Raw genomic sequence first — 55,919 nt, 5'->3', positions numbered from 1 at the left:
AACCGCAGGGAGAGCTTCACATTCGGCCTTCAGTACCTGCTGAAGGTGCGTTCCCGGCTGGAGTGGATTTGGATGCCGATGAAATTACCGCTGGCGTTGCTGGCAGGGGTGGCGCGCTGGGTGGCGATGCAGACCAGCGCGATTCCGCAGTGGCCGCAGGCCGTGCAGGACGCCTGTGTGACTGAGCCGGACGATCCGGTGAACGTGAGCACGGCAAATAACCCCCGGCATCTGTGGCGCTATGTGCTGGCGAATGAAGCGCGGGAGGAATATGAGGCCCGCTACGCGCGGCAGACGGCGGCGAATAACCGAATCAGGGCAAAGCTTGCCGAACGTTATGGAAAAAAGATGGCCTGATACACGGCGAGCGGCCGTATGAAGGCGATTTTTTACGGTACGGAAAACGATAAGATTTAAACCTGTTTGACCGCTTGCTTACAGAAAGGTAAACCTTCTTGTTAATAGAATAATCTCGTAAAACGCAAAGCGTTGTATTTACCCGCCAGCAGGAATGGTTGCGTTTATTAAGCCATGCCGATAAAACATTTCGTAAAACAGCCGCATAATTCCGATATGCGGGAAGCTTTCTACTTTTCTTTCGGTCGATACAGTAATTTTGTTTAGCCTGCTGACGTGCAGGCCGCGTCTGCGGCGTTGTGCGCTTTTCTTATTCAGTCAGCCTCTTGCGTGCATATCACAAGGCCCGGGAAGGCGCGGCCCCCTTGTCGACAAAAACTGCCCCATGCTGAAGCGTGACTCATCTTTGCGGCTCAGGCAGGCGTGATACATTTTTTTATCGATTCCTCCGGCGAAATAGCGTGGCATCAGTCAAACTTTTGACTCACCCTTGCTTCTCCTCCCTTATCCCAGCCGGGGTAAGGTTGTTTAGCGAGGGCCTGGCGTACTGACAAATATACCGTTTCACCTACTACAGGAAGCCGATTGCTTATGTCACAGCCCACCTTCAACAAAACCCAGTTTCAGGCGGCCCTGACGCGTCAGTGGCAGCATAACGGACTCCACGGCGCTGAAGAGATGACCCCGCATCAGTGGTGGCATGCCGTTAGCGGCGCTCTGGCGGAAATGCTGGCCGCGCGCCCGGTAAAAAAAGCGCGTAACGGGCAGCGCCACGTTAACTATATTTCGATGGAGTTCCTGATTGGCCGCCTGACGGGGAATAACCTGCTGAATCTGGGCTGGTATACGGCGGTGGCGGAAGTATTGCGCGATTATGGCGTCGAGCTTAGCGATCTGCTGGAGCAGGAAGCCGATCCGGCGCTTGGCAACGGCGGCCTGGGGCGCCTTGCCGCCTGTTTTCTGGATTCTATGGCGACGGTTGGCCAGCCTGCGACGGGCTATGGGCTGAACTATCAGTACGGCCTGTTCCGTCAGTCTTTTGACGATGGCCGGCAGGTGGAAGCGCCGGATGACTGGCAGCGCGGCCGCTACCCGTGGTTTCGGCACAACGCGGCGTGGGATGTCCGTGTCGGTATAGGCGGGCGGGTGGAAATAAAGGGGGGCCGGCATGACTGGCAACCGGCGTTTGTGTTACAGGGAGAGGCCTGGGATCTGCCGGTGCTGGGTTATCGCAACGGCGTGGCGCAGCCGCTGCGCCTTTGGCAGGCGAAACACGCGCATCCTTTTGATCTTACGCGCTTTAACGACGGTGAGTTTTTGAAGGCCGAGCAGCAGGGGATTGATGCGGAAAAGCTCACAAAAGTGCTCTACCCGAACGATAACCACCAGGCGGGTAAAAAGCTGCGCCTGATGCAGCAGTATTTCCAGTGCGCCTGTTCGGTAGCGGACATTCTTCGCCGCCACCACCTGGCCGAACGCGGGCTGGCGGCGCTGCCCGATTATGAAGTTATCCAGTTAAACGACACGCATCCAGCCATCGCGATACCTGAACTGCTGCGCGTGTTGCTTGATGAACATCAGCTTGGCTGGGATGAGGCCTGGGCCATTACCCGCCGCACCTTTGCCTACACCAACCATACCCTGATGCCGGAGGCGCTGGAGCGCTGGGATGAGCGTCTGGTGCGTTCGCTGTTGCCGCGCCATATGCAGCTTATCAAAGAGATAAACGCCCGCTTTAAAAAACGGGTAAACGAAACCTGGCCTGGCGACGAGGCCGTATGGGCGAAGCTTGCCGTGGTATATGAGGGTAAGCTTCGCATGGCGAACCTGTGCGTGGTAGGAAGCTTTGCCGTTAACGGTGTGGCGGCGCTGCATTCGGAACTGGTCATCAAAGATTTGTTCCCGGAATATCACCAGCTCTGGCCGAACAAATTCCATAATGTGACAAACGGCATTACGCCGCGTCGCTGGTTAAAGCTGTGCAACCCGGCGCTGGCGACGCTACTGGATGAAACGCTAAAAAAGGCGTGGGCCAGCGATCTGGATGCGCTCAGCGGGCTGGAAAACTGGGCGGATAACGCGGCGTTTCGCGCGGCGTATCGCGACATTAAACTGCGCAATAAGCAGGTACTGGCCCGGTTTGTGAAAGTACGCACTGGTATCGATATTAATCCGCACGCGCTGTTTGATATTCAGATCAAGCGCCTGCATGAGTACAAGCGCCAGCATCTTAACCTGCTGCATATTCTGGCGCTGTATAAAGAAATACGCGAAAACCCGCAGGTTGACCGCGTGCCGCGCGTGTTCCTGTTTGGCGCGAAGGCGGCGCCGGGCTACTGCCTGGCGAAAAATATTATCTACGCCATCAATAAAGTGGCAGAGGCGATAAACCGCGATCCGAAGGTGGGCGACAGGCTGAAAGTGGTGTTTTTACCAGACTACTGCGTCTCGGCTGCGGAAAAACTGATTCCGGCGGCGGATATTTCCGAGCAGATTTCTACTGCGGGCACGGAGGCTTCCGGTACCGGTAATATGAAGCTGGCGCTCAACGGCGCGCTGACCGTCGGCACCCTGGATGGCGCAAATGTTGAAATTGCCGGGGAAGTGGGCGAGGAAAATATTTTTATCTTCGGCCACACCGTAGAGGAGGTAAAAGCGCTAAAGGCGAAGGGCTATGATCCGGTGAAATGGCGTAAAAAGGATAAACTGCTGGATGCCGTGTTAAAAGAACTTGAGAGCGGCAAATATAGCGGCGGCGACAGGCAAGCCTTTGCCCCCATGCTACACAGCTTAGGTAAAGAGGGCGGCGATCCGTATCTGGTGATGGCGGACTTTGCCGCCTACGTTGAGGCGCAAAAGCGGGTGGACGCGCTCTACCGGGACCTGGACGCCTGGACGCGGGCGGCTATCCTGAATACAGCGCGCTGCGGCATGTTCAGCTCAGATCGCGCAATACGCGATTATCAGCAACGTATCTGGCAGGCTAAACGCTAAGAAGGAAAGAGCATGGGGAGCAAACACCTGGCGAAAGCCGCCGCGCGCGCGGGGATCGCCGCCAGCTATATCAACGCCCGCGGCGAACGCCAGAACATTTCCGCCGATACCCGCCAGCGTTTGCTGGCGGCAATGGGTAGCGCGACCGACCACGAAGCCAACGCGCCGCTGCCGCCGGTTAAGGTCTTTATCGTCGGTCGTACCATGGCTTTCTCGCCTCAGTGCGAAGGCGAGTATCAATGGTTGCTGATTACCGAAAGCGCAGAGCGGCAGTATCGCGGATACGGGCAGAGCGGACAGGCGCTGACGCTGCCGCCTGATTTGCCGCTCGGCTATCACCGCCTGACGCTGATGCGTGAGAATCTGTGCTGGCACTGCCGTATTATCGTTGCGCCGCAGCGCTGCTATGAGCCAAAAGCGGTACGGGCAGGAAAAAAACTGTGGGGCGCCTGCGTGCAGCTTTATACCCTACGATCCGACAATAACTGGGGGATTGGCGATTTTGGCGATTTAAAAAAGATGTTGGGCGAAATCGCCCGGCGCGGTGGTGCGTTTATCGGCCTTAATCCGGTTCATGCGCTCTATCCGGCAAACCCGGAGAGCGCCAGCCCGTATAGCCCATCTTCCCGTCGCTGGTTGAATGTCATGTATATCGACGTAACGGCGGTTGAGGACTTCCAGCATAGCGCCGCGGCGCAGGCCTGGTGGCGCAGGGATGAGACGCAAAACGCGCTGGCGGCGGCGCGTGAGGCGCAGTGGGTGGACTACAGCGCCGTGGCAGCCCTGAAGATCGCCGCGCTCAGGCTGGCCTGGCAACAGTTTACGACGCGCGATGCGCAGGACGATGCGTTTATCGCTTTTCGCCAGTATGTAGGCGAGCGCGGCGCCGGGCTGTACCGGCAGGCCGCCTATGACGCGCTACACGCCCACCTGATGCAAAAAGATGCCGCTAACTGGGGGTGGCCCGTATGGCCGGAAGGCTACCGGGAGGCCGCATCGCCTGAGGTTGCGGCATTTTGTCAGACGCATGCCGACGAAGTGGATTTCTGGCTGTGGCTACAATGGCTGGCCTACAGCCAGTTTGCCGCCTGCTGGGCGGCGTGCCGCGACGCGGATATGCCCATCGGTCTGTACCGGGATCTTGCCGTGGGCGTGGCGCAAGGCGGTTGTGAAACCTGGGGCGATAGTGAACTGTATTGCATGGAGGCGACGGTGGGCGCGCCGCCGGATAACCACAACCCGCTTGGGCAGAACTGGGGGCTGGCGCCGATGAACCCGCACGTCATGGCGGCACGCGCCTACGATCCGTTTATTGCGCTGCTGAGCGCTAACATGGAAAACTGCGGCGCGCTGCGTATCGATCATGTGATGGCGTTGCTGCGCCTGTGGTGGATCCCCTGTGGTGAAACGGCGGATAAGGGGGCCTATGTGGCTTACCCGGTAGACGATTTGCTGGCCATTCTGGCGCTGGAGAGCCATCGGCATCGTTGTATGGTGATAGGCGAGGATCTTGGCATTGTTCCGGTGGAACTTGTCGATAAGCTACGTGACAGCGGCGTGTACTCCTATAAAGTGCTCTACTTTGAGCAGGACGGCGCAAACCACCTGCGCGCGCCGCAGGCATGGCCCGAGCAGGCAATGGCGGTTGCGACCACGCATGACCTGCCGACGCTGCGCGGCTGGTGGGAAAGCGGCGATCTGACGCTGGGCAACAGGCTTGGGCTGTATCCGGATGAAGCGGCGTTCAATGCGCTCTGCGCCGACAGAGCCAGAGCGAAACAGGGCTTGCTTGATGCGCTGCATCAGTACGGATGCCTGCCTGCCGGCGCCGGGCGCAAGGCGTCGCGTATGGCGATGACGCCGCTGCTAAACCGGGGTATGCAGCGCTATACCGCCGACAGCCGCTGCGCGCTGCTGGGGCTTCAGCCTGAAGACTGGCTGGATATAGCAACGCCGGTCAACGTGCCTGGCACCAGCAGTGAGTATAAAAACTGGCGGCGTAAGCTGACTGCCACGCTGGAGGCGATGTTTGCCGATGAGGGCGTCAACCGCCTGTTAAAAGATCTCAATCGCCGCCGCCGTAAGCTTACTCGCGCCAGCCGTAAGGCGTGAAGACGGTGCGGGCCGTGTCGCGACTCCTGGGCTACTCAGGATACTGCGCCGGTCAGAGCACAGGCGGAGGCTTTTATAAAGGCTTCGCCATGAGGAGGGAAACGGACTACAGGCTTATGGGCGCTTCAGCTGGCCCTGTTATTGCTCCCACAGCCAGACGAGCGGAACGCCCTGTAAAGCTGAACCGGCCTGGCTTGTTGACGCTAGACGGTGCGATAAATGCGCAACGATAACGTCGTGCAGGCCAGGGAGGTGAAAAGCGTGACGCCGCGAAAGCGGCGCCGGTTTTAATCAGTAGTAGGAGTGCTCGCCGCGCTGGTGCTCGGTGAGATCGCGCACGCCTTTCAGGTCGCTGAATTCGCTGAGAAGCTGTTTTTCGATGCCTTCTTTAAGCGTAACGTCAACCATTGAACAGCCGTTGCAGCCGCCGCCAAACTGAAGGATAGCATAGCCTTCATCGGTAATTTCCATCAGCGAGACGTGGCCGCCATGGCCTGCCAGTTGCGGGTTAATTTGCGCCTGAATGAAATAGTCCACGCGCTCAATCAGCGGCGCGTCATCGGCCACTTTACGCATTTTGGCGTTAGGCGCTTTCAGCGTAAGCTGTGAACCGAGCTGGTCGGTGACGAAATCAATTTCCGCCTCTTCCAGAAACGGCGCGCTTAGTTCGTCGACGTAGGCAATAAGCTTATCAAATTTAATCGCAGTATCCGTTGCCTCAACCGCGTCGGGCGGGCAGTAGGAAACGCCGCATTCCGCACTGGGGGTACCCGGGTTGATGACGAACACGCGGATTTGTGTTCCTTCCTCCTGATTTTCAAGGAGTTTTGCAAAGTGTGCTTGCGCAGCATCGGAAATACGGATCATAAGCTGTAACCTAATAGTTGACTCATTTACCTGGTTATAATACGCCCATCCCGGATAGGCTACAAGGTGCGGCACAGACACCAGACCTGTAGTGACGCCGCGCCGCAGCGCTTGAGCAGACGCGCGACTTCCGTCGCAGTGCTGCCAGTGGTAACGATATCATCCACGATAGCGATATGGCGATCCTTTAGCGCCAGATCAAGCTGGAACGCATTTTTCAGGTTGCGGGCGCGTAACCGGGCGCTGAGCCGGTGCTGTAGCGCGGTGGATTTTATCCGCGTCAGCGCGCGCGTTTCATAGCGACAGCCGAGCCAGTGGGCAAGCGGCTGCGCCAGCAGGGCGCTTTGATTATAACCACGCCGCCACTGGCGGCGGCGGTGCAGCGGCACGCTAACCAATAGTTCCGGCAGCGCCAGCGCGCGTTCGCGGCGAGCCTGAAGTACGCGCAGCAGCATCAGCCGCGCCAGCGGTGCGGCCAGGGCGGGGGTTTGACGAAACTTGAGGCGCTGCGCCAGCGTTTTGAGCGGCGCATGATAATCGCCTACGGCCACCATATGCTGCCAGAGCGGCGGCTTTTGTATGCAGCGCCCGCACGGCGATTGACTGCTTAGCGCGGGCAGGCCGCACCGGGGGCAGACCGGCGCGCTTTTTAGCAGCGCTCGCGTACAGCAACTGCAAAATCCGTGCTGCGCCAGCGCCAGCGGCGAAGCGCATAGCCAACACAGGGCAGGGATTGTTAGCATAGGTTCCTCCTGATTGCGTGAAGAGAATCCTACCTATGAATGAGATCTGGTGGCAGACCGTGGGCCAGGAAAAACGTCAACTTGTGCTGCTGCACGGGTGGGGGCTGAATGCTGAAGTATGGCGCGGCATAGTTCCCCGACTGCGCTCGCAGTTTACGCTGCACCTGGTTGATTTACCGGGCTTTGGCCGCAGCCAGGGCTGGGGCGCGATGACGCTTGAGGCCATGACGGATGCGGTAGTGTCGCGCGCGCCTGCGCAGGCGTTATGGCTTGGCTGGAGCCTCGGTGGACTGGTGGCAAGCCTGGCGGCGCTGCGCTACCCACAGCGGGTGGGCGGCCTTATTACCGTTGCCTCTTCGCCCTGCTTTAGCGCCAGGGATGACTGGCCGGGTATCCGGCCTGAGGTGTTGGCGGGGTTTCAGCAGCAACTGAGCGCGGATTACCGGCGTACCGTGGAGCGTTTCCTGGCGTTACAGACGCTGGGCACAGACAGCGCGCGCCATGACGCGCGCTTGCTTAAAGAGGTGGTATTGCATCAGCCCATGCCGACGGTGGAGGTTTTGAACGGCGGGCTGGAAATTCTCAAACAGGCGGATTTACGCGCGGCGCTGTGCGCGTTGAACCAGCCATTTTTGCGGCTTTACGGGCGGCTTGATGGCCTGGTGCCGCGCAAAATCGCCGGTTCGCTTGACGCGCTATGGCCGCGCAGTGAATCGCTGGTTTTCCCGAAGGCGGCCCACGCGCCGTTTATTTCTCATCCGGCGGCGTTTTGTGAGTCGCTGCTCGCATTCTGTGACCGGGCGCGGGAGAAGACGCCTGCCGCTTAACGTAAAGCGCCGAGGGTAAACCCGGCCCGTAGACCTGCGCCCACGTCGTGATGACGATATTCGCTGTGGCTGTACCAAAGGCGGCTGTCGAGCGTCAGCCATTCCCGTACCGGCGCGTGCCAGCTCAGTTCGCCGCCGGTGTACTTATCTGCCGTTGGCCACGCCAGGTTGATGGGCTGAGAAAGCCGGTTAACCTGCGCATGTTCCAGCCTTGCGCCGAAGCGCTGTCCATCCTCCAGCGTGACGTTAACGCCGAACGTGTATTGCGTTGCGTCTGCGCCGATGGAAGCGCCCAGTGGGTAGCCTTGCTGATAGTAGCCTTCTTTATAGTTACGATGCGTGTAACTTATGCCTTCTTTATGCATGCCGGTACGGGTATCCGCACCTTCCAGATACCAGCTTACCTGCCGGGTATCCCACGTATGCATAACTTCCAGACCAGCCATATACATCACGTGTGACGGCGTAAAGCCGGACTCGTCCTCGCCAATAATCTGTCCGTATACAGCAGCAGGCATATTCGCCAGCGGGTTGAGATTCAGGCGAAAGTCTATCCCACCGAGCTGGTTGCCGGGGTCTTTACTGGCGTCAGTGGTGTTGTCACGTCCGATAATGGCGTTGCCAAATGAAGACAGGGACTGGGGGCGGCCGTCTCCTCCCCACATCAGGGTGCGGGAAAGCCCGATTTGTAGCGCGGAAAAGGGCATAATGCTCAGCCTGGCGCCAAACAGTTTTGGCTCACTGGGCGCAGAATACTGGCGTAGCTGTCCGGCGCTGAGCTGGTAATTCCACGGCCCAAGCCAGGCAAGCCAGGGGGTTTTAAACGCAGCGGCGCTGGCGCGCTGGAGCTGAAAGCCGGCGACGGGTCTGGCCGCATCTGAGCGTATCAGGCTACTTGCGCGCCCCGGTCCCCACCACTGGGGTATTTCGCCAAAGCTTAGCCACTGATCGAAAAGTTTTACCGAGGCGCGGGAGCCGTTGAGCGTAAGGCGACCGTCGTCGGAAATATAGCGGTGGCTTTCGAGCTGGCTTTGAAGCTGCAGTTCCCAGTGTTCATCGCCGCTGCGAAGCCCTAAATCCAGCCCGTGCGCTGCGGTTTGTGATTGCTGAAAGCCAGGGGCAAGCCTGGGTTGCTGACTTGTGGTCCACAGTTGAGCACTGACAGGGGCCTGTAACTGGCGGATGCGCTTATCTATCCGCGCCAGCGCGTTGCGGGTGGCAGGATCATTTTCTGTGCGTAAAGAAGCCAGCGATTCCTGTACAGCCTCTTCGCTTAGCGGCCAGGTGGTGAGATCCAGCGCCAGAACATGGCGGCTGGTAAGCCAGGTAAGATCGTTGCGCAATGCTTCATCGGGCATCAGCAGCCCGGCGTAAACGGACGACGAACCTGACATCAACAGGCACAGCGCGCTGGCGCAAATGGATAATTTGCGAGATCCAAACAACATAAAATTCCCTTTTAATCATTGTTAATGCGTTTTCGCGGTCGGATTATTTGTTAATAAATATATTAAAGTCAAATTTTGTTGATTATTTAAATTATTGTTTGGAGGCGTTTGCGAGATTTTATGCTTTTAATTATTAGGAGATTTCTTGGTGTATTTAGTTTGAGGAAATTGAAATAATTTTTTTCTGAATTTGTTTTTTATTTTTGATTAATAAACAGATAGTTAAATAGGGTTGATTATTTTGAGTGTATTCTTAAAAATAAGTTTATCGTTATTTTAGAGGATTGTTTTTTTACGACGTGAAGTGGTTTTACCGGTATTTTATCGTTTGTAGCAATGTTGATGAAATGACCAACAATATTAAATTCCGGTTAGAATATGTTCAGAATAAGTATTCAGGCTGCGCCTCTTGAGCCAGCATCATGAGAATTAAGGGACACAGCCTGGAATAGGGGAGCAGGCTGTAGAGGGCGTGTATTTTACCTGCGAGGGGAGAGAACATTAAAAGGAATAGCCGGGAAAGTAAAAATATGCCCGCGCGCTGAACTGGCGGGCATACGAGGCGCTCAGGAAAGTAGTGTCCACTGCTCCGACAGGCAGCTTTTGCGCTGCGGGCAGCGTCGACAACTGCCGGGAAAGCAGGCGTCGTCAGACGCCGGCGACACGCGAACGGCAAGCTTCATTCTCTCAAGGTGCGAGAGCAGCGCCTCAATGCGCGGCAGCGGCGTAGCGAGCAACTGGCTAATTTGCTGTGTTTCCAGGCGCCCGCGCAGCGCCAGTAAATCCCGCACTTCTTTCAAACCGGCCATATGCTCTCCTTAGTGGCAGCTACCACTGCTGGCGGCGCCAGGGCGGCTTGCGTTCAGCAGGTTGACGTTAATGCGGCTGCGGGCGCGGCGCAGGCCGCCGATGAGCAGCACGTTGAAAAGAATGACCGCCGCAATGACTACCATGCTGTAGCGCGGATGTGCGCTAAAGGTGGCGCACTGGTACCACAGCGCCGCCAGCGAATAGCCGATGTTCAGGCCCCACAGAATGGAGAATGTCATCCAGCCGCGGCTTGATTCCCGGGCGATAGCGCCCATAACCGAGATGCAGGGCATATACAGCAGAACAAAGATGAGGTAGCTGTAAGCGGCGGCATCGCTGCCGAATTTGCTGCTCATCACGCTCATCGCGCCGCTGGCCATTTCGCCGTCGCCTTTGCTGGCTTCGATGGGGTTTGCCAGCACGCTCAGGCTGAACGTGTCCTTCAGGCTTTGCCAGGTGTCGCTGAGCGCTTCCCCCAGCTCCTCGCGCAGGCTGAAGGATGCCGGATCGAACTCATCGTCATGCAAATCTTCCGCGGTGTAGAGCGTGTTCAGCGTACCGACCACGACTTCTTTAGCCATTGCGCCGGTAAACAGCCCAACGGTGGCCTGCCAGTTATCCTGTTGCACGCCAATAGGGTGCAGCAGCGGCGTGAGCGTTTTACTAACCGAAGCCAGGGCGGAATCATTGATGCTGTCTACCGGTTTGCCGCTGAACGAAAAACTGTTGAGCGCGCCGATAAAAATACTGACGATGACGATAACTTTACCGGCGCGCAGCACAAAGCCCTTCAGACGCTGCCAGGTTTGCAGCAGCAGGCTTCGCAGATGCGGCACGTGATAAACCGGCAGTTCCATCACAAACGGGCTGGCCTCGCCGCGCATCAGCGTATGCTTGAGCATCAGACCGGTCAGGATCGCCATAACAATGCCCAGCAGGTAGAGCGAAAACACGACCAGCGCGCCGCTCTTGCCGAAAAAGGCGGCGGCGAACACGGCAAAAATGGCCAGGCGCGCCCCGCACGACATAAATGGCGCCATCATAATGGTCATCAGCCGTTCGCGCGGCGCATCCAGCGTGCGCGCGCCCATCACTGACGGCACGTTGCAGCCAAAGCCGACAATCAGCGGGACAAAGGATTTCCCCGGCAGCCCCAGCGCCTGCATCAGTCTGTCCATAACGAACGCCGCGCGCGCCATATAGCCGGAATCTTCAAGAAACGACAGGAACAGATACATCATGCCAATCTGCGGGACCAGCGGCAGAACCGTATTAATGCCCCCGCCGATGCCCTGGGCCAGAAATACCGTCAACCAGTTTGGGAAGTGCAGCACGGCCCCTAACCACTGTATGCCGTGGATAAAGATTGCCGCCGAACCGCCGTCAAAAACAGGCTGAAGCGCGCCGCCAATATTAATTGCCAGCAGAAACATCAGGTACATCACCAGTAAAAAGACAGGCAGCCCTAATACGCGATTGAGTACGATTTTATCCAGCGCGAGAGTGAGTCGGTTTGGCTCGGCAGTCAGGCTGTTGCTTGCGCCGTCGCACAGTACGGCGATGCTCTGATAGCGCGCGTCGGCAATTTGCAGCGCCGGATCGCCGCCGTTGGCCTGTAACTGTTCGCGTACCTCGCGCAGCAGCGCGTTCGCCGCATCGCCGGCGCGCGCCTGGCTGTAGATATCGCCTTCCAGCATTTGCAGCGCCAGCCAGCGCCGCTGCTGATACGGAACGGTTGCCGGGATGCTTTCCGCCAGCTTTTCAGCGCCGGCCCGCAGTGGGCGAGGGTAGTGTACGTGCTCAATGTCCTGATTACCCTGATGGCGATCGATAGCCAGTTTCAGGCCATCAATGCCGCGCCCGCGCGTGGAGATAAGCGGCACGACCGGGCAGCCGAGACGGGCGGATAGCGCGTCGATATCAATGCGGATATGCTGCTTTTCGGCGATATCCAGCATATTGAGCGCCACTACGCAAGGGATACCCAGTTCCAGCAGTTGCAGCGTCAGGTAGAGGTTGCGCTCAAGGTTGGAGGCGTCCACTACGTTAATCAACATATCAGCCTCGCCGCTCAGGATATAGTGGCAGGCTATTTGTTCATCCAGCGAGGTTTGTGAAGATATGGTGGTCAGTGAGTAAGTGCCGGGCAGGTCGATGAGCGTGACCTGGCGGTCGATGGTGCTGAACTGCCCTTCTTTGCGCTCCACCGTTACGCCTGCCCAGTTGCCCACCCGCTGGCGCGCGCCGGTGAGCTGGTTAAAGAGCGTCGTTTTACCTGAGTTAGGGTTGCCAATCAGACCAATGGTTAATTTTTTCATTTTTAACGTGAACTTTTATTATGAATTTCTGAAAGCTGGCGTTATGACGCGGCTTCGGTATTGAGCAATGCGAGATCTTTTTTACGCAGCACCAGGCTGACGCGACGCGTTTCAATATGTATCGGATCGCCAAAAGGCGCAACGCGCACCACGCGAAACGATGATCCAGGCAGCATACCGAGTGAGAGAAGCTTTTGCCGATACGCAGGGCGGATCTCGCTGGCGAAACCTGTAATCTTCCACGTACTGTTAGGGAGAAATCGCATAATGGCCTTCCTGTAATAATCGAGAAGCGAATAAAAGGCGGCTGGTGCTGCCTGGTGAAATACGTCAACCAGAAGAAGTAGAACTATACGATGATAATGAGAATGGTTTTTATCTGCAATTAACAAATTGTCATGAGCAACGCATTTTTATAGCAAAATGGAAAGAAAGTATTTCAGCGTGAATAAAAAGGATGAAAAGTTAATAATGATGTGCTGAGGTGAAGAAATTGCACGTTATTACCTCCCGATATTTCAGTAAAAATAAGCTGCGCTAATACTTTATATTAAAATTCGCGAATAAAAACCGGTTAGTTTTCCGGTAATTAATTAGGGGAAAGGAGAATTTTTGATATTAATTTGCGATTTTTCTGCGTAGCCATAGCCCCTGCTCCAGGTTATAACGCTGCGGTCAGTTTATCGTTGTGCCACAGAGGCTGATGAACTGTTATGGAACGCATAATAGTTAAAGGAGAATCCTGATGAATAAGCGCATTGCGCTGGCATCCCTGGCGTTTTGCCTTTCTGCGTCGGCAATTGCCGGTGAAGCTTACGTCTGCCGGTCAAAGCCGCAACCCATTACCAGCGGGCAATCGCTGAGTAATAAAACGATTTTTGTCTGTTCCGATAGTCTTCAGGGTACGCTGCCGCAGTTGGCGAAAGAAGGCTGGCAGATTGTTCAGGTGTTTCAGCAAACCGATGAAAATGATGATGCGCCTACGCCTGAAATTTACCATGAGCTGATTGTACAAAAACCGTAAAGTAGGGTGCCGTGATGCCTGAGCCGGTAAATAAAAAGCGCCGCAGCGGCCCCGGAGATGATTGTCAAACGCCGGTACGCGTGGCGGCGGCCCGGAATATTCGCAAGGTAAACCAGTAAGTTCAATGAATTATTTTTCGTCTGCTAACGGCAAAAAGGGCAAAACGCAGTTTTGCCCTGAGACTGCTGACAAACCCCATCCTGTCGCAGACAGGATGGACGAAATACAATAAGAAAAATCAATGCATTGATTTTCGCCTGCTTACCACAAAGAAGGAAAACCCCGTTTTTTCCTTCTTTGACAACAAGCTGAAAGGGCAAAACGTGGTTTTGCCCTTTTTGTCGTCAGGCGGAGGGGCCGCAGCGGCCCTTGCTGTTGCCGCAAGCGTAAATTCGCGGCATGCGGACATGCCGTCTCCGGTTCGTTTGCCCGCCGGGTCAGCGCTTTTTGCCAAAGGCTGCCGCCAGCGCATCGCTCATGGCGCTGTTGCCTGCCGTCGTGGTTTCACGCTGTCGTGGTTTTGCGCCAGGGCGCGCCTTACTTTCACGCGCGCCTGCGGCGTTATTGCCGCGTCGGGCGCTGCTTTCTCCGGGTTGCTCATCCAGTCGCATGGTTAGCGCAATGCGCTTGCGCGCCAGATCCACTTCCAGCACTTTCACTTTCACAATATCGCCAGCTTTTACTACCTGATGCGGATCTTCAACGAACCTGTCCGACAGGGAAGAGATATGCACCAGCCCATCCTGGTGAACGCCGATATCGATAAATGCGCCAAAATTAGTAACGTTGGTGACCGCGCCTTCCAGCACCATGCCGGGCAGCAGGTCGTTCAGCGTTTCCACGCCATCGGCAAACTGCGCTGTTTTAAACTCAGGTCGCGGGTCACGGCCCGGTTTTTCCAGTTCTTTAATGATGTCGGTAACGGTAGGTACGCCGAATTTCTCATCAGTAAAATCGTTGGCCTTAAGGCTGCGCAGAGCGCTGGCGTTGCCCATGAGTTCCTGGAGGGACTGGCGCGTGGCGGCAAGAATGCGCTCTACTACCGGATAGGCCTCTGGATGTACGGTGGAGGCATCCAGGGGGTTGTTGCCCTGGTTGATACGCAGGAAGCCTGCGCACTGTTCAAAGGCTTTCGGCCCAAGGCGGCTTACTTTCAATAACTGCTGGCGGTTCTGGAAACGGCCGTTTTCATCGCGCCAGGCCACAATATTCTGGGCCATCATGCGCGTCAGCCCTGCCACGCGGGTCAGCAGCGCTACGGAAGCGGTGTTGAGATCCACGCCTACGGCGTTTACGCAATCTTCCACAACGGCATCAAGTTTTTTCGCAAGCTGGCTTTGGCTTACGTCGTGCTGATACTGGCCTACGCCGATAGATTTCGGATCGATTTTCACCAGCTCTGCCAGCGGATCCTGAAGGCGACGGGCGATCGATACCGCGCCGCGTAGCGAAACGTCGAGTTCCGGAAATTCCAGCGCTGCCATTTCGGATGCCGAGTACACCGATGCCCCGGCTTCGCTGACAATCACTTTCTGGCCTGTGACTTTCGGGAACTGCTTTTGCACGTCGAGATAGAAGCGCTCTGTTTCACGCGATGCGGTGCCGTTGCCGATAGCCACCAGCTCTACGTTATATTTTTCGCACAGCGCGGCAATCGCCGCTGCGGCTTTTGCCGCCTGGCCGGTATGCGGGTAAATGGTATCGGTGGCCACCAGCTTACCGGTAGCGTCAACCACCGCTACTTTTACGCCGGTACGCAGCCCCGGATCGAGGCCCATTGTGGCGCGCAAGCCGGCAGGCGCGGCCATCAGCAAATCATGCAGGTTGCGGGCGAAGACGTTAATCGCTTCTTCTTCAGCGCGTTCGCGCACCGTACCCATTAGCTCTGTTTCGAGGTGCATCAGCACCTTGATGCGCCACGTCCAGCTCACTACGGCGCGGCGCCAGCCGTCCGCAGCGGCGTTATTCAGGCGCAGGTTGAGGTGGTCGATAATGATTTGTTCGCAGTAGCTCTCTTTCGGCGGTTCGTCGAACTGTGGGTCGGCGTTAAGTGAGAGTTGAAGCACGCCCTCATTGCGTCCGCGGAACATCGCCAGCGCGCGATGCGACGGCACTTGAGCGATGGGTTCATGGTGGTCAAAATAATCGCGGAATTTTGCGCCTTCTTCCTCTTTACCGCTTACTACGCTTGAGACCAGGTGAGCGTTTTTCCACAGATAGTCGCGTACCTTCGCCAACAGCGCCGCGTCTTCGGCAAAGCGCTCCATCATAATATAGCGCGCGCCGTCCAGCGCGGCTTTCACATCGGCGACACCCTTGTCGGCATCGACAAACGCCGCCGCTTCGTTTTCCGGCACGGCGTTCGGCGTGTTCCACAGCATATCGGCCAGCGGTTCAAGGCCCGCTTCAATAGCGATTTGGCCACGGGTACGGCGTTTGGGTTTGTAGGGCAGATACAGGTCTTCAAGCTCGGTTTTACTCAATGTGGCGTTAATGGCGCCGCAGAGTTCATCGGTCAGCTTGCCCTGCTCGGTAATGGATTTCAGAATCGCCTGGCGTCGCTCTTCCAGCTCACGCAGGTAGCCAAGACGTGTTTCCAGGTTACGCAACTGCGTGTCGTCAAGGCCGCCGGTGATCTCTTTACGGTAACGTGCGATAAATGGCACAGTGTTGCCTTCATCAAGCAGTTTAACTGCCGCTTCAACCTGTTCGGCGCGGGCCTGTAGTTCACCGGCAATAATGCGACAGAGTGAATCATTCATCATGGCGGAGTGTCGTCCTGTGAGTCAAAAATTCAGGGGGACAGTTATACGGACTGGCGTGCAAAATTGCCAGCCGTCGTCCCCGTGACGCGGCGAATCGGATACTTCCAGCTTCGGCGCTGGTATCTTTAGACACTTTTTAGAAGAAAGCGCGCAATATGACAGGCACCAGACTGATTACCCGTGAGGGATACAATAAACTCAAACAGGAACACGACTATCTCTGGAAGGAAAAACGTCCGGCGATAACGAAAATTGTGTCGTGGGCGGCAAGCCTTGGCGATCGTTCCGAAAATGCCGACTATACCTACAATAAGCGCCTGCTGCGCCAGATAGACAGGCGGGTGCGTTTTTTACGCAAGCTCTTACCGGCGCTAAAAATTGTCGATTATTCGCCGCAGCAGGACGGGCGCGTATTTTTCGGCGCATGGGTGGAAATTGAAAACGAAGCGGGCGAGGTAAAAAAATTTCGTATTGTCGGTCCGCAGGAGATTTACGGCGATAATAAAGATTATATCTCCATTGATTCGCCAATGGCGCGAGCGCTGCTGAAAAAGCAGGTTGATGAAGAATGCGTCGTGCCGACGCCGCAGGGCGAGAGAGTGTGGTTTATTAACGCGATTACTTATGAAAAAGAGAAGGGCGAGACGGCGTAATCGTTGTGGCCGTGCCGGGGGGCTGGCAGGCGGAGATGTGGTTAGCCGCGCTTTTAACCGTTAACAGTGAATATGTGATGGATTGAGCAGTTAAGCTGCTGTTAAATATGCTTTGTAACAATTTTGTCTGGAATTTATACCAGATTTCACTGGTGGCGAGCGGGGGCTTTTTTAGAATAAGGCGAGCTGTTTCCTGCCCGATAGAGAGCACGGCGCAGCCCGATAGACTGAACCTTTGGGAGTATAACAATGCAAGAGAATTATAAAATTCTGGTCGTGGACGATGATATGCGTCTGCGCGCGCTGCTTGAGCGTTATCTTACCGAGCAGGGCTTCCAGGTTCGCAGCGTGGCTAACGCCGAGCAGATGGACAGGTTGTTGACCCGCGAATCTTTTCATCTGATGGTGCTGGATTTGATGCTGCCCGGCGAGGACGGCCTTTCTATCTGCCGCCGCCTGCGCAGCCAGAGCAACCCAATGCCGATCATTATGGTTACCGCCAAGGGCGAAGAAGTTGACCGCATCGTCGGGCTGGAGATTGGCGCCGATGACTACATTCCCAAGCCGTTCAACCCGCGTGAGCTGCTGGCGCGTATACGCGCCGTGCTGCGCCGCCAGGCCAATGAATTACCGGGCGCGCCTTCCCAGGAGGAGGCGGTTATCGCTTTCGGCAAGTTTAAACTCAATCTCGGCACGCGTGAGATGTTCCGTGAAGATGAACCGATGCCGCTGACCAGCGGTGAATTTGCGGTGCTGAAGGCATTGGTAAGCCACCCCCGCGAGCCGCTGTCTCGCGACAAGTTAATGAACCTGGCGCGCGGGCGTGAATATAGCGCTATGGAGCGCTCCATTGACGTGCAGATTTCTCGCCTGCGCCGTATGGTGGAAGAAGATCCGGCGCACCCGCGCTATATCCAGACGGTCTGGGGCCTTGGCTATGTCTTTGTACCGGACGGCGCTAAGGCATGAGGCGATTGCGCTTCTCGCCGCGAAGTTCATTTGCCCGCACTTTGCTACTGATCGTCACTTTGCTGTTTGTCAGCCTGGTGACGACCTATCTTGTCGTGCTGAATTTTGCGATTTTGCCCAGCCTGCAGCAGTTTAATAAGGTGCTGGCATACGAAGTGCGGATGCTGATGACCGATAAACTTCAGTTGGAGGACGGCACCCATCTGGTCGTGCCGCCCGCATTTCGGCGTGAAATTTATCGCGAACTGGGTATTTCACTTTATTCCGACGAGGCGGCTGAAGAGGCGGGGCTGCGCTGGGCGCAGCACTATGAATTCCTGAGCCAGCAGATGGCGCAGCAGTTAAGCGGCCCGACGGAAGTACGCGTTGAGGTCAATAAAAGCTCGCCGGTAGTATGGCTTAAGACCTGGCTTTCGCCCAATATCTGGGTTCGCGTGCCGCTGACGGAAATTCACCAGGGCGATTTCTCGCCGCTTTTTCGCTATACCCTTGCGATTATGCTGCTGGCGATTGGCGGCGCGTGGCTGTTTATCCGTATCCAGAACCGGCCGCTGGTGGAGCTGGAGCATGCCGCGATGCAGGTTGGTAAGGGAATTATCCCGCCGCCGTTGCGGGAGTATGGCGCATCTGAAGTGCGCTCGGTGACGCGGGCGTTTAACCATATGGCTTCTGGCGTAAAGCAGCTTGCCGACGATCGCACGCTGTTAATGGCGGGGGTGAGTCACGATTTGCGCACGCCGTTAACGCGTATTCGCCTGGCAACGGAAATGATGAGCGAGCAGGATGGCTATCTGGCGGAATCTATCAATAAAGATATTGAAGAGTGCAACGACATCATCGAGCAGTTTATCGATTATCTGCGCACCGGCCAGGAAATGCCGCTGGAAAGCGCGGATCTGAATGCGGTGATTGGCGAGGTGATTGCCGCTGAAAGCGGCTATGAGCGTGAGATAGTTACTGACCTGAAAGCCGGTGAAATTGCGCTGCAAATCCATCCGCTGTCAATTAAGCGCGCCATTGCGAATATGGTGGTGAACGCCGCACGTTACGGCAACGGCTGGATTAAGATCAGCACCGGCGTTGAGTTTAACCGCGCCTGGTTTCAGGTTGAAGATGACGGCCCCGGCATTAAACCCGACCAGCTAACGTATCTGCTCCAGCCCTTTGTACGCGGCGATAGCGCGCGCAGCACCAGCGGCACCGGTCTGGGGCTGGCTATTGTGCAGCGCATTATTGATAACCACCGCGGCGCGCTGGATATTGGCGAAAGCGAGCGCGGCGGTCTGCGTATTCGCGCCTGGCTGCCGATGCAGCCAGGCGGGCGCAAAGGCGACGCTTAAGCGGCTCGTGGCGGCGCTTAAGATTGTTGGCAAAGAAGGAAAAAACGGAGTTTTTCCTTCTTTGTAGTAAGCAGGCGAAAATCAATGCATTGATTTTCCGTATTTTTTATTGTGTTTCATCCATCCTGCCTGCGACAGAATGGTTTGTCAGCAGTCTCAAAAACGGAGTTTTTCCTTCTTTGTAGTAAGCAGGCGAAAATCAATGCATTGATTTCCCCTATTTTTTATTGTGTTTCATCCATCCTGCCTACGACAGGACGGGGTTTGTCAGCAGTCTCAGCGCCGCTAATGGCGGCGCTCCACAATGGCAACGTTCAGGCTTGATGCCCCGGTTCATCCGGGGCGTTAAGGTTGTCGGCACGCGCCGGTCAGGGCAGAAAAAACAAAGCATGGATTTTCGGTTGTTCGCCATAAAGCGGGCAAAAAGACGTTTTTTCCCGCTTTATGGCTAAACTGATAACCGGGTTTCACCAGTGTTTACATTGCAAAATATTAAAGTTTAATCCCCGCGCCCATTTCATACAGCGGATTGGCGGTATCGTGCGCTACGTCAGGCTTTTGATCCAGCACTTCCTGCCAGCTTGACGGGAGTTCGAACGGCAGCGTGCCTTCAGCCTTGCTTTTGCCGGTGATGACATCCAGCACCGCTTCATCGGAAGCGCCGAAGTTCGCCATCAATACGTTTACGCGATCTTTTACGTTGGTCAGGATCGCCGGACGGTTGAGGTAAACAGACAGTACGACGGGAATATTGAGCGCTTCAATCTGCTTTATCAAAGCATAGTCGTCGCTGCCGCTATAATTGCCTGCTTTTTTATCAAGCTCTACGGTATCGGCGTCTTCAAAGCCGAGTTGGCCGAAGTCTACCGAACCAAACGGATAGTGCGGATCGTTCTGGTGCGGCGTGTCTACGCGCAAAATGGCGAGTTCGGCCTGCTGTGGCGTATCGACGACTTCCAGGCCATAGCGTGCGGCGACGGTTGCGTTCATATTATGCAGGAATACTTTTTTGCCGGACACATCCAGCGGCAGCATGTTATTGTCGTTTTTTAAAAGCACCTGCGAGCGGCGCTGGGCTTCATCGGCCCGGGCCTGGAACGTTGGGTTGCCAACCATCTGCGCGGCTTTGGTTTCATCCACAAACGGTTTTTCAAACAACCCCAGCTTGAATTTCTGCAGCATAATGCGGCTCACAGCAGCGTCAATGGCTTCAGTGGAGAGCTGTTTTTCATTAATAGCGGCAATTAGATCGCTGGAATTGGTTGTACCGCCGAACTGATCGATGCCCGCTTCAACGGCCTTCACCACGCGCTCCTGGCGGGTCAGGTTTTCCACGCCCCAGGACATCCCGATACCGGCGCTCCACGGCGAGACGCCTGCGGCAATGTCCGCATCGCTGATGCCGGAGGCGCACTTCCCTTCACAGCTTTCCAGAATACCCCAGTCGCTAAGGATGACGCCCTTAAAGCCGAAGCGGCCACGCAGAATATCGGTGAGGACCTGTTTATTATAACCAAAGCCCACTTCCTCGATCAGTTCGCCGTTGTACCACAGGCCGACAGGCTGGCCGTAATAGGGCATTACGGAGGCGACGTTGGCGGCAAATGCGCCTTCGAACGGCACCAGATGATATTCCAGGTTATCGCCCGGATAGTCCTGCTCTTTACCGTAAATATTGTGTGGGTCTAGCCCATCGCGCTGCGGTCCGCCGCCGGCAAAGTGTTTCACCACAGTAATGACGCTGTCGGCGTTAAGGCCGTTGCTGCCGTTCTGGAAGCCTTCGATATAGGCCTGTGTGAGGCGTTTGGCAATTTGATTGTTTTCCCCGAATGTACCGTTAATGCGCCCCCAGCGCGGCTCGGTAGCAAGGTCGGCCTGGGGAGATAACGCCATGTGTATTCCCACAGCCCGGTATTCCTGGCGCGCGTTATCGGCGAAAGTTTTCACCAGTTCGGCATCATTAATGGCGGCAAAACCCAGCGTTTCCGGCCACTGGGAAAAACTGCCCGCTGCTACGCTTGTGGCGTTAGGGTCGTTAACAAAATGATTACGTGGATCGGTACTGATAGTCACAGGAATACCCAGGCGGGTATTTTCTGCTATTTCCTGAATCCTGTTATTGTCTGCGGAAATAAAGTTTGGGTCACCCGCCATACGGGTAATAAAAGTATTAACCTGCGTTTCTCTGATTTCTTTATCGGTGGCGGGGAAATCCACGCGTCCGTTCTCGTCGAGCGTGATAGTGCCGTGCATCATGGCGCCCGCTTTTTCTTCCACCGTCATTTTACTGACTAAATCGCGGGTACGGGTTTCGCTGTCCCGCCGCCAGTCTTCATATTTATCCAGCTTGCCGTTTTTATTTAAGTCTTTAAACTGCAAGCCATTAATAGTCAGTAATTTAATATTCCTGGCATTCAGCTCAGGTTGTTTATCCTTATCCGGGGTTGAGTCATAATGGTGATCGTTATCACAACCGGTCAGGCCAACAGCTAATAGGCTGCTGAATAAAAGAAATCTCTTCCTTTTTAATAACATGCTGATAACTCCATTTCCAGAGGGGAGATAAGAGAAAGGCAAAAGTGAAGATGAACTGATTTATTCTAAAGAATAAAACAATACAAAAGCCTTCCTCGTTTATGGCAGCCATTTTTTATGATTTTTCAGATTGTGCCATGTTTTATTTAAGCTTGAAATAATCGGATTTTAATTTGTGACTTTATTCACAAACAAATGAATTATTAGTATATGTTTATAAATGATATGTCGTAAAGATAGAGGCTAATTATAAATTATTTTTTGTTTGATAAAGTTTTTGTTAATTACTGGCGCGTGGGAGGGAAGATGTTTCCAGTTGGTTTTGGTCTGAGAAATAAACGTATAGTTATTATTTCAAACAGAAATAATATTATTTAGTGGCAAAATAAAAATAATGAAGCAGGCTGTTTTTGTCGCGCTGATAGCGCGCATAATATTTTGGGGGTTTACTACGCTGGCCGCAGGTTTGCTTGCGCTTATTACCTGGCAACTGGCGGCGCCGGTTTCGCCTTTTAGGTTTACGCACTCCTCTTTCGTTTCAAATCAACGTTCCTTGCCGCCGCGCTTTGCGCGCGGGCTGTTCGGGGCAGGCGCGCAAGATGATGCGCCCGCAGCCGCCGGGCTGCCAGATACGGCGCTGCCGCTGACGCTGACCGGGCTTATTGCCAGCGATGACGCCCGCCGGCGACTGGCGGTGTTGCGTTACCAGGGCAGGCAGGCCAGTTACCGTGAAGGCGATACGCTGCCGGTGAAGGGCGTGCGGGTGCGAAGTATTAATGCGCGGCATGTGATTCTCGATGAGCCTGGCGGCCCTAAGCGCCTGGGCTGGCCGCGCCAGGCAACGCTTGCTTCAGCAGATGCCCGAGTGGCGCGCGAGGTGCGCGAGCAGCTAACGCAGCGTCCACAGGATATCGCTGATTTCCTGAGCGTGGCGCCGGTACGCGAAAAAGACGCAATGCGCGGCTATCGCATCAATCCCGGGCGCAAGCCGGAATTGTTTAAATCGCTGGGGTTTGAGCCAGACGATCTGGCTGTGGCGATTAATGGGATCGATCTCACAGATGACCAGCAGGCGCGACGAGTTCTGCAGCAGCTTGCGCAGTTACGCGCACTAACCGTTACCGTTGAGCGGGACGGCCAGCGGCACGATATTTCAGTCTCACTGGATGAGAAAGCATTATGAGGCGGTTGTGTGGTTGTTTGCTGGCGCTTGTCGCCAGCCTTGGGTTTTCGCCGTATGGGGATGGCGCAGAATTTTCTGCCAGCTTTAAGGGCGTGGATGTCAACGAATTCATTAACACCGTTAGCGGCAATCTTAATAAAACGGTGATTATCGATCCCGGCGTGCGCGGCACGATCACTGTGCGTAGCTACGATATGCTTAACGAACAACAGTATTACCAGTTCTTTTTAAGCGTACTCGATGTCTATGGATTTGCCGTAGTGCCGATGGATAACGGCGTGCTGAAAGTAATAAAGGCTAAAGACGCTAAAATGTCGTCAGTACCGGTAGTGGACGATGCCGCCAGCGCGCGAGGCGATGAAGTGATTACGCGCGTTGCGCCGCTGCATAACGTAACCGCGCGCGAACTTGCGCCGCTACTGCGCCAGCTTAACGACAATGCGGGCGTCGGCAACGTCGTGCATTACGATCCCTCTAATGTCTTGCTGCTTACCGGGCGTGCGGCGGTGATTAACCGCCTGATGCAGATTATTAAACGCGTGGACAGCGCCGGAAGTCAGTCTGTGCAGACGCTTACGTTGCAGCATGCTTCGGCGGCGGAAGTGGTGCGGCTGGTCACGCAAATGGTGCAGGATACCGGTAAAAACGCAGCGCCGCCGGGGCGTATTGTCGCCGATGAGCGCACTAACGCGGTAATGATAAGCGGTGACGCCAGCGCCCGCGCCCGGTTAGCGGCAATGGTGCGCCAACTCGACAAACCCCAGGTCAGCCGCGGTAATACCCGGGTAGTGTATTTGAAATACGCGAACGCGGAAAAGCTGGTGGATGTGCTGGCAGGCGTTAGCGGCAGCCTCAATGCCGATCCGCAACAGGCAAAAAGTAGCGTGGCGCTGACGCGCGATACGATAATCAAAGCCGATCCGCAAACGAATTCGCTGATTGTAAACGCCGTGCCTGGCGTTATGAACGAGCTGGAAAATGTGATTGCCCGGCTTGATATCCGCCGCCCGCAGGTGCTGGTTGAGGCCATAATCGCTGAAGTACAGAACGCAGACGGCCTGAGCCTTGGCATTCAGTGGGCGCAAAAAAGCGTGGGGGCTATCCAGTTTACCGGTTCCGGCTTGCCCATTACCCGTGTGATGGCGGGTATGGACAGCTATCAACGAAACGGTGAGGTTCCCTCAAGCCTTGCCAGCGCTATGGCCGCGTTTAACGGTATCGCCGCCGGGTTTTATTCCGGGAACTGGGCCATGCTGTTAACGGCGTTATCCAGCGACAGTAAAAACAATATTCTTGCCACGCCCAGTATCGTTACGCTCGATAATAAAGAAGCGTCGTTTAACGTAGGCCAGGAAGTGCCGGTGCTTACGGGGTCGCAGACCACCTCAGGTGATAATATCTTCAACACCGTTGAGCGAAAAACCGTCGGCATTAAGCTTAAAGTAAAGCCGCAGATTAACGATGGCGATTCGGTGCTGCTGGAGATTGAACAGGAGGTCTCCAGCGTGGCGGACAACAGCCGCGCAAGCGAACTTGGCGTAACATTTAATACCCGCACGGTGAACAACGCCGTGCTGGTCACCAGCGGCGCCACTGTAGTAGTAGGCGGCCTTCTGGATCATAGCAGCCGTGAAAGCGCCAGTAAGGTGCCGCTACTGGGCGATATTCCGTTACTTGGCAATCTGTTTCGCTATAAAAGCAAATCCCGCGAGAAACGCAATCTGATGCTGTTTATTCGCCCAACTATTATTCGCGATCAACTGCACTACGATCGCGCCTCTTCCGGTAAGTACCAGCAATTTCATCGCGACGACAAAGACGATAGTCAGCCTGCGCTGTGGCGCAATGCGGAGCGTGCCCGGCTTGATTTACCGGCGCTGGATGCTGTGCAGAGTTTTAATGAAGTGCGCAGCGCGATTGCGCTGTTTTATAGCGAGGATGCGAAATGACTGCGCTAACCCCCGCCTTTGCCCGCCGCCACGGCGTGTTGTTAACGCGGGGCGAGGGTGATAATGCGTTGCTGCTGTGCCGCAGTGAGGCGATGACGACGGCGTTGCTGGAGGCGCGGCGTGTGGCCGGCGGGCCGATGCAGGTGAGCGTACTTGACGATGAGGAGTTTGAACGCCAACTGGTGGCGTATTACCAGCAAAGCGGCGAGCAGGTGCAGCGCGTCATGGAGGAGTTGGGTAACGATACGGATTTTTACGCGCTGGCCGAAGAGCTGCCGGAGCTTAATGACCTGCTGGAAAGCGAAGACGGCGCGCCCATTATTCGCCTGATCAACGCCATGCTCGGCGAAGCCATCAAAGAAGGCGCATCCGATATCCATATTGAAACGTTTGAGCGCTCGCTCAGCATTCGTTTCCGGGTTGACGGCGTGCTGCGCGAAATCCTTCAGCCGCAGCGTCGGTTGGCTGCGCTGATGGTGTCGCGTATCAAAGTGATGGCGCGGCTTGATATTGCTGAGAAGCGCGTCCCCCAGGACGGTCGTATTTCTTTACGTCTTGGCGGACGCATGATTGATGTGCGTGTTTCGACGCTGCCGGTTAACCACGGCGAACGCGTGGTGTTGCGTTTGTTGGATAAAAACAGCGTGCGTCTCGATCTGGCATCGCTTGGTATGGCGCCTGCGCTGCACAGGCATATGACGCAACTGCTGGCGCAGCCGCACGGCATTCTGCTGGTCACCGGACCGACAGGCGCGGGGAAGAGCACCACGCTATATGCCGCGCTCAGCCAGATCAACAGTAAAGAACGCAACATTCTTACCATTGAAGATCCCGTGGAGTACGAGCTGCCAGGCGTAGGGCAGACGCAGGTCAATACAAAGGTGAAGATGACCTTTGCCCGTGGTTTGCGGGCTATCCTGCGCCAGGATCCGGATGTGGTGATGGTTGGCGAAATTCGCGATGCTGAAACGGCGGCGATAGCCGTGCAGGCTTCGCTTACCGGACATCTGGTGCTATCCACGCTGCATACCAACAGCGCCGCAGGCGCGGTAACACGCCTGCGCGATATGGGCGTGGAACCTTTTTTACTGGCGACATCATTGACGGGCGTGCTGGCGCAGCGGCTGGTGCGCGTGCTGTGTCGTGAATGCCGGCGTCCCGAAAGGTTGACGGAAAAGGGGATATTGCCCGCCGGTAGCGTAATTTATCACCCGGCAGGCTGCCCTGCCTGCAACTTTACCGGATACCGCGGGCGCACCGCTATTTATGAGCTGCTGCGGGTGAATGATGCGCTGCGCGCGGCCATTCAGCGCCAGGATGACGAGCGGGCGCTGGCGCAGAGCCTGTGCGGCGATACGCTGTATCAAAACGGGCTGGCGCTGGCGCTGGAGGGGGTAACGTCGCCTGAAGAGGTGACCCGCGTCACCCGGAGCGTCTGAGATGGCTGAGTTTAGTTTCCAGGCACGGGATGGCGGAGGAAAGACGCGCCGCGGGCGCATTACGGCGCAAAACGCGCGTCTGGCCGGGCAGCGGCTGCGCGAGCAGGGGTTGGTCGTGCTGGATGTGCGCGAGCGTGCGCCGCGGCGTGCGTTGCGGCTACAGCGCCGTATTTCCGGCGCCTCGCAGGCGTTGCTAATGCGCCAGCTTGCGACGCTGGTCGCAGCCGGGCTGCCGCTGGATGAGGCGTTGAGCGTGGCGGCGCAGCAGAGTGAGGAAAAGCGGGTAAGGCAGGTAATACAAGCGGTGCTGGCGCGCGTGGTGGAAGGTTATTCGCTGGCGCAGGCGCTGCGGGAACATCCGCGAATTTTTGGTGCGCTGTACTGCGCGCTGGTGGAGGCCGGTGAAGCGTCAGGCCAGCTTGACAGCGTGCTGCTACGTTTGGCCGATCATATAGAGCAGCGTCAACACATGCGGGGAAAACTGACCCAGGCGTTGGTTTATCCGCTGGTGCTGACGCTGGTCGCGGTGGGCGTGGTGTCCACGCTGCTGGCCGTGGTTGTGCCGAAGGTTGCCGAGCAGTTTATCCATATGAAACAGACGCTGCCGTGGACGACGCGTTTTTTAATGTCATTGAGCGACGGCACGCGCGCGGCGGGGCCGTGGCTGGCGCTGGCGGCGCTGTGCGCGCTGTTGCTGACGCTGCGGATGTTGCAAAACCCCGCGTACCGGCTGGCATGGGATCGTGGGTTGCTGCGCCTGCCGCTGGCGGGGCGTCTGGTGCGGGAAGTGAGCACGGCCCGCTACGCCCGCACGTTGAGCATTCTCTACAACAGCGGCGTGCCGTTACTTGAAGCCATGCGTATTGGCGCGCAGGCGCTCAGTAACAGGCAACTGGCGCGATTATTGTGTGGCGCGCAGGAGCGGGTGCGTGAAGGCGTGAGCTTACATCAGTCGCTGGCGCAAACGTCGCTTTTTTCGCCGATGATGTGCCATATGATCGCCTCCGGCGAGCGTAGCGGCGAGTTGGGCAATATGCTTGCGCGCGCCGCAGATAGCCAGGAAAACAGCCTGAACGCCCGCACGGCTTTATTTTTCAGTCTGTTTGAACCGCTGCTGGTGGTGGCGATGGCAGGCGTCGTGCTGTTTATCGTACTGGCTATCCTGCAACCTATTTTGCAACTTAACTCGATGATGACGCTGTAAAACACGGAGGTGACGATGATGAAACGAGCGACGAGCCGGGCTGCGTCCCAGGCGGGTTTTACTTTGCTTGAGGTAATGGTGGTTATTGTCATTCTTGGCATTCTGGCAAGCCTGGTCGTACCGAATCTGATGGGAAATAAAGAAAAAGCAGACGTGCAAAAAGCAGTCAGCGATATCACGGCGCTGGAAAGCGCGCTGGATATGTACCGCCTTGATAATAATCGCTATCCCTCCGGCGAACAGGGGCTGGCGGCGCTGGTGACGCAGCCTGTGATAATGCCGGTGCCGCGCAACTATCCGCAGGACGGCTATATCCGCCGTCTTCCGCAAGACCCCTGGGGTAATGATTACCAGTATCGCCAGCCGGGGCGGCACGGGCGTATTGATATCTGGTCTAACGGCCAGGATGGCGAACCGGACACAGAAGATGATATCGGCAACTGGGCGCGCTAGGGGGTTTACTTTGCTGGAAGTGCTGCTGGCGCTGGCGCTGCTCAGTATGAGCGCGATGATTGTTGTGGCGGCGTTGCCGGGGCGAGATTTTCGCGCTGATAAAGAGGCCGGGCGGCTGGCGCGGCGCATGACCGGCCTGATGCGTATAGCGGCGCTTGATGGCAGCCTTTATGGCCTGCAGGCGCAGGCCGACCGCTGGCAACTGAAAGCCTGGCGACAGGGAGGCTGGCAGGCTCTGGATCTGCCTGCCGGCGGCGGCGCGCAAACGCTGCCGGAAGGCTGGCGGTTAACGTTGCGCGTGGCCGGGGAGGTAACCGGCAATGCGCCACAGGTGCTGATTTTGCCAGGCGGCGAGATTACGCCCTTCCGGTTGCGTTATATGCAAGGCGATCGCGCCGTGGTCGAAATTGGGCCGAATGAAGACGGGTGGCCGGTTGCAACGGAGCTGCGGGATGCAGCGCGCTAGCGGCATGACGCTGCTGGAAGTGCTGATAGCGCTGGCGATTTTTTCGCTGGCGGCGCTGGCGCTGCTGCAAAGCCTTGGGCAACTGGCGAACGGTACCGGCAGGCTGGAAGAGAAAGCCTGGGCTGACGGGGTGGCGGAAAATCAGCTAGTTGAGCTGACGTTGCTCAACGTCTGGCCGCCGCTGCGCTGGACGGTTGGTAAGAGCGAGCAGGGCGGGCAAACCTGGTACTGGCGCTGGCGCGGTGTGGAAAGCGGGCTACAGGGGTTACGAATGCTGGAAGTTGAGGTATCGCCCACGCCGTGGGCGCACGGCGGTAAAGCAGTAACCACGCTGCAAACCTGGGTGGCGTATCCATGAGCGCGCGCGGATTTACGCTGCTGGAAATGGTGCTGGCGCTGGCGGTTTTCGCACTGCTTGGGCTATTGGCGAACCGGGTTCTTTATCAAAGTATGCGACTGGAGCGAAGCTCGGCGCAGCATGCCGGACGGCTGGCGCAGATTCAGCATGCGCTGGCAATCATGGAAAGAGATTTTTCCGCCGCGATACCGCGTCCGTCGCGCACTCCCGGCGCGCTGGGCGGCGCGTCGCCGCAGGCCGCAGACGGGCGTAACGGCAGCGACGCGATTGCCTTCACGCATACAGGCTGGCCGAACCCCGGCGGCGTATTGCCGCGCTCGACGCTGCAACGCGTTGGTTATCGTATCGATAATGGCAGCCTGGTGCGGGATTTTCTCGATTATCCCGATATGCCCGCAGGCAGCGACGCTCACCGCCGACGGTTGTTGAAAGATGTCAGCGAGCTGCGGTTGCGCTACTGGTCACAGGGGGCGTGGCGGGAGTCATGGCAGGACGACGGCGCGACGGCGCAGGCGATTGAAGTGAGGCTGTCTCTCAAAGAAGGCCGGACGGTAACGCGCCGCTTTCTGTTGGCGGAGGGCGAATGAAGCAAAGAGGAATGGCGTTGCTGTCGGTCCTGTTGCTGCTGGCGGTGATGGTTGCGCTGGCGGCCGTAGCGACGGAACGTTGGTTTTTTAGCTTCCACTATGGCCTGCGCCAGCACCAGCGCCTGCAGGGAAGATGGTTTGCCGCAGGCGCGCAGGCGGTCGCCGGCGGCTTGCTGCGCCTTGATGCGCTGGATGACGCGCGTCACACCCACCTTTCCCAACGCTGGGCCACGTCAGGCGAAAATCTGCCTGTGGCAACGGGGCAACTGCATATGCGTATTGACGATGCGCAGGCCTGCTTTAACCTGAACGCGCTGGAAGACGATGGCGCGCGCGACGTTTTTATACGGCTGTTGACGCTAAGCGGTATTGACGCGCCGCAGGCGCAGTCGATCGCCGCCGCCGCCGCCGACTGGATAGGCGAAGGCGATGAGCCGCGAGCGGGCGGCGCGAAAGACAGCGAATATGCGGCGCTGACGCCGCCTTATCTTACGGCGCAGCAGCCGATGTGGAGCGTAAGCGAACTGCGACAGGTACGCGGCGTGAGCGCGGAAATCTGGCGTACGCTGCGTCCGCTACTGTGCGCGTTGCCGGTAAAAACGCTGGCTATTAATGTGAATACCGTTATGCCGGCGCACTGGATATTGCTCGCCGCGCTGGCTGAAGACATAAGCGAGGAAGATGTGCGGCGCTGGCTGGCGCAGCGGCCTGCAACCGGCTGGGATACGCTGGAAGCGGCCTTCGGCGGCCTCAAGTCGCTCGCCGGACAGCGCCGCTTTATTACGCTTAACAGTGATTACTTTCATGTGCGAATTACGACGCGTATGGACGATGCCTGGTATCGCCAGCGTAGCCTGCTACAGCGCAGCGGCGGGCGAATCAACGTACTGTGGCGCCAGCAGGAGATGGAAGAATGAGTCTCGCAAAACGTGAAATAGTGCTGGTGCAGATTGCCGCGTCAGAAAGCAGGTATGCGTGGATACGCAGACAAACCGATAGCACGTTGCGCGGCGAAGTGGAGGTAGATGAACTGGGGACGCTGGCGACGCGCTTTGCGGATGATGCGTTTTGCCTGCTGGTGTCGGTTGCGACGCTGGCGATTCATCGCGTTCACGTGCCGGGCCGCCACGATGCGCCAGGGCTGCGCGCGCTGCCCTGGCTGCTGGAGGAAAAACTCGGTGCGGCAATGCAGGACATGGTTACCGTACCGCTGGCGTCTGAGGGGCAGTTCGTCTGGGCCGCGGCGCTGGAGCAGGCGCAGTTAACGCGGTGGCAGGCGCCTTTTCTCGCGGCGGGCATACGGTTGGCGAGAATCGTTCCTGACGCCCTGCTGCTGCCGATGCGCGATGGCGCGCCGACGGCGCTGCGCTGGCAGGGCGGCTGGCTGTTACGCACGGGGCGCTGGCAGGGCGCCCAGGTTGACGAAAACTGGCTGAGCGTATGGGCCGACGCCTGGCGGCGCGAAGCGCCCGATGCGCCGGCGACAGGCTGTTATGGCGATGCTCCGCCGGACAGGCCCGAGTGGCAAACGTTGCCGCAACAGGATGCTCTGGCCTTACTGGCGCAAGAGGCAGCGCACAGTCGCGTTTCCCTGCTGGCAGAGCGTATGCCGCGTCGCGGCCTGTGCGCCTGGCGACGCCCGCTATATGCGGCTGGCGTTGCGCTGGCGCTGCTGTTTGCCTGGCAAGGGCTTTCGGGATGGCAGTTAGCGCGACAAAACGACGAACTGAATCAGCAGCTACAGCGGTTATTTCGGCAACGTTTTCCCGATCGGCCGTTGACGAACTGGCAGGCTGAGGTGCGCCGGGCGACGAATCAGCAAGCCCGCGCGGGCCTGACGCAGTGGATGTCAGCGCTGCCTGCGTTGCCGCAGGGGGTGACGATACAGCAGTTTAGCTGGAAAAGCGTGCCGCCGCAGTTGCGGGTTGTGTTGGCCGGTGAAGCGGCACAGCTTGCGCAGGCGCAGGCAGTGCTTGAGCGCGCCTTTATGCTTGAGCGCCTGCGGGATGGCTCGCTGTTGCTGCTTCCTGCAGAGTCGCTATGAAGAGCGTGATACGGGATATCTGGCGCCGGCGGACGGCGCGCGAACGTGGGTTACTGGCCGCACTGGCGATGATGTTTGCTGCGCTGATGTTATGGCAGGGAATATGGCGGCCGTTACACCGGGCGCTGGAGCTTCAGGAGCAGCGTCGGCTTCAGCTTACCACGCAGGCGCGGCAGCTAACGCGCCTGCCTGCGCGTACAAAGGGAGCGCTTGTAGCGCGCGAATTGCAGGAGGATGCGGCGCGGCGGGGGATTGTGCTGAAAACGCTAAACGCGCAGACAGGCCAACTAAGGGTAGGTATCGCATCAACGAACGCAGATGCTTTGCTTACGTGGTTACTGACGCTGGAAGCGCAGGGCGCGGCGGAGGTGCTGACGCTGGAGATGCAGGGCAATACGCCTTCGGATGGCAACGTTCGCGCCGATATATTGCTGGAGCCTCGCTGAAATGAGGCGAAACTGGCGCGGCGGCGCGCTATTTCTTCTGCTTTATCTTATGGCGCTGGCGGCCACTGCGCCTGTAAGCCTGGCGGTAAAACTGCTTCCCGGCGAGGTTATTGCTGAGGATGCAACGGGTGCAGTGTGGAAGGGAAATTTCCGGAACCTGCGCTGGAAAAACATCACCCTGAGTCGCCTGAGCTGGCAATGGGGCTGGTATAACGGGCGGCCTGGCGTTAGCGTTGTCGCGAACGGCGAGACGGGACGCATTGAGGCCGCGTTTGGCTGGCTGGGGAGCTGGTGGGTTGCGGGCGGACGCTGGCAGGCAAGCGCGCAGCGTCTGGCGGCGGTGATGGAACGCGCGGGAATAGCGCCGCCTCTGCCGCTTGAGGCCAGCGGCGAAGTCATTTTACGGTTGGACAGGCTGCGTTTTACATTGAGTGAATGCCTGGATCTTGCGGCAGAGCTGGACTGGCGCGACGCGGCCTTATCTGCATCCGGACAGAGGTTGTTGCTTGGCGCGCCGCGCCTTGAGCTGAACTGCCAGGGGCGCACTATTCATGCCGCACTGCATCAGCCTGCGGCGCCGCTGCCGCTAAGCGCTGAGGGCCGTCTGGCATTGAGCGGCGATTATCGCATTTTTCTGCGCGCAGGCCCGGCGGATGCGCTTCCCGCGCAGTGGTTGTTAATACTGGAAAACATAACGCGCCCTGCGGATGGCGGGCAAAGGATTATGGAGATATCAGGAAAATGGATACGTCACCCCCGCTGAGCGCATATCGAATCCCGGTCTGGCTATTGACGCTCTATGCTTTGCTGCTTTTTTCTCTCGGCTGGTTTGCCGCAGATATATGGGCGGCAAGAGACATACCCCGCCAAAACGAACGCCATACCGTAGCGACATTGCATGTCAGAAAGGCGGATACTGCCTTCGTCAGCAGGGAGAAACCGGTCTGTCATGACAATGTGTTGCTGGCGCTGCGTTACAGCGCGCACGTTTGGGCGGATAGCCCCGACCAGCGTAGCGTCACCCTTAACGGGCAACAATATCGGGAAGGCGACACGCTGCCCTGCGGCGAAGAAGTCATGGCTATTCAGCCTGCGGCGCTGATTCTGGTATCACTGGGTCGCAGGCTCCGCCTTGATGCGACATGGGACTGGCCAGGCGGTGATACAGACGCCATTGTGATGCGCGACGGTGATAACGTATGGTGATGTGGCTGACAGAGATGTTTGCGCTGGGCCTGATAGCGGGCAGCGTATTGAACTGCGTTATCTGGCGATTGCCGGTGATGGTGAACCGGCAGCTTGCGCCTGCCGATACGATTCCGCAGGATGGTCTGCCTGCGCGCTTTAATCTCTTTTTGCCGCGCTCATGCTGCCCGCGCTGCCATCACACCATCGCGTTTTATGACAACATCCCGCTGATTAGCTGGGTACTGCTGCGCGGGCGCTGCCGCCGCTGCGCCCGTCGCATCAGTTGGCGCTACCCGCTGGTTGAACTGGCAACGGCGCTGTGTACGGAATGGGTTGCGTTTGCGTGGCCGCCGGGTTTACAGGCGCTGATGCTGGCGCTTTGCTGTTGGCTGTTGATAGCGCTGGCGTGTATCGATCTGGAACATATGCTGCTGCCGGATGTGTTAACGCTCTCGCTGTTGTGGCTGGGGCTGTTGGCAAACCTGCAGGGTAATATTGTGCCGCTGGCGGATGCGGTTATCGGGGCGATGGCCGGATGGCTCGCGCTGTGGGGCGTTTATCAGGTTTTTCTATTATTTACCGGCCGCGAAGGCCTGGGCTATGGTGATTTTAAGCTGCTGGCGGCGCTGGGGGCCTGGTGCGGCTGGCAGGCTTTGCCGGCGCTGCTGCTGTGTGCCTCGATATCAGGCCTGGTGTGGATGGGGGGGCTTCGTCTGGCAGGGCGTATACAGCGTGCGCAGGCCTTTCCTTTCGGGCCGAGCCTCGCCCTTGCCGGTTGGTGGTTTATCGCCGCGCCCGGCGTCGGGTAATTCGGGGTTACGGTGTGAAGCCGGGCAGTAGCGTATTCGTCGGTTGCCGCTACATGACGTTTCGGGCCAGGCGTTATCCATTATTTGGCGGGCGTATATCGCCGGTAGATTTATCGCTTTTTTAACTTTTTACCGGCAGCGTGGCGATAAAAGGCTGTAGCAACTGGCTGAATTCGGCGCACTGGGTGGCCGGCGGGGTGGCGTCTTTCAATAGCCCCTGATAGAGCCGCTCGCTGTAGGGGCGAATGTCCGCTGAGGGCGACCAGCCACGATGGCGCGCTGCGCGGTAGGCGCTCTGTTCTATCTGCCCATCGCCGGGAAAATCGCCGCGGCCGCACTGCTGCTTCAGATAGCGCGCGCCTGCAATGAGCGAGGCGATTTGCAGACGCTGGGTTTGCGGGTAGCGCTGGTGGCAGGCGGTAAGTAGTACGGGGAAGATGAGGCTGAGTAGCAAGACGTTGCGCATACATTTATCCATTTTTATAACACTGCTCCCTGATGGTTGGCAAAGCGTGGTTTTGCCTGCTTTGCGGCTGTCAGCCGAAAAGCAATGGTTTGGTTTTGCCGCCAGCGCGGGGCGTAGCCCATCGATCAGGCGTTGGGCGGCCGCCTTATTTGCTGGCGCGTTGAAGATATTCAGGCGGCCGGTGATTTACGGCGCTGCGACGCGGCCCGTCAGGGGCGCATGGTCGATAGCCAAAAATTTGCCCGCCGCAGGGCGGGCAATATCAGTTTGTGGTTATCAAAGCTGCGGCCCGGCGCTGATGAGCGCACGCCCGGCAGGCGTGTCGGTGTATTTTGAAAAATTATCCACGAACAGATTTGCCAGATGCGAGGCTTTTTCCTGCCATGCCTGGGCTGAAGGCCACGTATTGCGCGGGTCAAGTATACTGGGATCGACGCCCGGCAGCGCCGTGGGAATAGCCAGGTTGAATAGCGGCAGGGTAAAAGTTTCAGCATCGTCGAGCGCGCCTTCAAGGATGGCGTCAATAATTGCGCGGGTATCCTTAATCGAGATGCGCTTGCCGGCGCCGTTCCAACCCGTATTGACCAGATAGGCCTGTGCGCCTGCGGCCTGCATACGCTTCACCAGCACTTCAGCATATTGCGTTGGGTGCAGCGTCAAAAATGCGGCGCCGAAACAGGCTGAGAAGGTTGGCGTGGGCTCCGTTACGCCGCGTTCGGTGCCGGCAAGCTTAGCGGTGAAGCCAGATAAAAAGTGGTACTGCGTCTGGTTAGCCGTCAGGCGTGAAACCGGCGGCAGCACGCCAAACGCGTCTGCGGTCAGGAAGATGACTTTTGTCGCGTGACCCGCTTTAGAGATGGGCTTAACGATGTTTTCAATATGGTAAATAGGGTAAGAGACGCGGGTATTTTCGGTTTTAGCGGCATCGTCAAAATCAATTGAACCATCAGCCCGGACGCTTACGTTTTCCAGCAGCGCATCGCGGCGGATCGCGCGATAGATATCCGGCTCCGCTTCTTCAGACAGACGGATGGTTTTAGCGTAACAGCCGCCTTCGAAGTTAAACACGCCATCGTCATCCCAGCCGTGTTCGTCATCGCCAATCAGGCGGCGTTTAGGGTCGGTGGAGAGTGTGGTTTTCCCCGTGCCGGACAGGCCGAAAAATATGGCTACATCGCCTTTTTCACCGACGTTTGCCGAGCAGTGCATGGAGGCGATGCCGCGCAGCGGCAGCAGATAATTCATGATGGCGAACATGCCTTTTTTCATTTCGCCGCCATACCAGGTGCCGCCAATAAGCTGCATGCGTTCGGTAAGGTTGAAGGCGATAAAATTCTCTGAATTCAGCCCCTGCTCCCGCCACTGTGGATTAGTACATTTTGCGCCGTTCATCACGACAAAGTCAGGCTTAAAGTTTTGCAACTCCTGCTCTGTAGGGCGAATAAACATGTTTTTCACAAAATGCGCCTGCCAGGCGACTTCAGTAATAAAACGTACGGACAGGCGGGTGTCGGCATTTGCGCCGCAAAAAGCGTCGATGATAAAAAGGCGCTTACCGGATAGCTGTTGTGTGACCAGGCCTTTCAGTTGCTGCCAGGTTTCCTGAGAAAGCGGTTTGTTATCGTTTTTGCCTTTGCCATTATCCGCCCACCACAGGGTGTCGCGGGTGGTGTCGTCGCGCACAATATACTTATCTTTTGGGGAACGCCCCGTGAAAATGCCGGTATCGACGGCAACAGCGCCCAGGTTTGTCAGCGTCCCGCGTTCAAATCCTTCCAGGCCCGGAGCCATCTCTTCCTGGAAAAGCGAGTCGTAATTGGGGTTATAGATTACGTCGACGACGTTATGAATGCCATATTGCAAGAGGTCCTGAGGGGAAATGCCACTGGCGTGCATGTCACTGCTCCTTTGCTAACTTATATTGTTTTAAATTGTAGGGCGTTACAGGTGATTTTGGCCGCGACCGACGTTACAGATCTGCGTGAAACTTCAGGCTGAAAGGTAAGAAGGCCCTGAGGCCGATAACAACGCGTCAAAGTATGACAGCATTTTGATCTACGGCGGGGGAAATTATCCGAATATGATAAGACGCGCATCAGTAAACGGATAATTTGTGAGTGTAAGCGCTTTCCTGGGGAATATTCGATGAAACGCGCCTCTGGAAACAGGAAGAGGCGCGAAAAGCAGGGGCTGTCGTTTAATGAATGTGGGGCGCGTCCGGCGCGGCATTATTGCGCAGTGCGGCAATATCCATCGCTGTGAAGACGTAATGGCTGCCGCAATAGTCGCAGTGCATATCAATTTCGCCATCTTCGGCGATAATGCCGTTAATTTCATCTTCCGGTAGCGTTTTAAGCGCATCGGCACAGCGCTGGCGCGAGCAGGTGCATTTGAATTCAACGTCCTGCGGGTCGTAAAGCGTGACGTGTTCTTCATGGTACAAACGCCACAGCACCTCGTTTGCCGGTAGCGTTAGCAGCTCTTCGGCGGTAATGGTTTCGGTAAGCGTGGCCAGATGGTTGAAATCATCGGTTTGAGCGTTCTGCGCAGGCAGCACCTGAAGTAACAGGCCGCCTGCCGCCGCCTTGCCATCGGTATCGCCGGTGCGGATAAACAGGCGAGTCGGCAATTGTTCGGAACGCATAAAGTAGTCTTCCAGACATTCGGCCAGCGTATCGCCTTCCAGCCCAACCACGCCCTGATAGCGCTCGCCGTCCTGCGGCGTGATAGTAATAACCAGGTAGCCGTTGCCGACCAACGTTTTCAGGTCTGCGTCTTGCGGGATGGCGCCCTGCATGCGCGCGACGCCGCGCATTTGTTGGTTGTTATTACCGTTGATAACCGCCAGCGTCAACGGACCGTCCCCCTGGAGTTGAACAGTGATGTCGCCGTCGAACTTAAGCGTGGCGGTGAGCAGGCTGGTGGCGACCAACAGCTCGCCCAGCACGTTTTTCACCGGTTGCGGGTAGTCGTGGTTTTCCAGTATATGCTGCCAGGTTTCAGATACCGTCACCAGTTCGCCGCGTACGGCGTGGTTTTCAAATAAGTAGCGGTGTAGCTGGTCATGTTGAGCCATAGTCATTCTCTCTCGGGGCGAACTTATTCGCGATCGCCATACTTAAATTTCATCAGATCGCGACGCTCTTTTTTATCCGGGCGTCGTTCAGGGTGAGGCATTGTCAGCGCATTGAGTTTGCGCGCCTGCGCAAGTTTTTCACGCGTTTCGATACTTTGCGCTGTTTCTTCATACAGCAGCCCCGCTTCGTTGGCGGGTCGACGTTTGTCGCTAATGGCCTTCACCACGACATCTCGCCGGTCGTTACCCTGGCGAAGCGAGAGTTGCGCGCCTTCTTCAACGATTTTGCTCGGCTTGCTGCGCTGTCCGTTATAGTGCACCTTGCCGCCTTCAATCATCTCTCTGGCCAGCGCGCGCGTTTTATAAAAGCGCGCCGCCCACAGCCATTTATCGAGACGTACGCCTTCGGTTGGTTTTTCCTTCATATCTGCTCCGATAGTGCAGGGATCAGGCGGCGATAGTCGCCCAGCGCCGGATAGCGCGTCCAGGCTTTCTCTGCTGTGCCGGAGTCCGGGTTTGTGACGCCCAGACAGTAGCGAATGCCATACTGCGAGGCGGCATCCAGAATAGGTTCGCAATCGTCGATAAACAGCGTTCGCGCCGCCTCCAGACCGGTATGGGCCGCCACGGCCTGCCAAAGCCGCTCGTCTTCCTTCGGATAACCAAATGTATGGGTGGAAAGTAATAAATCAAGGTGTCGGGCCAGGCCGGTATGCTCAAGCTTTACCGCCAGATTATGCGGGTGGGCGTTCGTGAGCAGAATACGACGTTTGCCGCAGGCCTTTAGCGCACGGAGAAACGGTATTGTATCGTCGCGCAGCGTGGCGCGCGGCCCCATTTCGCGGGTCATGGCATGAATATCCAGCGCCAGGCGCTCGCTCCAGTAATCCAGACAATACCAGTTTAGCGTATGCCGCACGGCGTGGTATTCCTGGTTTATTAGCGCCGTGGCCGCCTCAACGGAAATACCGCGTTTGCGGCTAAGCGTTTCCGGCACCAGCGAGAGCCAGAAAAAGCGATCGAAAGCCAGGTCTAACAGGGTACCGTCCATATCCAGCAAAACAGTATCCACGTCGCGCCAGTTGATTTTCATGAAAGCTCCGGAAAAATAGTGGCGTAACAGGGTATCACAACGTGTACAGGGCGACAGGCGTATAAAGACAAGTTAAGTAAGGGCCGGCGAGACGAAAAACTTTCCGGCCCGTTTACTCAGTAAAGAGGGTCGTCATCCGTTTGCGGCAGCAGCCTTGGATTAAAGCAGCTTTCATAATACTGATGGATAGACGTCAGACGATGGCGGTAACGCTGGTAGCGCCGCACGGCCAGTATGCCGTTGACAATAAATGAGGAAACCAGCACGAAAAACAGCAGGGTGGTGCCCACAAAACGCCATTGTCCAACGCTGTCCGGGATGCTGTGCAACGTGACGTGCCGCGTGCCGTTAGCATCGGTCTGAATGCTGGTAATAATGCCTTCGGCGCTAAACGGCGTATTTGTCAGCATGGTGGCCAGCCGCTGAAACTCATGCCACTGCTCGCGGGGAGGATAATCGTAAAGCGACATTGGCGGCAGCGCCTGATCCACAAGATCGGCGCCTTCATCGCTAATAATGACAAACCCGCCGGGAGCCGGGCTGTTGAGCGCCTGGGCCGCGCGCGCGGTCTCGCGTATAAAGAACGGCGCTGTAGAGGTGGCAACCAGGTTTTCCAGCGATTCAGCGCTAACCGGGCGCAGGATAACGTTGAGGCCGTTGAGTTTGCCGTTTCTGGCGCGACGAAGTAGCGCATCCCAGCTTTTGCTGTTACCCAGATTGACCAGCGCATTTTTCAGGCGTACGCACTCGTCAGGGCTGATACACAGCGCCTGTGTTTTCAGCACAATATCTGAGAAGTCGTATAGCAGCACCATGCCGGATTTTTGAATGGCTAAGGCAAGCTGCGGGCTGACTTTGCTATTATCGTCGTTGCCAGGGTCAGGATGGAGCTGCTTATTCACCGTATCCGACAGCGCGATGGCTTTTTCTACAATATCAGATTCCGGTAGCGGCGCCGTTTGCGCGCTATTCCAGACGATTTGTGAGCAATCGAAAGGCGTAAACGGAGAGTTCTGGCGCGGCGTATAGGTATTGGGAAGTTGGATATTGCACATGCCTGTGCCGCTGACGCGCAGCGTATCGCCAACGCGGACATTGATTTTCTCCAGCGCTTCAACACAGACTGTCTCAATGGTTTGCGCGCCTTTAAGCCACGAAAGGGTCATTTTAAGCGGCATTTCCAGCGGCGCCCACAGCATCAGCATCAACAGGATAAGCAGCGCGCCGATAGCGATGGTCAGATTACGCATCCACTGCTGTAGCGGAAAGTTCGTTACTTCATCATGCAGCGATAAAAAACGGCCCTGACGCACAACCTGGCGGTCCAGATAGATATCAATATCGGTTTTATTTCCCAGATCGTGGGCGATAAACGGCTGCCAGTGCGGCGGGTAAATCAGATCGATAATGCCAAGGGAAATATTGTTGTTTTGCTCCTGATTGGATTCGCCAAACAGGCCCCAGCGCCTGGGAGTGCCGCGCAGACAGTGTATTTCACGTAGCGTATTTTTTGCCGGCGGCGCGAACAGCCCCCACATCGCCGCCGCCAGCAGCATGATCGCGCCGCCCAGCAGCCAGGGCACCATAACCCCGGGGCTTATCACGCACAGAAATGACAACAGAAACGCCCCAACAATAAGAAACGCTTCGCGCAGGCCGTCTGGCCGGCTCAGAGCATGCTCTTCGTGGGTTTCCTGTCGAATATTAAGCAGCTCGATTTGCTCGCTTTCTTTGCCGCGAATAGACGCCTGGAGGCCTTCACTGCGCTCAAGGGTGAATTTTTTAGCTTCGCTGCGATACTCCTGCAGCGTGTGGCCGTTGAGGGCAATGATGAGCGGCAGTGTTTCGGTGCGAATAAGCTCAATATTATTATCATTGGTAATGTATTGCTCCCAGAACGGTGGGAGATGCACTTCAACGGAGTCAAGATAATAGCGCCACTTATTAGGATCGTCGGTTGACAAGCCATAGCGTGTGATCGAGCGGGTAAAAGAGAGAACCGTGTTGCTGCTGGCGTTAAGCGTAAGCGTTGCCGCGCCGGCCGGAGAAATGCCTGAATCGGTCAGAGAATCAAGATAGCCTTCTATTGCGGCGCGCTCTTGCTCGTTTAACGGCCGTTTTTCTGCGCCGGCAAAAACGGATGCAGGCTGGCCGTGGCGTAACTGCAGCACGCGGCGAAACAGCCAGACCGCAATGACCAGACACACGAGCATCGCTGCAATAAAAATGGATACAGTGTTTATGCTTTTCACGTCAAACCATCGTCATATTTTTCAAGCGCAGCAGTTCTCAACCTTTCGGCGTGATAATGGATTCTGGCAGGTATGGCGTACGGCCCGGTATACTTTTTACGTCCTGATAGCAGCGTCGGAGATGACTCGTGACAGGCTGATGAAAGCTTCCGTGCTGGCTTTGCAGATTTGGTAAGTGCAAAGCGAATCATTTCTGGCATATCCAGTAAAGTAAATATAATAGCAGAGGTATGCGCGATGAAATATAAGCAAATTCTCAGATGGATTCCATTTCCTTGATAAATTTACTGAATATACATATTAGCATCATCATGCTTGCTTGAAATTTAGGCGAAACGATTTGCGTTGCCGAAACCATGCGCGATACAGCACAATAACAGATGTGTTTCATTACCGGTCTTATCAGGATGCATAATCTGAAAAAACCAAAAATCCTCCATGTGGAAACGGTGGCGCGCTCGCGCCTGTTTAATGTTGAAGCGGTGGATCTTGAGTTCAGCAACGGCGAGCGGCGCGTTTATGAACGTATGCGCTCAAGCGGGCGTGAGGCCGTTATGATTATCCCGGTTGTGGATAACCAACTTATCCTGATTCGTGAGTATGCTGTGGGCACGGAAAGCTATGAGCTGGGTTTTGCTAAAGGGCTGATTGACCCCGGTGAAACGGTAAACGAAGCGGCAAATCGCGAGCTGAAAGAGGAAGTGGGCTTTGGCGCAGTAAAGTTTACCTTCCTGAAAAAGGTCGGTATGGCGCCTTCATACTTCTCCAGTCTGATGAATATTGTGGTGGCGGAGGAGTTGTACCCGGAATCGCTCCAGGGCGACGAACCTGAGCCGCTGGCGCAGGTTCGCTGGCCTGTAGATAATCTGCTGGGGCTGCTTAATGAGACGGATTTTAACGAAGCGCGTAATATCAGCGCGCTATTTCTGGTACGGGAATGGTTGAAAGCGCAGGGGCGGGCCTGACTTCGCGCGCAGCGGATATGGCCGCGCTCTTTAGCGAAAAAGGACTTAATAAAGCACATTGGCCTCCCCTGAACAGAAGGTCTCAGAGTGTTGACAAAGAAGGAAAAACGGGGTTTTTCCTTCTTTGTGGTAAGCAGGCGAAAATCAATGCATTGATTTTACTTATTTTTTATTGTGTTTCATCTATCCTGTCCGCGTCAGGATGGGGGTTGTCAGCAGCCTCGGCCCCCCTGAAAAGGGGGGTTTTTGTTGGTTTTGTCGGCGCGTATTCGGGGCTGGCGATAACGTCGCTCAGAGCGCGTGTTTCAGCGTACATAGCGAAGAAACGGGCAAAAAAGTATTTTTATCCGCTTCAGATTGTTGTTAAAGAAGGAAAAAACGGTTTTTTTCCTTCTTTGTGGTAAGCAGGCGAAAATCAATCCTTTGATTTTCCGTGTTTTTTATTTTTTCATCCATCCANTTTTTCCTTCTTTGTGGTAAGCAGGCGAAAATCAATGCATTGATTTTACTTATTTTTTATTGTGTTTCATCTATCCTGTCCGCGTCAGGATGGGGGTTGTCAGCAGCCTCGGCCCCCCTGAAAAGGGGGGTTTTTGTTGGTTTTGTCGGCGCGTATTCGGGGCTGGCGATAACGTCGCTCAGAGCGCGTGTTTCAGCGTACATAGCGAAGAAACGGGCAAAAAAGTATTTTTATCCGCTTCAGATTGTTGTTAAAGAAGGAAAAAACGGTTTTTTTCCTTCTTTGTGGTAAGCAGGCGAAAATCAATCCTTTGATTTTCCGTGTTTTTTATTTTTTCATCCATCCAGTCCGCGTCAGGATAGGGTTTGTCAGCAGATTCAAGCGGGCAAAAATGTGTTTTTACCCGCTTTTTGTTTGTTGGGAAAACTCAGCCGGCTCATTTTTCTTGTTTACGCCTTCCAGACGTCCCGGGCCGAAACCGCCGGCCCGGATTGCTATTAAGCTGTATCCTTTAATCCAGCATCATGAGGATTAAGGAACACAGCCTAATCTCAGGCGCCCTTGCGTGGCGTTGGACATATCAGAACAGCTCTACGGCTTCGCCATTATCATAAAGCGTCGTGCCGACATCACTGACCACCCGTTGGGTAGGCTGCGTGCCTTCTATAAAGTATTCGTCCCGACTGTTTCCGCCATTTGAAAGCTGCCCGGAATAACGATCGATCTTCATTGTTACTATGCCAGGCGGCGGCGTCAGCGGCTCTTCCGGTACGCCGTCGAGTACTGCTTTCATATAGGCATCCCATGCCGGTTGCGCTGTTTTAGCGCCGCCTTCATAACCTGATATCTGTTCGCGTATTGCGCCGGAGGCGGTGGTGCGCCCCAAATTCCGACGGTGATCGTCAAAGCCTATCCATACCGATGTCACGACACCGGGGCCATAGCCGGAGAACCAGGCGTCTTTGGAACTGTTCGTGGTGCCCGTTTTACCGCCAATATCCTTGCGCTTCAGGTCGCGTGCGGCACGCCAGCCCGTGCCCTGCCAGCCCGGTTCGCCATAAATATTAGTATTAAGCGCGCTCTTAATCAGGAACGCCAGCGGCGTGTTAATGACGTGCGGGGCATAGCCTGACGCGTTGTTTTGCGCGACCTGCGCCTGACTTGCCGGTTGCGATGGCGGCTGAGGCGACGCCTGGTCTTGTTGGGGCCGGGAAGCGGCAATGTCTTCCACATTCTGCTCCTCCGCCGCCGCTTTTTGCGTCGTGCCATAAATAACCGGCGCATTACACTGTGGGCAGGCTACTTTTGGCTGCGCTTCATAGACCGTTTGGCCCTGCACGTCCACAATGCGGGTAATGAAATAGGGTTCGATCAGGAAACCGCCGTTTGACATGACGGCATAGCCGCGTACCAACTGTAGCGGCGTGAAGGCTGCGGAGCCTAACGCCAGCGACTCGGTGCGCACAATATTCTGCGCCGGGAAGCCGAAACGCTGAAGATATTCCGCTGCGTAGTCAACGCCCATCGCACGCATGGCGCGCACCATAACGACGTTTTTCGACTGGCCCAGCCCCTGACGCAGGCGGATTGGGCCGGCATACTGCGGCGGCGAGTTCTTCGGGCGCCAGTCGGAGCCGGAACCAACATCCCAGCGCGTAATGGGCACGTCGTTGAGAATACTCGCCAGCGTCATACCCTTATCCATAGCGGCGGTGTACAGAAATGGCTTGATGTTCGAACCGACCTGACGCAACGCCTGCGTGGCGCGGTTAAATTTGCTCAGGTTGAAATCAAAGCCACCCACCAGCGCGATAATAGCCCCGTCGTGGGGGTTGAGCGAAACCAGCGCCGAGTTTACTTCAGGTATCTGGCCTAGCCACCAGCGATTCTCGTCCTGGCGTACCCAAATCTGCTGGCCGGTTCGCACCACGTCGGTGACTCTACGCGGCGTTGGACCTTGCTGCGTATCGGAACGCCACGGGCGCGCCCAGCGCACGCCGTCCATTGTCAGGTTCGCTGTGCGGCCGTCGGCAAGCATTATCGTCGCCGCGCCCGCTGCGGCGTGCGTCACCGCCGCAGGCCGCAGCGGCCCGTAAGTTGGCAGCGCCTTCAGGGCATCGGTGATTTGTTTCTGCGCCCAGGGTTTTTCGCCTGCCTTCCACAGGCGGGTCGTCGCGCCGCGATAGCCGTGGCGCATATCGTAAGCGATGACGTTATCCATCAACGCCTTTTGTCCTGCCTGCTGTATTTTACGGGTAATCGTAGTGTAGACGCGGTAGCCATCGTTGTAAGCATTCTCGCCGTAACGTTTCACCATCTCCTGGCGAACCATCTCTGCAATATAAGGTGCCGAAAATGCGATTTTTGGCGCGTGGTAGTTGGCGACCAGCGCTTCGCTACGCGCCTGATTGTATTGCGACTGGTTGATATACCCTTCGCTGAGCATCCGCGCCAGCACAACATTGCGGCGCGCGGTGGCGCGATTGAGGGAATAGAGCGGGTTGAATGTGGATGGCGCTTTGGGCAGCCCGGCGATCATGGCCATTTCGCTGAGCGTCAAATTATTAATCGTTTTGCCGAAGTAAACCTGTGCGGCGGCGCCTACGCCGTAGGCGCGATAGCCGAGATAAATTTTATTTAGATAAAGTTCGAGGATTTCATCTTTATTTAGCAACTGCTCAATACGTATTGCCAGAAATACTTCTTTAATTTTTCGAAGGAGCGTGCGTTCCGGGCTGAGATAAAAATTACGCGCCAGTTGTTGCGTAATGGTGCTTGCGCCCTGAGAGGCATGTCCGGAGAACATAGCGACGCTGACGGCACGGAAAATGCCTACCGGATCCACCCCGTGGTGTTCGTAAAAGCGGCTGTCTTCGGTAGCAACGAAAGCTTTAACCAGTTGTGGCGGTATTTCGCTTAGTTTCAGCGGGATACGGCGTTTTTCACCAAACTGATCTATAAGCTCGCCATCGGCGCTGTAGACCTGCATAGGGATCTGAAGCTGAACTTCTTTAATTGCGGCGACGTCCGGCAGTTGCGGCTCAACAAATTTGTATAAGCCGTATATCGAACCTGCTCCCAGCAGGATGCAACATATTATAAGAATGAATAAATACTTTACGAACTTCACTCGGATTTTCCCATTTAGTTTCAGCTGGGCAGTTTATAAACAAACGCGCGGTAGTATAAAGGCAAGCCAGACGCTTTGATATGTCATTTTCATCACTATAGCCAGGGAGAAGCAGCGTATGGCGTTCAGTAACTGGAAAATAGGCCTTGATATTCAGGTCGAGGGTATTGCGGCTGTCGCCGTTTCGCCGGGCAGGCGCGGCTGGCGGCTGCGGCGGTGGTGGCATTTCGCCTCGCCGCTGCAGGCGCAAACAGGCGCAACGACGCTACCGGCTACGTTAGCCGACTGGCGTCGTCAGTTACCGCTGGGCGCGCAGTTGCGGGTATCGTTCCCCGGTCTGAAAACGTTGCAACGCACGCTCCCGCGCGAACCTGCCGCCTTAAGCGAAACGCAGCGCGTGATGTACCTGGCCGGGGTTATGGGACAACAGCTTCGTATGAACGCTGCCGAACTGCAGGTGGATTATTGCGTTGGGCCTGCCGGGGAATATGCCGTGACGGCGGCACGGCGGCATGAGGTTGATATGCTGCTGGCCGCGCTGCGTCAGGTTGGGCTAATGCCTGAAATGGTTACGCCTGACGCCTGCGCGCTTGGCAGTCTGTTGGCCGCTCTTTGCGTGCAGCCCCGGGCGATGTTGATACATCGGGCGGGCGATCGCTGGCTGTGGGCGGATACAGAGCGCTGGGGCGTACTGCCCGTTGCTGATGCGCAAACCCCGCAGGCGCTCTGCCAGCGGCTGGAAGTGCAGACAAAAATGACGATAACGAGCTGCAAGCTGCTGGCGGATAAAGACATTCTTTACGTCGATCCCTGGCGTTCGCTGACGTGTCTACAGCCGCCGTTGCCGGAAGACGGCGACCGTTTTGCCGTGGCGTTGGGGCTGGCGCTGGCGAGGTGGCCGCGATGATCCCCCCGGCTAATCTGTTGGCGTGGCGCGAGCGGCGGCTGAAATCTCGCCTGCGATTCTGGCAGTTAATTATGGGTGGGACGTTATGCGCCGGGCTGATGTGGGCCGGCGTTGGTACGCTTTGCGGGCGGCAAGAGACCCTGCGTCATCGGCTGCTGGCCGATCGGGATCGCGCGTTTGTTAGCCATATTGTCTCACTCAGCGCCCAGACGCGCGCGTCACAACAGACGCTGGCCGAGCGGCAGGACAGAGCGCGGCGTTACCGACTGCGTCAGGAAAAGACCCGGCGCTGGAGCGATGCGCTTAATGCGCTGGCGCAGGCTATGCCCGATCAGGCGTGGCTGACCGTGGTGGATGTACAGGCAGAAAAAATGCGGGTGGAGGGGCTGGCGCGCGATATCGCCTGTATCGATGCGCTGGAAAAAGCGGGGCTTAAGCTTATTAGCCAGGGCGCGCTGCAACGCCAGAACAGCGGTGAGTGGCGCTTTACGATGATATTCAGTACGGAATTCGATCGTGCCTCTTTACCTTGAACGCTGGCTTACCGCGCACTGGCGTTGGCGGCTACTGAGCTGGCTGCTGGCGGCGTTGCTGACAGGCGCGGGAGCGCGGTTGATAGCGCCTGGCGAGACGTCGGCGCCGGAAAGTCATATACAGGTAATGGCGCAGATACGTGAGCATCGCCGCCTGCTAAGGAAACTGACGCCGCTTGCGAATATCCGTGAGCAACTTCGGTTACCGGCGCCGGAAGCCGCGCAGTTGCCTTTTTCGGCGCTCAGGCTTAGCCGTGAGAGCCACGCCATGCTTATGAACTGGCAGCCGGCAAAACCGCTCTCCGAATTGACGCTTGAGGTTAGCTGGGCTTGTCTTCCTGCTCTGTTCATGCTGCTGGGAAAGCAGCGTATTGAGCCAGTAGGTTTTACGCTGCAAATGCATAAGCAAGCGCTCACTTTGATACTCAGGCTTGGTGACGTTGAATGAAGGCCTGGCTACTGGCGCTGATGATCGCTTTGCCATGCCAGGCGGCGCGTAATCCCTTTATTCCTGTAACAAATCCCTGTGAAAGCCCGTTTAAGGGATGGACGTTACGCGGTATGGCGCGCTCGACAGGCGGTATGACGCTGGCGGTCATTAACACGCCGGGTGGCTGGGTCAGATTCCGGCAAGGGGATGAACCACGTTCCGGCTGGCGTATTGAGCGGATAACGGAGAATGGCGTGTATCTACATGCGTTAAATTCGTGCAAGCCTGTGAATATTCGGCGGGAAGAAAAAGGAGAACATCATGACAGACAGGAGAGGCATTATCACGCTGTTGCTGTGCCCGGCGCTGGCGGCGGCGCAGGCGCAGAGCGCCGTATCTCTGCTGATGGATGACGTGCCAGTTGCGCAGATTTTACAATCGCTTGCAGAGAGCCAGCGTTTTAGTCTGGTGATTGCGCCCGGAGTGGAAGGCAGGCTTTCTCTGAACTTTAATGCTGTTCCGTGGCAACAGGCGTTTGAAGCGGTTGCCGGCGCTGCGGGTCTGGGCTGGGAAAAGCGCGGAGATGTGCTCAGCGTTTGGCCTGGCGGCCGGCGAAGCGTGCCGCAGCCCACTACAGGCGAAGTAAAAAGTAAGCGTTTACCTACACAGCGTGAAATTTTCCCACTCAGCCACGCGGATGCGGCCGAACTGGCCATAGCGATGAAAGCCGTAGGGGATCGCCTGTTAAGCCGCCACGGCAGCGTGACGGTAGACAGGCGTACTAATCGTCTGCTGATAGACGATACGCGCGCCGCGCTTCGGGGCATTCGTACGTGGATTGAGGAGATGGATCGTCCTGTTGAGCAGGTAGAGCTTGCTGCGCATATTGTAACGATGACGCAGCAGAGTCTGCATGAACTGGGGGTAAGGTGGTTTCGTCATACAAAGTCAGCGCCGGGCGGTACGCCAGAAGGCCACGTTTTTGGGACGAATCTTACAGTGGCGCAGCCTGCTGGTTTCATCAGCTTTAATATCGGGCGTATTAACGGGCGGCAGCTTGAACTGGAGCTTTCGGCGCTGGAGCGTAAGCAGCAACTGGCGTTTATCGCCAGCCCGCGGTTGTTGGCCGCGCACCGCCAGACCGCCAGCATCAAGCAGGGAACTGAGATACCCTATGTTACGGCCTCGACGGCTAACGCCAGCGGTAATGTGCAGTTCAGAGATGCAGTGCTGGGGATGGAGGTGATGCCCACCGTTTTACCGCAACAGCGCGTTAGATTGAAACTGCGTATCAGCCAGAATGCGCCAGGGCAGAAACTTCAGCAGGCTGAAGGTGAAGTGCTGCTTATTGATAAACAGGAAATTGAGACTCAGATAGAAATAAAAGAGGGTGAAACCGTTGCGCTTGGCGGTATTTTTCAGCAGCGCGGGCGTTTTGGTAAGGATAATGTGCCGGGTTTGGGCAATGTTCCGCTGCTGGGAACGCTGTTTCGGCACAGCGCCAGCGAGCGCGAGCGACGGGAACTGGTTGTGTTTATCACTCCACGGCTGGTGAAAGCGTCGGGGCTGTAGATTCAAGGGCCTGCGTATCGGTATGACAGGGTTTCTGGACATGCCATACCGATGCGGCGCTGCGTTTTTTTATCCTGAATAAGGTTCAACCATTTGACGGCTGGAGGGAATTAGCATACAAGGTGTAGCGATTCCGTTAAGGGCGATGGGGCGTTCTTCGCGCCGGGGACCGAACTTTTACGCGATGTGCGGCAATGTCCTACATGGCGCAGGGGGGATTTAATCGGTTGCCAAACCGCCTTGAGTGTTGAGATAATTTTCAGTCTGACTCTCGCACTATAGCTAAAGAGGTTTCAGTTCATGTCCTGCTCCGTAAGGCTGGAAGGAGTGGGTTTATCATCAACGAATTGTCTTACGTAGTACCGAAAAAATGGCAGAGAAACGCAATATCTTTCTGGTTGGGCCTATGGGTGCCGGCAAAAGCACTATTGGGCGACAGTTAGCTCAGCAACTCAATATGGAATTTTATGATTCTGATCAAGAGATTGAGAAACGAACCGGAGCTGATGTGGGATGGGTCTTCGACGTAGAAGGCGAAGAAGGTTTCCGCCAGCGTGAAGAAAAAATCATCAATGAACTCACGGAAAAACAGGGTATTGTGCTGGCGACAGGCGGCGGTTCGGTAAAATCACGTGAAACCCGCAACCGCCTCTCTGCGCGTGGCGTGGTGGTTTACCTGGAAACGACTATCGAAAAGCAGCTGGCGCGTACGCAGCGCGATAAAAAGCGCCCCCTGTTGCAGGTTGAAACGCCGCCGCGCGAGGTGCTTGAATCGCTGGCTGGCGAGCGCAATCCGCTCTACGAAGAAATTGCTGACGTAACGATTCGTACAGACGACCAAAGCGCAAAAGTGGTTGCCAACCAAATTATTCATATGCTGGAAAGCAACTGATTTTGCTCCGTTAATGTTTCGCCTGCGGGCATCAGCAACAAAGGGTACTGAGCGTCATGGAGAGGTTGACTGTCACACTTGGGGAACGTAGTTACCCGATTACCATCGCGGCCGGGTTGTTCAATAAGCCGGATGCCTTCTGGCCCCTGAAGCGTGGCGAACAGGTAATGCTGGTTACCAACGAGACGCTTGCCTCTTTGTATCTGGAAAATGTTAGCGCTATGTTGGCCGATGCCGGCATGAAGGTAGACCATGTTATTTTGCCGGATGGCGAAAAATACAAAAGTCTGGCCTGCCTTGACACGGTATTTACTGCGCTGTTGCAAAAACCACACGGCCGGGATACAACGCTCGTTGCGCTGGGCGGCGGCGTTATCGGCGATCTGAGCGGCTTTGCCGCGGCCTGCTATCAGCGTGGCGTGCGTTTTATTCAGGCGCCGACCACGCTGCTTTCGCAGGTGGACTCTTCCGTGGGCGGTAAAACGGCGGTTAATCACCCGCTGGGTAAAAATATGATTGGCGCTTTCTGGCAGCCCGCTTCGGTTATTATCGATCTTAACTGCCTCAAAACGCTGCCGGCGCGTGAACTGGCGTCGGGGCTGGCGGAGGTTATTAAATACGGCATTATACTTGACGCCGACTTCTTTAACTGGCTGGAAGCGCACCTTGATGCGCTATTGCAATTGGATGACGCGGCGCTGGCGTACTGCATTCGCCGCTGCTGTGAAATTAAAGCCGACGTCGTTGCCGCCGACGAGCGGGAAAGCGGGTTACGTGCTTTACTGAATTTGGGTCATACCTTCGGCCACGCGATTGAAGCAGAAATGGGGTATGGGAACTGGCTTCACGGCGAAGCCGTAGCGGCCGGTATGGTAATGGCCGCGTATACCGCACACAGGCTTGGGCAGCTCCCGCAGTCGGACGTGCTGCGTATTATTGCATTGCTTAAACGCGCCGGGCTGCCGGTTACCGGACCCGGGGAGATGACGCCGGACAGCTATCTGCCCCATATGCTGCGGGATAAAAAAGTGCTGGGCGGCGAGCTGCGGTTAGTGCTGCCGTTGGCCATCGGGAAGAGTGAAATCCGCGCGGGTGTTGCTCACGATGTCGTTTTAAGCGCTATCGCAGATTGCCAGCCGGCGTAGCTGTATGAATAATCCGCGAGCTGGCTTATAACTTCGTGGAAGCGCTAACAAATTATTGCGGGCTTCGTCCTGCGGATGAGGTGTTAAATGGATGGGTATAAACCAGAAGACGAACTGAAAACCGATCCCAGCGATCGCCCTTCAGATCGTTTGCGACAGAATGCCGATTTCGACAATGAGCCGCGAATCAACATTGATGATGTTGATATCGATGCCGATGAACGTCACGACAGGGAAGAAAAGCCGTTTGCCGATCGCAGCGATCGCGACAGAATGCGTAAGCGTCGGGCTGCTCCGGTCGGCAGGCCGCCGGTTTCCCGTCAGCACGTTATGATGGGCATTGGCATTCTGGTGCTGTTATTGATTATTTTTGGCATCGGTTCTGCGCTGAAAGGACCTTCTTCCGACAATACCGCCAGCAGCCGCAGCGAACGCAGCATATCTCTTTCAGACGACAGCGTGCGACAGCCCTCTGGCGACGCAGAGACGCTATCCGGCAACCCGGCGCGGCCGGGAAGCGATCCGCGAGAGATTACGTTGCCGCCTGTTTCACCCACGCCGACGCAGTCGCAGCCCGTCTCGCCGCAGGAAGGGCAGCGGCGTATGGAGATTCAGGGCGATTTGAACAATGCGCTGACACCGCCGCAAAGCGAGCAGAGCTATCCGGGGCCGGTTGGCGATATGGCGAGTTCTACGCTGCCGACTCAGCCTGCGACCGTAGCGATTACCGGCAATAGCGGCGCGCGACGTCCGTCTCAGCAGACGGCGCGCGTTAACGAACCGGTGCGGCATCAGCCGCGACAGACGGCGAATGTCGCGCCGACGCACAAAACGCAGGCTGCGCGTACGCACGCCAGAATTGAGCCGAAACCTGCGGTAAAAACACAGGTAAACAGCGCGCCGTCCGCGTCAGTGAAAGCGCCGACGGCTGGCGCGGCCGCTAAAGCGAAACCCGCCGAGAAAAAAACGGCCGCTGCCGCTACAGCCGTAGCCTCAACCGACGGGGTGAAAAGCAGCACTGGCAATATCGGCGCGCTCAGGTCAGCCGCGCCGTCACATTACACGCTTCAGCTCAGCAGTTCGTCCAGCTATGCCAATTTGAATGCATGGGCGAAAAAAGAGAATTTACAGGATTATGTGGTTTACCAGACAAAACGCGAAGGCAAGCCCTGGTACGTGCTGGTTAAAGGCGTGTATGCCTCTAAAGATGAGGCAAAACGCGCGGTTTCCTCGCTGCCTTCGGATGTTCAGGCTAAAAACCCCTGGACTAAGCCCATCAGCCAGGTTCAGTCCGATCTTAAATAGCGATCGAAGCGCACATTGCTGTCGGAGCTTCTCCACAGCGGGAGAAGGTTTAAATAGTCAGGCAGCATGAAGAAAAATCGCGCTTTTTTGAAGTGGGCAGGGGGGAAGTTCCCCCTGCTGGAAGAGATCAAAAACCATCTTCCTGAGGGAGAATGTCTGGTCGAGCCCTTCGTTGGCGCTGGTTCTGTGTTTCTTAACACTGATTATCAGCGCTATGTTCTGGCGGATATCAACCGCGATCTCATTGAACTTTATAACATCGTTAAACTGCGCACGGATGACTATATCCGCGAATCGCGTAAGCTGTTTTGCGAAACCAGCAACCGGGCTGAGGCGTATTACAGTTTACGCAGTGAATTTAATCTGTGTCGTGACGATTTTCGCCGCGCGCAGTTGTTCCTTTATCTTAACCGCCACGGCTATAACGGCCTGTGTCGTTACAACCAGAGCGGCGAGTTTAATGTACCGTTTGGCCGCTACCGCCGCCCCTATTTTCCGGAAAATGAGCTTTATCATTTTGCCGAGCGGGCGCAAAACGCCACATTTCTTTGCCAGTCCTACGCTGACAGCATGAGCGGCCTGGCGCCTGGCGCGGTGGTTTATTGCGATCCGCCCTATGCGCCGCTGTCGGCAACGGCAAATTTTACGGCCTATCACACCAACAGCTTCAGCATGCAACAGCAACAGCATCTGGCGCGGCTGGCGGAAACGCTGAAAAGCGAAAAAATTCCTGTACTGATATCTAACCATGATACGGCGTTGACCCGCGTCTGGTATCAGCAGGCAAAGTTACACGTGGTGCGCGTAAGGCGTAGTATTAGCAGCAACGGTGGGACGCGTAATAAGGTGAACGAACTGTTGGCGCTTTATCAGCCCTGATTCCAGGCGTTTCGCCCGTCGCAAAATTAAAACTGGAGAAGCGGATGAAACAGTATCTGATTGCCCCCTCAATCCTGTCAGCCGATTTTGCCCGACTGGGCGAAGATACGGCTAAAGCGCTGGCGGCGGGGGCCGATGTGGTACACTTCGATGTTATGGATAACCACTATGTGCCGAATCTGACTATCGGCCCTATGGTGCTTAAGGCGCTGCGTGATTATGGCATAACCGCGCCTGTTGATGTGCATTTAATGGTGAAGCCGGTAGACAGCATTATTCCTGATTTTGCTGCGGCGGGCGCCAGTATCATTACTTTCCACCCGGAGGCGTCCGAGCATGTGGATCGTTCACTACAACTGATTAAAGAACACGGTTGTAAAGCAGGGCTGGTGCTTAACCCTGCGACCTCGCTCGACTGGCTGGATCACGTGATGGATAAGCTGGATGTGATATTGTTGATGTCCGTGAACCCCGGCTTTGGCGGCCAGTCCTTCATTCCCCATACGCTTGAAAAGTTGCGCCAGGCGCGTGCGCGTATTGATGCGTCCGGCTACGATATTCGCCTTGAAGTCGATGGCGGCGTGAAGGTCAGCAATATTCGTGAAATTGCCGCCGCTGGCGCAGACATGTTTGTTGCCGGTTCAGCGATTTTTGGCCAGCCGGATTATAAACACGTCATTGATGAAATGCGCTGTGAACTGGCGAAGGTAGAGCATGAATAAGTTAACTTCTATTCGCGGCGTGGCGTTTGATCTCGACGGTACGCTAATTGATAGCGCGCCGGGCCTGGCGTACGCGGTGGATAGCGCGTTGTATGCGCTGGAATTGCCGCAAGCTGGCGAAGAGCGGGTTATCACCTGGATAGGAAATGGCGCTGATGTGCTGATGGAACGCGCGCTGGCCTGGGCATTAACGGAAAAATCGCGACCGCAAGCCGACGATGAATTGAGAGCCATGATGCGCAGGCTGTTTGATCGCTATTATGCGCAAGCGGCGCAAGAAGGCAGTTTCCTGTTCCCCGGCGTGGTCGAAACCCTAAGCGCGCTGAAACAAAGCGACATCGCGCTGGCGCTGGTGACCAATAAGCCGACTGCTTTTGTTATGCCTATTCTCACAGCGCTCGGCATCAGTGATTTCTTTAGCGTGATTATCGGCGGTGATGACGTTGAACATAAAAAACCGCATCCCGAAGCCGTGTTGAAAGTGATGCAAAAGCTTCATTTGCAGCCAGACGCGTTGCTCTTTGTGGGAGATTCACGCAATGATATTCTGGCTGCACGGGCCGCGGGCTGCCGCTCTGTGGGCCTGACATACGGCTATAACTACGGAGAAGCGATCGCGCTTAGCAAACCTGACTACGTCTACGATCGTCTTCAAGAGATTTTGCCCCTGGTTGGGCTACCGCACTATGAACATCAGGAATGAGTAAATGACTAAGCCCATCGTCTTTAGCGGCGCGCAGCCGTCAGGAGAATTAACCATCGGGAATTATATGGGGGCGCTGCGCCAGTGGGTGAATATGCAGGATGATTATCACTGCATCTACTGCATTGTCGATCAGCACGCCATTACCGTGCGCCAGGAACCCGAAAAGCTACGTAAAGCTACGTTGGATACGCTCGCGCTTTATCTTGCCTGCGGCATCGATCCGAATAAGAGCACTATTTTTGTTCAATCGCACGTGCCGGAACATGCGCAACTGAGCTGGGTGTTGAACTGCTATACCTATTTCGGCGAGCTCAGCCGTATGACGCAGTTTAAGGATAAGTCTGCCCGCTATGCTGAAAATATTAATGCCGGTCTGTTTGATTATCCTGTGTTGATGGCGGCCGATATTTTGCTGTATCAGACCAATCAGGTGCCAGTGGGTGAAGATCAGAAACAGCATCTGGAACTGAGTCGCGACGTAGCGCAGCGTTTCAATGCGATTTATGGTGATATCTTCAGCGTGCCGGAGCCGTTTATTCCGAAGTCTGGCGCGCGTGTCATGTCGCTGCTTGAGCCGACAAAGAAAATGTCTAAGTCTGACGAAAATCGCAATAACGTTATCGGGCTGCTCGAAGATCCGAAATCCGTTGTGAAAAAGATCAAACGTGCGGTGACCGACTCCGATGAGCCGCCGGTAGTGCGCTATGACGTTGCTAACAAAGCGGGGGTCTCTAACCTGCTGGATATTTTATCCGGCGTGACGGGACAAAGTATCCCTGAGCTGGAACAGCACTTTGAAGGCAAAATGTACGGCCATCTGAAGGGGGAAGTGGCGCAGGCCGTTTCCGGCATGCTGGGGGAACTTCAGGAGCGCTATCAACGCTATCGCAATGATGACGCTTTCCTGCAGCAGGTTATGAACGACGGCGCGCGAAAAGCGCGCGCGCGCGCTGCTGAAACGGTGAAGAAAGTTTACGAGGCGATAGGTTTCGTGGCGCAGCCCTGAAAAGACGTTTTATTAGCGCCCCGGATGACGTCCGGGTTTAGTTTGTTAACAAAGAGGAAAAACGATGTTTTTCCTCTCAGTTTATTGGCAAAGAAGGAAAAAATGGGTTTTCTCCTTCTTTGTGGTAAGCAGACGAAATTCAATGCGTTGATTTTCCTTATTTTTTTATTGCGTTTCATCCATTCTGTCTGCGACAGGATGGGGGTTGACAGCAGTCTCAGAGAAAAAACGATGTGTTTCCTCTTTGTATTTAACAGATTCCATTCAACGCGTTGATTTCCCTTTTTTATTTCCCTGCCGCTTCTGGCTGTCGTTTGTAACCGCCTTAACTTCAGGCTCTCGCGCACCAGGCTGTGTCCCTTAATCCAGCAGCATCATGAGGATTAAGGCACACAGCCTGATAGTATCTCTTGTTGCCAGCCATGTTTTGCAAGGGGGTTAAGCGCCCCGCGCCGCTGAGGGATCCCCACAAACTCAGCACTAATAAACCAG

Annotated in this window: 50 protein-coding genes and 1 pseudogene; 36 read left to right on the top strand and 15 right to left on the bottom strand. The window is 56.1% G+C overall.

The window, feature by feature from the left end; translation table 11 throughout:
* From JJB97_RS12500 to malQ, 3 genes and pseudogenes are all read left to right on the top strand, one after another.
* Positions 1 to 357, top strand: a pseudogene (locus tag JJB97_RS12500) (hypothetical protein); the annotation flags it as partial.
* Positions 358 to 948: 591 nt separating this feature from the next.
* Positions 949 to 3,351: a maltodextrin phosphorylase gene (gene malP, locus JJB97_RS12495; RefSeq protein ID WP_238714334.1), complete on the top strand. Its 2,403-nt coding sequence runs from the start codon at positions 949 to 951 to the stop codon at positions 3,349 to 3,351.
* A 12-nt stretch (positions 3,352 to 3,363) separates the two neighbouring features.
* On the top strand, positions 3,364 to 5,463 hold the full coding sequence (gene malQ, locus JJB97_RS12490; protein WP_238714333.1) for a 4-alpha-glucanotransferase: 2,100 nt from the start codon (positions 3,364 to 3,366) through the stop codon (positions 5,461 to 5,463).
* A gap of 291 nt (positions 5,464 to 5,754) precedes the next feature.
* Here the strand turns inward: malQ and nfuA are convergent, their stop codons facing one another.
* On the bottom strand, positions 5,755 to 6,330 hold the full coding sequence (gene nfuA, locus JJB97_RS12485; protein ID WP_238714332.1) for a Fe-S biogenesis protein NfuA: 576 nt from the start codon (positions 6,328 to 6,330) through the stop codon (positions 5,755 to 5,757).
* A gap of 59 nt (positions 6,331 to 6,389) precedes the next feature.
* The gene (gene gntX / locus JJB97_RS12480) at positions 6,390 to 7,073 is read right to left on the bottom strand and encodes a DNA utilization protein GntX (RefSeq protein WP_238714331.1); all 684 of its coding nucleotides are present in this window, start codon (positions 7,071 to 7,073) and stop codon (positions 6,390 to 6,392) included.
* Between the two features lie 35 nt (positions 7,074 to 7,108).
* Here gntX and bioH point away from each other — a divergent pair, with 35 nt between their 5' ends.
* Positions 7,109 to 7,900 (top strand): pimeloyl-ACP methyl ester esterase BioH, encoded by a 792-nt coding sequence (gene bioH, locus JJB97_RS12475; RefSeq protein ID WP_238714330.1) that lies wholly within the window; start codon positions 7,109 to 7,111, stop codon positions 7,898 to 7,900.
* On the opposite strand, the gene JJB97_RS12470 is transcribed toward bioH, so the two are convergent.
* The 4 genes from JJB97_RS12470 to feoA all read right to left on the bottom strand — a co-directional run bounded on the left by JJB97_RS12470 (position 7,897) and on the right by feoA (position 12,742).
* Positions 7,897 to 9,348 carry a capsule assembly Wzi family protein gene (locus JJB97_RS12470; protein WP_238714329.1) on the bottom strand — a complete coding sequence of 484 codons (1,452 nt, stop codon included), beginning with the start codon at positions 9,346 to 9,348 and terminating at the stop codon, positions 7,897 to 7,899. The two genes, bioH and JJB97_RS12470, sit on opposite strands and share 4 nt — an antisense overlap.
* A gap of 566 nt (positions 9,349 to 9,914) precedes the next feature.
* Positions 9,915 to 10,157, bottom strand: coding sequence for a FeoC-like transcriptional regulator (locus tag JJB97_RS12465; RefSeq protein ID WP_238714328.1), 243 nt, complete (start codon positions 10,155 to 10,157; stop codon positions 9,915 to 9,917).
* A gap of 9 nt (positions 10,158 to 10,166) precedes the next feature.
* Positions 10,167 to 12,476: a Fe(2+) transporter permease subunit FeoB gene (feoB, locus tag JJB97_RS12460; RefSeq protein ID WP_238714327.1), complete on the bottom strand. Its 2,310-nt coding sequence runs from the start codon at positions 12,474 to 12,476 to the stop codon at positions 10,167 to 10,169.
* 41 nt (positions 12,477 to 12,517) lie between these two features.
* On the bottom strand, positions 12,518 to 12,742 hold the full coding sequence (feoA, locus tag JJB97_RS12455; protein ID WP_238714326.1) for a ferrous iron transporter A: 225 nt from the start codon (positions 12,740 to 12,742) through the stop codon (positions 12,518 to 12,520).
* Between the two features lie 479 nt (positions 12,743 to 13,221).
* Between feoA and JJB97_RS12450 the strand changes: the two genes are divergently transcribed.
* Positions 13,222 to 13,500: a hypothetical protein gene (locus JJB97_RS12450; RefSeq protein WP_238714325.1), complete on the top strand. Its 279-nt coding sequence runs from the start codon at positions 13,222 to 13,224 to the stop codon at positions 13,498 to 13,500.
* Between the two features lie 437 nt (positions 13,501 to 13,937).
* Here the strand turns inward: JJB97_RS12450 and JJB97_RS12445 are convergent, their stop codons facing one another.
* A complete protein-coding gene (locus JJB97_RS12445; RefSeq protein WP_238714324.1) occupies positions 13,938 to 16,265 on the bottom strand; it encodes a Tex family protein in 2,328 nt (775 codons plus the stop codon).
* A gap of 155 nt (positions 16,266 to 16,420) precedes the next feature.
* On the opposite strand from JJB97_RS12445, the gene greB reads away from it, so the two are divergent.
* From greB to envZ, 3 genes are all read left to right on the top strand, one after another.
* Complete coding sequence (gene greB, locus JJB97_RS12440) at positions 16,421 to 16,918, top strand: transcription elongation factor GreB (RefSeq protein WP_238714323.1); 498 nt, start codon at positions 16,421 to 16,423, stop codon at positions 16,916 to 16,918.
* A gap of 249 nt (positions 16,919 to 17,167) precedes the next feature.
* A complete protein-coding gene (gene ompR / locus JJB97_RS12435; protein WP_006177890.1) occupies positions 17,168 to 17,887 on the top strand; it encodes an osmolarity response regulator transcription factor OmpR in 720 nt (239 codons plus the stop codon).
* A complete protein-coding gene (gene envZ / locus JJB97_RS12430) occupies positions 17,884 to 19,227 on the top strand; it encodes a two-component system sensor histidine kinase EnvZ (protein WP_238714322.1) in 1,344 nt (447 codons plus the stop codon). Before ompR ends, envZ begins: the two co-directional genes overlap by 4 nt.
* Before the next feature lie 492 nt (positions 19,228 to 19,719).
* Here envZ and JJB97_RS12425 read toward each other — a convergent pair whose 3' ends face one another.
* Positions 19,720 to 21,762: a glycoside hydrolase family 3 protein gene (locus JJB97_RS12425; RefSeq protein ID WP_238714321.1), complete on the bottom strand. Its 2,043-nt coding sequence runs from the start codon at positions 21,760 to 21,762 to the stop codon at positions 19,720 to 19,722.
* A 394-nt stretch (positions 21,763 to 22,156) separates the two neighbouring features.
* On the opposite strand from JJB97_RS12425, the gene gspC reads away from it, so the two are divergent.
* Genes gspC through JJB97_RS12355 form a run of 14 tightly spaced genes read left to right on the top strand, consistent with a single transcriptional unit; the run spans position 22,157 to position 33,888 of the window.
* Positions 22,157 to 22,945, top strand: a complete 789-nt coding sequence (gene gspC / locus JJB97_RS12420; RefSeq protein ID WP_238714320.1) for a type II secretion system protein GspC — start codon at positions 22,157 to 22,159, stop codon at positions 22,943 to 22,945.
* The gene (gene gspD, locus JJB97_RS12415) at positions 22,942 to 24,894 is read left to right on the top strand and encodes a type II secretion system secretin GspD (protein ID WP_238714319.1); all 1,953 of its coding nucleotides are present in this window, start codon (positions 22,942 to 22,944) and stop codon (positions 24,892 to 24,894) included. Before gspC ends, gspD begins: the two co-directional genes overlap by 4 nt.
* Positions 24,891 to 26,333, top strand: a complete 1,443-nt coding sequence (gene gspE / locus JJB97_RS12410) for a type II secretion system ATPase GspE (RefSeq protein ID WP_238714318.1) — start codon at positions 24,891 to 24,893, stop codon at positions 26,331 to 26,333. Before gspD ends, gspE begins: the two co-directional genes overlap by 4 nt.
* A gap of 1 nt (position 26,334) precedes the next feature.
* Positions 26,335 to 27,537 (top strand): type II secretion system inner membrane protein GspF, encoded by a 1,203-nt coding sequence (gspF, locus tag JJB97_RS12405; protein ID WP_238714317.1) that lies wholly within the window; start codon positions 26,335 to 26,337, stop codon positions 27,535 to 27,537.
* Positions 27,538 to 27,555: 18 nt separating this feature from the next.
* The gene (gspG, locus tag JJB97_RS12400) at positions 27,556 to 27,990 is read left to right on the top strand and encodes a type II secretion system major pseudopilin GspG (RefSeq protein WP_238714336.1); all 435 of its coding nucleotides are present in this window, start codon (positions 27,556 to 27,558) and stop codon (positions 27,988 to 27,990) included.
* Positions 27,965 to 28,456 carry a prepilin-type N-terminal cleavage/methylation domain-containing protein gene (locus JJB97_RS12395; RefSeq protein ID WP_238714316.1) on the top strand — a complete coding sequence of 164 codons (492 nt, stop codon included), beginning with the start codon at positions 27,965 to 27,967 and terminating at the stop codon, positions 28,454 to 28,456. Before gspG ends, JJB97_RS12395 begins: the two co-directional genes overlap by 26 nt.
* Complete coding sequence (gspI, locus tag JJB97_RS12390; RefSeq protein WP_238714315.1) at positions 28,443 to 28,814, top strand: type II secretion system minor pseudopilin GspI; 372 nt, start codon at positions 28,443 to 28,445, stop codon at positions 28,812 to 28,814. Before JJB97_RS12395 ends, gspI begins: the two co-directional genes overlap by 14 nt.
* On the top strand, positions 28,811 to 29,401 hold the full coding sequence (gene gspJ, locus JJB97_RS12385; protein ID WP_238714314.1) for a type II secretion system minor pseudopilin GspJ: 591 nt from the start codon (positions 28,811 to 28,813) through the stop codon (positions 29,399 to 29,401). The genes gspI and gspJ overlap by 4 nt, the downstream gene beginning before the upstream one ends.
* Entirely contained in the window at positions 29,398 to 30,318 is a 921-nt protein-coding gene (gene gspK, locus JJB97_RS12380; RefSeq protein ID WP_238714313.1) for a type II secretion system minor pseudopilin GspK, read from the top strand. Before gspJ ends, gspK begins: the two co-directional genes overlap by 4 nt.
* Complete coding sequence (gene gspL, locus JJB97_RS12375; protein ID WP_238714312.1) at positions 30,315 to 31,445, top strand: type II secretion system protein GspL; 1,131 nt, start codon at positions 30,315 to 30,317, stop codon at positions 31,443 to 31,445. Before gspK ends, gspL begins: the two co-directional genes overlap by 4 nt.
* Entirely contained in the window at positions 31,442 to 31,891 is a 450-nt protein-coding gene (gene gspM, locus JJB97_RS12370) for a type II secretion system protein GspM (RefSeq protein ID WP_238714311.1), read from the top strand. The genes gspL and gspM overlap by 4 nt, the downstream gene beginning before the upstream one ends.
* A gap of 1 nt (position 31,892) precedes the next feature.
* Positions 31,893 to 32,654: a type II secretion system protein N gene (locus JJB97_RS12365; protein ID WP_238714310.1), complete on the top strand. Its 762-nt coding sequence runs from the start codon at positions 31,893 to 31,895 to the stop codon at positions 32,652 to 32,654.
* A complete protein-coding gene (locus JJB97_RS12360; RefSeq protein ID WP_238714309.1) occupies positions 32,633 to 33,097 on the top strand; it encodes a general secretion pathway protein GspB in 465 nt (154 codons plus the stop codon). Before JJB97_RS12365 ends, JJB97_RS12360 begins: the two co-directional genes overlap by 22 nt.
* Positions 33,091 to 33,888, top strand: a complete 798-nt coding sequence (locus JJB97_RS12355) for a prepilin peptidase (RefSeq protein WP_238714308.1) — start codon at positions 33,091 to 33,093, stop codon at positions 33,886 to 33,888. Before JJB97_RS12360 ends, JJB97_RS12355 begins: the two co-directional genes overlap by 7 nt.
* Positions 33,889 to 34,009: 121 nt before the next feature.
* On the opposite strand, the gene gspS is transcribed toward JJB97_RS12355, so the two are convergent.
* From gspS to JJB97_RS12325, 6 genes are all read right to left on the bottom strand, one after another.
* Positions 34,010 to 34,354 carry a type II secretion system pilot lipoprotein GspS gene (gspS, locus tag JJB97_RS12350; protein ID WP_238714307.1) on the bottom strand — a complete coding sequence of 115 codons (345 nt, stop codon included), beginning with the start codon at positions 34,352 to 34,354 and terminating at the stop codon, positions 34,010 to 34,012.
* Between the two features lie 276 nt (positions 34,355 to 34,630).
* Positions 34,631 to 36,250, bottom strand: a complete 1,620-nt coding sequence (gene pckA / locus JJB97_RS12345) for a phosphoenolpyruvate carboxykinase (ATP) (protein WP_238714306.1) — start codon at positions 36,248 to 36,250, stop codon at positions 34,631 to 34,633.
* Positions 36,251 to 36,551: 301 nt separating this feature from the next.
* Entirely contained in the window at positions 36,552 to 37,430 is an 879-nt protein-coding gene (gene hslO, locus JJB97_RS12340) for an Hsp33 family molecular chaperone HslO (protein WP_238714305.1), read from the bottom strand.
* A 23-nt stretch (positions 37,431 to 37,453) separates the two neighbouring features.
* Complete coding sequence (hslR, locus tag JJB97_RS12335; protein WP_238714304.1) at positions 37,454 to 37,855, bottom strand: ribosome-associated heat shock protein Hsp15; 402 nt, start codon at positions 37,853 to 37,855, stop codon at positions 37,454 to 37,456.
* The gene (yrfG, locus tag JJB97_RS12330) at positions 37,852 to 38,523 is read right to left on the bottom strand and encodes a GMP/IMP nucleotidase (protein ID WP_238714303.1); all 672 of its coding nucleotides are present in this window, start codon (positions 38,521 to 38,523) and stop codon (positions 37,852 to 37,854) included. The genes hslR and yrfG overlap by 4 nt, the downstream gene beginning before the upstream one ends.
* A 116-nt stretch (positions 38,524 to 38,639) precedes the next feature.
* Positions 38,640 to 40,766, bottom strand: coding sequence for an intracellular growth attenuator family protein (locus JJB97_RS12325; protein ID WP_238714335.1), 2,127 nt, complete (start codon positions 40,764 to 40,766; stop codon positions 38,640 to 38,642).
* Between the two features lie 416 nt (positions 40,767 to 41,182).
* Here JJB97_RS12325 and nudE point away from each other — a divergent pair, with 416 nt between their 5' ends.
* Together nudE and JJB97_RS12315 are read left to right on the top strand one after the other, a co-directional pair.
* Positions 41,183 to 41,740 carry an ADP compounds hydrolase NudE gene (gene nudE, locus JJB97_RS12320; protein ID WP_238714302.1) on the top strand — a complete coding sequence of 186 codons (558 nt, stop codon included), beginning with the start codon at positions 41,183 to 41,185 and terminating at the stop codon, positions 41,738 to 41,740.
* Positions 41,713 to 42,144 carry a hypothetical protein gene (locus JJB97_RS12315; protein ID WP_238714301.1) on the top strand — a complete coding sequence of 144 codons (432 nt, stop codon included), beginning with the start codon at positions 41,713 to 41,715 and terminating at the stop codon, positions 42,142 to 42,144. Before nudE ends, JJB97_RS12315 begins: the two co-directional genes overlap by 28 nt.
* A gap of 636 nt (positions 42,145 to 42,780) precedes the next feature.
* Here JJB97_RS12315 and mrcA read toward each other — a convergent pair.
* On the bottom strand, positions 42,781 to 45,330 hold the full coding sequence (mrcA, locus tag JJB97_RS12310; protein ID WP_238714300.1) for a peptidoglycan glycosyltransferase/peptidoglycan DD-transpeptidase MrcA: 2,550 nt from the start codon (positions 45,328 to 45,330) through the stop codon (positions 42,781 to 42,783).
* 118 nt (positions 45,331 to 45,448) lie between these two features.
* Between mrcA and JJB97_RS12305 the strand changes: the two genes are divergently transcribed.
* The 12 genes from JJB97_RS12305 to trpS all read left to right on the top strand — a co-directional run bounded on the left by JJB97_RS12305 (position 45,449) and on the right by trpS (position 55,427).
* A complete protein-coding gene (locus JJB97_RS12305) occupies positions 45,449 to 46,237 on the top strand; it encodes a pilus assembly protein (RefSeq protein WP_238714299.1) in 789 nt (262 codons plus the stop codon).
* Positions 46,234 to 46,770 carry a PilN domain-containing protein gene (locus JJB97_RS12300; RefSeq protein ID WP_238714298.1) on the top strand — a complete coding sequence of 179 codons (537 nt, stop codon included), beginning with the start codon at positions 46,234 to 46,236 and terminating at the stop codon, positions 46,768 to 46,770. Before JJB97_RS12305 ends, JJB97_RS12300 begins: the two co-directional genes overlap by 4 nt.
* Positions 46,754 to 47,218: a HofO family protein gene (locus JJB97_RS12295; protein WP_238714297.1), complete on the top strand. Its 465-nt coding sequence runs from the start codon at positions 46,754 to 46,756 to the stop codon at positions 47,216 to 47,218. Before JJB97_RS12300 ends, JJB97_RS12295 begins: the two co-directional genes overlap by 17 nt.
* Positions 47,215 to 47,613, top strand: coding sequence for a HofP DNA utilization family protein (locus tag JJB97_RS12290; RefSeq protein WP_238714296.1), 399 nt, complete (start codon positions 47,215 to 47,217; stop codon positions 47,611 to 47,613). Before JJB97_RS12295 ends, JJB97_RS12290 begins: the two co-directional genes overlap by 4 nt.
* On the top strand, positions 47,522 to 48,772 hold the full coding sequence (gene pilQ / locus JJB97_RS12285) for a type IV pilus secretin PilQ (RefSeq protein WP_238714295.1): 1,251 nt from the start codon (positions 47,522 to 47,524) through the stop codon (positions 48,770 to 48,772). The genes JJB97_RS12290 and pilQ overlap by 92 nt, the downstream gene beginning before the upstream one ends.
* Before the next feature lie 370 nt (positions 48,773 to 49,142).
* Complete coding sequence (gene aroK, locus JJB97_RS12280) at positions 49,143 to 49,664, top strand: shikimate kinase AroK (protein WP_238714294.1); 522 nt, start codon at positions 49,143 to 49,145, stop codon at positions 49,662 to 49,664.
* 56 nt (positions 49,665 to 49,720) lie between these two features.
* Positions 49,721 to 50,809 carry a 3-dehydroquinate synthase gene (gene aroB, locus JJB97_RS12275; protein ID WP_238714293.1) on the top strand — a complete coding sequence of 363 codons (1,089 nt, stop codon included), beginning with the start codon at positions 49,721 to 49,723 and terminating at the stop codon, positions 50,807 to 50,809.
* A gap of 87 nt (positions 50,810 to 50,896) precedes the next feature.
* Positions 50,897 to 52,114, top strand: a complete 1,218-nt coding sequence (gene damX, locus JJB97_RS12270; RefSeq protein WP_238714292.1) for a cell division protein DamX — start codon at positions 50,897 to 50,899, stop codon at positions 52,112 to 52,114.
* A 66-nt stretch (positions 52,115 to 52,180) separates the two neighbouring features.
* Positions 52,181 to 52,993, top strand: coding sequence for an adenine-specific DNA-methyltransferase (gene dam, locus JJB97_RS12265; RefSeq protein WP_238714291.1), 813 nt, complete (start codon positions 52,181 to 52,183; stop codon positions 52,991 to 52,993).
* 44 nt (positions 52,994 to 53,037) lie between these two features.
* A complete protein-coding gene (gene rpe, locus JJB97_RS12260; RefSeq protein WP_238714290.1) occupies positions 53,038 to 53,715 on the top strand; it encodes a ribulose-phosphate 3-epimerase in 678 nt (225 codons plus the stop codon).
* The gene (locus JJB97_RS12255; RefSeq protein WP_238714289.1) at positions 53,708 to 54,418 is read left to right on the top strand and encodes a phosphoglycolate phosphatase; all 711 of its coding nucleotides are present in this window, start codon (positions 53,708 to 53,710) and stop codon (positions 54,416 to 54,418) included. Before rpe ends, JJB97_RS12255 begins: the two co-directional genes overlap by 8 nt.
* 4 nt (positions 54,419 to 54,422) lie before the next feature.
* Positions 54,423 to 55,427, top strand: a complete 1,005-nt coding sequence (trpS, locus tag JJB97_RS12250) for a tryptophan--tRNA ligase (protein WP_238714288.1) — start codon at positions 54,423 to 54,425, stop codon at positions 55,425 to 55,427.
* Positions 55,428 to 55,919: the final 492 nt, after the last annotated feature.

The organism is Tenebrionibacter intestinalis, from assembly GCF_016632365.1.
Lineage (GTDB): Bacteria > Pseudomonadota > Gammaproteobacteria > Enterobacterales > Enterobacteriaceae > Tenebrionibacter > Tenebrionibacter intestinalis.
This window is presented reverse-complemented; position numbering and strand designations above follow the sequence as displayed.

Coding starts and splice junctions, on each gene's coding strand:
- malP (WP_238714334.1), top strand. CDS start 949: ATGTCACAGCCCACCTTCAACAAAACCCAGTTTCAGGCGGCCCTGACG.
- malQ (WP_238714333.1), top strand. CDS start 3,364: ATGGGGAGCAAACACCTGGCGAAAGCCGCCGCGCGCGCGGGGATCGCC.
- nfuA (WP_238714332.1), bottom strand. CDS start 6,330: ATGATCCGTATTTCCGATGCTGCGCAAGCACACTTTGCAAAACTCCTT.
- gntX (WP_238714331.1), bottom strand. CDS start 7,073: ATGCTAACAATCCCTGCCCTGTGTTGGCTATGCGCTTCGCCGCTGGCG.
- bioH (WP_238714330.1), top strand. CDS start 7,109: ATGAATGAGATCTGGTGGCAGACCGTGGGCCAGGAAAAACGTCAACTT.
- JJB97_RS12470 (WP_238714329.1), bottom strand. CDS start 9,348: ATGTTGTTTGGATCTCGCAAATTATCCATTTGCGCCAGCGCGCTGTGC.
- JJB97_RS12465 (WP_238714328.1), bottom strand. CDS start 10,157: ATGGCCGGTTTGAAAGAAGTGCGGGATTTACTGGCGCTGCGCGGGCGC.
- feoB (WP_238714327.1), bottom strand. CDS start 12,476: ATGAAAAAATTAACCATTGGTCTGATTGGCAACCCTAACTCAGGTAAA.
- feoA (WP_238714326.1), bottom strand. CDS start 12,742: ATGCGATTTCTCCCTAACAGTACGTGGAAGATTACAGGTTTCGCCAGC.
- JJB97_RS12450 (WP_238714325.1), top strand. CDS start 13,222: ATGAATAAGCGCATTGCGCTGGCATCCCTGGCGTTTTGCCTTTCTGCG.
- JJB97_RS12445 (WP_238714324.1), bottom strand. CDS start 16,265: ATGATGAATGATTCACTCTGTCGCATTATTGCCGGTGAACTACAGGCC.
- greB (WP_238714323.1), top strand. CDS start 16,421: ATGACAGGCACCAGACTGATTACCCGTGAGGGATACAATAAACTCAAA.
- ompR (WP_006177890.1), top strand. CDS start 17,168: ATGCAAGAGAATTATAAAATTCTGGTCGTGGACGATGATATGCGTCTG.
- envZ (WP_238714322.1), top strand. CDS start 17,884: ATGAGGCGATTGCGCTTCTCGCCGCGAAGTTCATTTGCCCGCACTTTG.
- JJB97_RS12425 (WP_238714321.1), bottom strand. CDS start 21,762: ATGTTATTAAAAAGGAAGAGATTTCTTTTATTCAGCAGCCTATTAGCT.
- gspC (WP_238714320.1), top strand. CDS start 22,157: ATGAAGCAGGCTGTTTTTGTCGCGCTGATAGCGCGCATAATATTTTGG.
- gspD (WP_238714319.1), top strand. CDS start 22,942: ATGAGGCGGTTGTGTGGTTGTTTGCTGGCGCTTGTCGCCAGCCTTGGG.
- gspE (WP_238714318.1), top strand. CDS start 24,891: ATGACTGCGCTAACCCCCGCCTTTGCCCGCCGCCACGGCGTGTTGTTA.
- gspF (WP_238714317.1), top strand. CDS start 26,335: ATGGCTGAGTTTAGTTTCCAGGCACGGGATGGCGGAGGAAAGACGCGC.
- gspG (WP_238714336.1), top strand. CDS start 27,556: ATGAAACGAGCGACGAGCCGGGCTGCGTCCCAGGCGGGTTTTACTTTG.
- JJB97_RS12395 (WP_238714316.1), top strand. CDS start 27,965: ATGATATCGGCAACTGGGCGCGCTAGGGGGTTTACTTTGCTGGAAGTG.
- gspI (WP_238714315.1), top strand. CDS start 28,443: ATGCAGCGCGCTAGCGGCATGACGCTGCTGGAAGTGCTGATAGCGCTG.
- gspJ (WP_238714314.1), top strand. CDS start 28,811: ATGAGCGCGCGCGGATTTACGCTGCTGGAAATGGTGCTGGCGCTGGCG.
- gspK (WP_238714313.1), top strand. CDS start 29,398: ATGAAGCAAAGAGGAATGGCGTTGCTGTCGGTCCTGTTGCTGCTGGCG.
- gspL (WP_238714312.1), top strand. CDS start 30,315: ATGAGTCTCGCAAAACGTGAAATAGTGCTGGTGCAGATTGCCGCGTCA.
- gspM (WP_238714311.1), top strand. CDS start 31,442: ATGAAGAGCGTGATACGGGATATCTGGCGCCGGCGGACGGCGCGCGAA.
- JJB97_RS12365 (WP_238714310.1), top strand. CDS start 31,893: ATGAGGCGAAACTGGCGCGGCGGCGCGCTATTTCTTCTGCTTTATCTT.
- JJB97_RS12360 (WP_238714309.1), top strand. CDS start 32,633: ATGGATACGTCACCCCCGCTGAGCGCATATCGAATCCCGGTCTGGCTA.
- JJB97_RS12355 (WP_238714308.1), top strand. CDS start 33,091: ATGGTGATGTGGCTGACAGAGATGTTTGCGCTGGGCCTGATAGCGGGC.
- gspS (WP_238714307.1), bottom strand. CDS start 34,354: ATGCGCAACGTCTTGCTACTCAGCCTCATCTTCCCCGTACTACTTACC.
- pckA (WP_238714306.1), bottom strand. CDS start 36,250: ATGCACGCCAGTGGCATTTCCCCTCAGGACCTCTTGCAATATGGCATT.
- hslO (WP_238714305.1), bottom strand. CDS start 37,430: ATGGCTCAACATGACCAGCTACACCGCTACTTATTTGAAAACCACGCC.
- hslR (WP_238714304.1), bottom strand. CDS start 37,855: ATGAAGGAAAAACCAACCGAAGGCGTACGTCTCGATAAATGGCTGTGG.
- yrfG (WP_238714303.1), bottom strand. CDS start 38,523: ATGAAAATCAACTGGCGCGACGTGGATACTGTTTTGCTGGATATGGAC.
- nudE (WP_238714302.1), top strand. CDS start 41,183: ATGCATAATCTGAAAAAACCAAAAATCCTCCATGTGGAAACGGTGGCG.
- JJB97_RS12315 (WP_238714301.1), top strand. CDS start 41,713: ATGGTTGAAAGCGCAGGGGCGGGCCTGACTTCGCGCGCAGCGGATATG.
- JJB97_RS12305 (WP_238714299.1), top strand. CDS start 45,449: ATGGCGTTCAGTAACTGGAAAATAGGCCTTGATATTCAGGTCGAGGGT.
- JJB97_RS12300 (WP_238714298.1), top strand. CDS start 46,234: ATGATCCCCCCGGCTAATCTGTTGGCGTGGCGCGAGCGGCGGCTGAAA.
- JJB97_RS12290 (WP_238714296.1), top strand. CDS start 47,215: ATGAAGGCCTGGCTACTGGCGCTGATGATCGCTTTGCCATGCCAGGCG.
- pilQ (WP_238714295.1), top strand. CDS start 47,522: ATGACAGACAGGAGAGGCATTATCACGCTGTTGCTGTGCCCGGCGCTG.
- aroK (WP_238714294.1), top strand. CDS start 49,143: ATGGCAGAGAAACGCAATATCTTTCTGGTTGGGCCTATGGGTGCCGGC.
- aroB (WP_238714293.1), top strand. CDS start 49,721: ATGGAGAGGTTGACTGTCACACTTGGGGAACGTAGTTACCCGATTACC.
- damX (WP_238714292.1), top strand. CDS start 50,897: ATGGATGGGTATAAACCAGAAGACGAACTGAAAACCGATCCCAGCGAT.
- dam (WP_238714291.1), top strand. CDS start 52,181: ATGAAGAAAAATCGCGCTTTTTTGAAGTGGGCAGGGGGGAAGTTCCCC.
- rpe (WP_238714290.1), top strand. CDS start 53,038: ATGAAACAGTATCTGATTGCCCCCTCAATCCTGTCAGCCGATTTTGCC.
- JJB97_RS12255 (WP_238714289.1), top strand. CDS start 53,708: ATGAATAAGTTAACTTCTATTCGCGGCGTGGCGTTTGATCTCGACGGT.
- trpS (WP_238714288.1), top strand. CDS start 54,423: ATGACTAAGCCCATCGTCTTTAGCGGCGCGCAGCCGTCAGGAGAATTA.